The sequence below is a fragment of the Pseudomonas sp. GL-B-12 genome (assembly GCF_019955895.1).
Classification (GTDB): domain Bacteria; phylum Pseudomonadota; class Gammaproteobacteria; order Pseudomonadales; family Pseudomonadaceae; genus Aquipseudomonas.
Genome location: NZ_JAHBCX010000032.1, coordinates 1 through 56,888, shown reverse-complemented (window position 1 = coordinate 56,888; position 56,888 = coordinate 1). Strand labels below are relative to the sequence as shown.

The window sequence follows — 56,888 nt, the reverse complement described above, 5'->3', positions numbered from 1 at the left end:
CGCCTGCGAAAAAATCTGGCGAAAGGTTGTTCAAAAATCCACCAGTCCCGGTATGATCGCGCGCCCTGATGCACACGCTGGTAACAAACGATGATGAAGCCGAACCTGATCGCTGCCGCAGAGATCGACCGCCTCGATACCTGGGCCAAGTACTCTGCCCCGATGTGCGGCTCGTGCATGTCCAGCTGCTGCACCCTGCCCGTCGAGGTCAAGATCAAGGATCTGATCCGCATCGGCGTGGTCGATGAATTCGAGCTGGGTGATCCGCCGAAGAACATCGCCAAACGTCTGCAAAAGGAAGGCCTGGTCGAACGCTTCAACCAGAAGTCAGGAATCTTTACCCTCCAGCGCATGAGCAACAACGATTGCCTGTACCTGGATCGTAAGAGCCGTCTGTGCACTATTTATGAAAAGCGCCCGGATACCTGCCGCAACCACCCGAAAATCGGCCCGCGGCCGGGGTATTGCGCGTACAAGCCCAAGGAAGTGGAGCGCGAGCGTCATTCGCGGAGTATCGAGCGGTTCTGATATTTCCTGAAATTTGCAGCGGTTGATCGGCCGCCTTCGTCGGAACGCCGCCCGGAGCAAGCCCGCTCCCACAGGTATTTTTGGTGTTCACACAATGTGTGCCTCACCTTGAACCCTGTGGGAGCGGGCTTGCTCGCGAAGGGGCCAGCACAAACACCACATAAACCCCAGACAAACAAAAACGCCCCCGGCCTTGCGGTCGGGGGCGTTTTTTTGTCAGCTAACTAAATGACTTAGTTACCGGACTTCTTGGCAGCGCGGGTACGCTCGCTTTCGCCCAGGATCTTCTTGCGAAGACGGATGGACTTAGGCGTGACTTCACACAGCTCGTCTTCTTGTACGAATTCCAGAGCTTGCTCCAGAGTGAAGCGTACAGGCGGAACCAGAGCGATGGTTTCGTCTTTACCCGAAGCACGCATGTTGTCGAGCTTCTTGCCTTTGGTTGGGTTAACACCCAGGTCGTTGTCGCGGCTGTTCAGACCAACGATTTGACCTTCATAGATGTCCTGGCCGTGTTCGATGAACAGCTTGCCACGCGACTGCAGGGTTTCCAGCGAGTAGGTCAGTGCCTTACCGGTAGCAACCGATACCAGCACGCCGTTCTGACGGCCGGACATGTCACCGGACTTCATGGTGTCGTAACGGTCGAAGATCGAGGTCAGGATGCCTGCACCGGAGGTCAGGGTCAGGAACTCGTTACGGAAACCGATCAGACCACGGGCCGGGATGTTGTACTCAAGGCGCACACGGCCCTTGCCATCCGGAACCATGTTGGTCAGGTCGCCTTTACGGATACCGATCTGTTCCATGATCGCGCCCTGGGATTCTTCCGGCAGGTCGATAGTCACGTTTTCGTACGGTTCGTGCTTGACGCCATCAACCATACGGATAATCACTTCCGGACGACCAACACCCATTTCGAAGCCTTCGCGACGCATGGTTTCGATCAGTACCGAGAGGTGCAGCTCACCACGGCCGGAGACTTTGAACTTGTCGGCGGTGTCGCCTTCTTCAACGCGCAGAGCAACGTTGAACAGCAGTTCCTTGTCCAGACGTTCCTTGATGTTACGGCTGGTCACGAACTTGCCTTCTTTACCGCAGAAAGGCGAGTCGTTTACCTGGAAGGTCATGGAAACGGTTGGTTCGTCAACGGTCAGCGGCTTCATCGCTTCGACGTTCAGTGGGTCGCACAGGGTGTCGGAGATGAACAGCTGGTCGAAGCCACTGATGCAGACGATGTCGCCAGCCAAAGCTTCTTCAACGTCAATGCGGTGCAGGCCGTGGTGACCCATCAGCTTCAGGATACGACCGTTGCGCTTCTTGCCGTCAGCGTCGATAGCCACGACCGGAGTGTTCGGCTTGACGCGACCGCGAGCGATACGGCCAACGCCGATCACACCCAGGAAGCTGTTGTAGTCCAGTGCGGAGATCTGCATCTGGAACGGACCGTCACGGTCGACTTTCGGCGCTGGTACGTTGTCGACGATCGACTGGTACAGCGGGGTCATGTCTTCAGCCATTTCAGTGTGGTCCAGACCGGCAATACCGTTCAGGGCCGAGGCGTAGACGACTTTGAAGTCCAGCTGTTCTTCGGTGGCACCCAGGTTGTCGAACAGGTCGAAGATCTGGTCCAGAACCCAGTCCGGACGCGCGCCTGGACGGTCAACCTTGTTGATGACCACGATTGGACGCAGGCCGGCTTCGAAAGCCTTCTTGGTCACGAAACGGGTTTGCGGCATAGGGCCGTCTTGAGCGTCAACCAGCAGCAGAACGGAGTCGACCATCGACATTACACGTTCAACTTCGCCGCCGAAGTCGGCGTGGCCCGGGGTGTCCACGATGTTGATGTGGTAGCCGTTCCAGTTGATGGCGGTGTTTTTCGCCAGAATGGTAATACCGCGCTCTTTTTCCTGGTCGTTGGAGTCCATCACGCGCTCGTCGTTGAGCTCGTTGCGCTCCAGGGTGCCGGATTGACGCAGGAGTTTGTCTACCAGGGTGGTCTTACCATGGTCAACGTGGGCAATGATGGCGATGTTGCGTAGATTTTCGATCACTTGTGTATCTCGATCAGAGGATTCGGTGTGCTGACAAGTCTTGGCAGCGATTAACAGTAGCGTCCGTGAAAGCCGTTACAGCTTGACGGTGGCATCGGGGGGCCGGTGACGCAGGCCACAGGCAAACAGCCCCGGGCACTTAGCTCGGTCGATAAACGCGCACATTGGCATGCCCCTCACTGAGCAAATGGTGGGCATGCAGGCGACTCATCACGCCTTTGTCGCAATACAGCAGGTACTGGCGAGTAGGGTCCAGTTCCTTGAAACGAGCGTTCACTGCATAAAACGGCATCGTTTGTACCTCGATGCCAGCGAGGTCCAGCGGGTCGTCTTCAGCGGCATCCGGGTGACGGATGTCGATGACGATCTGACCGGCCAGCGCTTCGCTGACTTCTTCAATCTGCAAGTCCTGGCCCAGTTCATCGATCACGCGATCGATCGGCACCAGTTTGGCGTTTTCGAGCGCACGCTCGAGTACCGCCATATCGAATTCTTTCTCTTCATGCTCGACGCGATAGCGCTTGGCTGCTGTCTTCGGATTGACCGAGATGACGCCGCAGTACTCCGGCATGTGCCGGGCGAAATCGGCGGTGCCGATTTCGTTGGCCAGGTCGATGATGTCCTGCTTGTGGCTGGCGATCAGCGGACGCAACACCAGCTTGTCGGTCACGCAATCGATCACTGACAGGTTCGGCAACGTCTGGCTCGACACCTGGGAGATCGCCTCACCAGTGACCAGCGCCTCAATGTGCAGTCGATCGGCAATTTGGGAGGAAGCGCGCAACATCATACGCTTCAATACTACGCCCATATGACTGTTATCGACTTTGCCGAGAATTTCGCCCAACACTTCTTCAAACGGCACACTGACAAATAGCACGCGTTGGGAGCTGCCGTACTTCTTCCAGATGAAATGCGCGACTTCCATGACGCCCAGTTCGTGGGCACGTCCGCCCAGATTGAAGAAGCAGAAGTGCGCCATCAGGCCTCGGCGCATGATCTGGTAGGCCGCCACGGTGGAGTCGAAGCCACCGGACATCAGCACCAGGGTCTGTTCCAGTGCGCCCAACGGATATCCGCCGATGCCGTTGTGCTGGCTGTGGATCACGAACAACCGTTGGTCGCGAACTTCGATCCGGACTTCGATTTCCGGTTTTTTCAGGTCGATCCCGGCGGCACCGCACTGACGGCGCAACTGGCTGCCGACATATTTTTCAATATCTATCGAGCTAAATGGGTGCTTGCCGGCGCGCTTGCAACGCACCGAGAAGATCTTCCCGGCCAGTGCATCACCGTAGTGCTGCTTGCACTTTTCAACGATGTCGTCGAAATCGCCCAGCGGGTATTCATCAATCTGCAGGAAATGCGCGATGCCCGGCATGCAGCTCAGGCGCTCGCCCATCTCCTTCAAGGCCTTGGGGTCGCTGACGCGGGTTTCCAGCTCGAGGTTGTCCCACACGCCGTTCACCACCACGGCCGGGTCCAGATCGCGGAGCACGGCACGGATGTTCTTGGCCAATTGACGGATGAAACGCATCCGTACCGGGCGGCTCTTGATGGTGATCTCGGGGAAGACTTTTACGATTAATTTCATGGAAACAGCGCGCGCATGGCCTGCCGAAAAAGGGGGGCGCGGATTATAGCGGAAATTGCTCAAGGTTTAACCAGTTAATGTGCAGAAGGTTTTGCGCGCACCAAAACAGGTCATTTATTGAAATAAGCGCTACATTGTAGGGCGTGATTTTCCGCTTTAAGGTACTTTTCCGCCTGACAGGCGTGAAATTGGGGCAAAAAACCCATGGTGGGGCACTGGCATGCAATTTGCTCCCTTGTGAGGCAGGTTGCCTTGGCAGAGTATTCGCGCCGGCATCACCCACATTTAAGGGCATCCATTACTAGCCCGAAGCCACCCGGAGGACACTATGTCGAAGTCGGTTCAACTCATCAAAGATCATGACGTCAAGTGGATTGATCTGCGCTTCACGGACACCAAAGGCACTCAGCACCACGTGACCATGCCGGCTCGCGATGCGCTGGATGACGACTTCTTCGAAGTCGGCAAAATGTTCGACGGTTCCTCCATCGCTGGCTGGAAAGGCATCGAAGCCTCCGACATGATCCTGATGCCGGACGACTCCACCGCTGTCCTGGATCCGTTCACCGAAGAACCGACCCTGATCCTGGTCTGCGACATCATCGAGCCTTCGAGCATGCAAGGCTACGATCGCGACCCACGTGCGATCGCCAAGCGCGCCGAAGAGCACCTGAAAGCCACCGCTATCGGTGACACTGTGTACGCCGGTCCAGAGCCAGAGTTCTTCATCTTCGACCAGGTCAAGTTCAAGTCCGACATTTCCGGCTCCATGTTCAAGATCTACTCTGAACAAGGTTCGTGGATGTCCGACCAGGACATCGAAGGCGGCAACAAAGGCCACCGCCCAGGCGTCAAAGGCGGTTACTTCCCGGTTCCACCGTTCGACCACGACCACGAAATCCGTACCTCCATGTGCAACGCGCTGGAAGAAATGGGCCTGACCGTCGAAGTTCACCACCACGAAGTGGCGACTGCCGGCCAGAACGAAATCGGCGTCAAGTTCAACACCCTGGTGAAGAAAGCCGACGAAACCCAAACCCTGAAGTACGTCGTGCACAACGTTGCCGATGCCTACGGCCGCACCGCGACCTTCATGCCTAAGCCTCTGTACGGCGACAACGGCTCGGGTATGCACGTACACATGTCCATCTGGAAAGATGGCAAGAACACCTTCGCAGGCGAAGGCTATGCCGGTCTGTCCGATACCGCTCTGTACTTCATCGGCGGCATCATCAAGCACGGTAAGGCCCTGAACGGCTTCACCAACCCGGCCACCAACTCCTACAAGCGTCTGGTTCCAGGCTTCGAAGCTCCAGTGATGCTGGCCTACTCGGCTCGCAACCGCTCCGCTTCGATCCGTATTCCTTACGTGTCGAGCCCGAAAGCCCGCCGTATCGAAGCACGCTTCCCGGATCCGGCTGCCAACCCGTACCTGTGCTTCGCCGCACTGCTGATGGCTGGCCTGGACGGCATCCAGAACAAGATCCACCCTGGCGACGCAGCTGACAAAAACCTGTACGACCTGCCGCCTGAAGAGGCCAAAGAGATCCCACAAGTTTGCGGCAGCCTGAAAGAAGCCCTGGAAGAGCTGGACAAAGGTCGTGCGTTCCTGACCAAAGGCGGCGTTTTCAGCGACGACTTCATCGACGCTTACATCGCCCTGAAAAGCGAAGAAGAAATCAAGGTACGTACCTTCGTACACCCACTGGAATACGAGCTGTACTACAGCTGCTGATCCGGTAGCGCCGCAACACGCGGCGTGACAAAAAGAGGCCTCCTTCGGGAGGCCTTTTTTGTGGGCAACTTCCGACAATGAAACCCGACATCTCCTCGGGCACACACAGTATCGTCCGGCATCAACCAACTTGAATGACTCGTAGCCTGTTCACTACCTGCAATCAATGGATGGAATGATGAAAACTTTCCCACTCAAGACGCTACTGGCCGCTCTCACTGCCCTCGCCCTTCTAGGCTGCACCACAACCCCCCATCGGCAGAAATCAAACGGGAAATCCTGCTTCAAAGCAGCAAGTCGTGGGATAGCACACCTTACATTCGCTACCCGGATGCCGCGCCCGAACTGACAGTGCTCAAACTCACGATCCCTGCCAACAGCAAACTCCCCTGGCACACCCATCCGATTCCCAACGCGGCTTACATCCTCTCAGGCGAGCTAATAGTCGAAGACAGGAACAGCGGCCAGACCCGGCGCATCAAACAAGGCGAAGCGCTCGCCGAAATGGTCAATATCACTCATCGCGGCGTCACCGGCGATGAACCGGTAGAACTTGTTGTGTTCTATGCTGGGAGTGAGGGTATTCCATTGGCGGAGTAGTCTTTGCTTCACACAGGGAGTCCGAATGCGGCCACTGTTATTACTTCTACTGCTGTCCTTCAATTTTCCCGTGATGGCCCAAATCTACAGATACACCGATGCCGCCGGTAATACCGCCTACAGCAATCAACCGCCCGCTGGTGTTGAAGCCCGGGCGGTTGATTTGCCGCCGCTCAACAGCATCGAACGCCAACCGCCCAGCGCTCCTGCACCACCTCAGGCAAGCAATAACCCCGAGCCAATCCACGGTACCTACGAAAAACTGGAACTCATCGGCCTGCCCACCACAGAAGCGTTACGCGCCAACAATGGCACCTTCACGATAAACGTACTGATCAAGCCGCGCCTGCAAGGCCCCCACTTGCTGCGCCTGCTGCTGGACGGTCGGCCCTACGGCCAGCCAGGCAACGTGCCGACCCTGCAACTGGTGAACATCGATCGCGGCGAACACCGCCTCGCGGTGCAAGTGATCGATGGTGAAAACGTTGTGCAGCAGAGCCCTGCGGTGACACTCACCGTACAGCGAGTGCACAAGCCTTGAAGGCGTGGCTACTGATCACCTGCCTGATCGCCCTGCCCGCCTCGGCAGAGGTCTTCATGTATGTCGACGCTCAGGGCAATCGGGTTTTCACCGACCAGCCCAAATCCGGCAACGCCAAGCGTGTACCGCTGACAAAGAGCAATCGAATAGCGGCCAACCCCACCAGTGCAGCGCCGTTGCTTGCCCAGAGCAGTCCCGAAGTACAAGCGCTGTTCCACTATGAGGTGCTGCGCATCCTGATCCCGGAACCCGACGCAACCATCCGCAGCAATACCGGCGAAGTCATCGTCAGCGCCACCAACGAACCCGCCCTGCAACCCGGTCACCGCTACCGGTTGCTGCTCGACGGCCAGCCCACCGCTGAACCCGGCCTGAGCCCGGTGTTCCCGTTGAGCAACATTGATCGCGGCAGCCATACCCTTTCTGTGGAAATCCTCGACGAACAGGGGCGCATCGTCGAACGCACCGCCAACCAGCCCTTCCACATGCAGCGCACGTCTCTCGCCCAGAAGCGCAGGATCAAACCCTGCACTCTCGAAGACTACGGCCAGCGGCCGGAATGCCCGCTCAGCGACAAACCCGGCGAAGAAAAAAATCCTTTCCTGCGACTTTTCTAACCTCGTTCAGCTTTGCGCACTATATTGGTGCAATTGCTTGCACCGTACTCACATTCCAACCCATTTTGGTTCGAAAGTACCCGCAAAAGCTGGCAGAGCGCCACGCAAACGAGCGTCAAACGCCTGTTTCAGGCGCTGAACGCTTCTTTTCGGAGCCTTGGTTTGGTTTTTGCATTTTGCCCGTACCAGCGTTTTTTTTTGCGCATGCTCTGCCCTAAAAGAGGTCCCGATGACCATTAGCGACGCACTCCACCGTTTGCTACTCGATAACCTCACCACCGCCACCATCCTGCTCGACGCCGAACTGCGCCTCGAGTACATGAACCCGGCGGCGGAGATGCTGCTGGCCATCAGCGGCCAGCGCAGCCATGGGCAGTTCATCAGTGAGTTGTTCACCGAGTCGACCGAGGCACTGAACTCGTTGCGCCAGGCCGTCGAGCAAGCGCATCCGTTCACCAAGCGCGAAGCCATGCTCACCGCCCTCACCGGCCAGACCCTGACCGTCGACTACGCGGTAACGCCGATTCTGAGCAACGGCGACACGATGCTGCTGCTCGAAGTCCACCCTCGTGACCGCCTGCTGCGGATCACCAAAGAAGAAGCACAGCTGTCGAAACAGGAAACCAGCAAGATGCTGGTGCGCGGCCTTGCCCATGAAATCAAGAACCCCTTGGGCGGGATTCGCGGCGCGGCACAATTGCTCGCCCGGGAACTGCCGGAAGAAAGCCTGCGCGACTACACCAACGTCATCATCGAAGAAGCCGACCGCCTGCGTAACCTGGTCGATCGCATGCTCGGCTCCAACAAGCTGCCGTCGCTGGCCATGTGCAATGTCCATGAAGTGCTGGAGCGTGTCTGCCATCTGGTGGAGGCTGAAAGCCAGGGCTGCATCACCTTGGTGCGCGACTACGATCCAAGCATCCCCGACGTCCTGATCGATCGCGAACAAATGATTCAGGCAGTCCTGAACATCGTGCGCAACGCCATGCAGGCCATCAGCAGCCAGAACGAACTGCGCCTGGGCCGCATCAGCCTGCGCACCCGCGCCATGCGCCAGTTCACCATCGGCCACGTGCGCCATCGCCTGGTGACCAAGATCGAGATCATCGACAACGGTCCGGGCATCCCTGCTGAACTTCAGGAAACCATTTTCTTCCCCATGGTCAGCGGTCGTCCGGACGGTACCGGGCTGGGCCTGGCCATTACCCAGAACATCATCAGCCAGCACCAGGGCCTGATCGAATGTGACAGCCACCCCGGCCACACCACCTTCTCGATCTTTCTGCCACTGGAACAAGGAGCCACATCGACATGAGCCGTAGTGAAACCGTGTGGATCGTCGATGACGACCGTTCTATCCGTTGGGTCCTGGAAAAAGCCTTGCAACAGGAAGGCATGACCACGCAAAGCTTCGACAGCGCCGATGGCGTGATGAGCCGCCTGGCGCGCCAGCAGCCGGACGTGATCATCTCCGACATCCGCATGCCCGGCGCCAGCGGCCTGGAGCTTCTGGCGCGGATTCGCGAACAGCACCCACGGCTGCCAGTGATCATCATGACCGCGCACTCCGATCTGGACAGCGCTGTCGCGTCCTATCAGGGCGGCGCCTTCGAGTACCTGCCCAAACCGTTCGATGTCGACGAGGCGGTTTCCCTGGTCAAGCGCGCCAACCAGCACGCCCAGGAACAACAAGGCCTGGAAGTTGCCCCGACCCTGACCCGCACCCCGGAAATCATCGGCGAAGCGCCGGCGATGCAGGAAGTGTTTCGCGCCATCGGGCGCTTGAGCCACTCCAACATCACCGTGCTGATCAATGGTGAATCGGGTACCGGTAAAGAACTGGTGGCCCACGCGCTGCATCGCCACAGCCCGCGCGCCGCTTCGCCGTTCATTGCACTGAACATGGCGGCGATCCCCAAAGACCTGATGGAATCCGAACTGTTCGGCCACGAAAAAGGCGCGTTCACCGGCGCGGCCAACCTGCGACGCGGGCGCTTCGAACAGGCGGATGGCGGCACACTGTTCCTCGATGAAATCGGTGACATGCCAGCCGACACCCAAACCCGCTTGCTGCGGGTACTGGCCGATGGCGAGTTCTACCGAGTCGGCGGCCATGTGCCGGTGAAGGTCGATGTGCGCATCATCGCCGCGACTCACCAGAATCTGGAAACCCTGGTGCATGCCGGGAAATTCCGTGAGGACTTGTTCCATCGCCTCAACGTGATCCGCATCCATATCCCGCGCCTGTCGGATCGCCGCGAAGACATCCCGACCCTGGCCAAGCACTTCCTCGGCCGCGCCGCCCAGGAACTGGCAGTCGAGCCGAAGCTGCTGAAAAGCGAAACCGAGGAATACCTGAAGAACCTGCCGTGGCCGGGCAACGTGCGGCAGCTTGAGAACACCTGCCGCTGGATCACGGTGATGGCTTCGGGTCGCGAAGTGCACATCGGCGACCTGCCGCCGGAGCTGCTGAGCCTGCCTCAGGACTCGGCGCCCGTGACCAACTGGGAACAGGCCCTGCGCCAGTGGGCTGACCAGGCGCTGGCCCGTGGTCAGTCGAGCCTGCTCGACAGCGCCGTGCCGGCCTTCGAGCGGATCATGATCGAAACCGCCCTCAAGCACACCGCCGGTCGCCGCCGCGATGCCGCCGTCTTGCTGGGCTGGGGGCGCAACACCCTGACCCGCAAGATCAAGGAATTGGGGATGAAGGTTGATGGCGGGGATGATGATGAGGGGGATGAGGGCTAATCAGCCTTTAGTACTTCGCTGTCAGTTACATCCAATCGCGAGCAGGCTCGCTCCCACAGTGAATTTTCGGTGTTTTCACTATCGTGTAGACACCGTCGAACCCTGTGGGAGCGAGCCTGCTCGCGATGCTTTTTGGGTTATCAGTGCACCGCCGCAATGCACCGTGAACCGCAATCGCGCACAAAAACGGCTTCGAATCCCCGCCTGCTTTCGCAATCGAATCCCTTTCTAAAAAACACGAAAGCCCCGAATCTCGGGGCTTTCAGCGCATCAAAGAAATTTTTTGTTCCAAACTATTAAAACCTGGCACGCCCCCTGCAATAACCCTTTCAAGTGAATCAGTTCACCTACCCGGTTTCGGGGACCTTGGTACAGGCAGGCCGGGGATTCCCCTCTTTACATCGGGCTCACACCGCATCCGCGACGAGCCCAGCAGTTTTGGGGCCCTTGATACAGGCAGGTCAGGGGCTCCCTCTTTACACCGGGCTCACACCGCATTCGCGACGAGCCTCCCGTTTCGGGAACCTTGGTACAGGCAGGCCGGGGATTCCCTCTTTTATTGCTCCCGGAGATGGATCTCCAGCCGCCAGCGGTCATCGACCTCGCTACCGGCCCACTCGCCCTGCAGGGGCCGGGCCGCTACCAGTGTCAGCAACAACCCCCCATCACTCAAACGAACCCGCCAGTTCACGTCCTTGCCGCTGAGCTTGAGCTGACCTTTCTGCGCCTTGCCCTCGGCACCAAACAGCAGCGCGACACTGCCATCAACCATCTCTCCGTGGGTCTTGGGTTCGTTGTTGAACCACACCACCAGCCCGTCGCTCGTCACTTCAACCTGCTGCAGCTGACTGGGGTCTGGCGTGGTCAGGCGACCGATCATCATCCCGACCATCACCCCGACAATCGCCAGTGAGCCCATCACCCGCAGGAATAGTTTCGAACGCACGCCTTCTGGCGGCGTAGAATGCGCGTCATCTTTGCCTTCGGAGCCGTGCATGTTTCACGTCATCCTTTTCCAACCAGAAATTCCGCCGAATACCGGCAACGTTATCAGGCTGTGCGCCAACAGTGGCTGCCACCTGCATTTGATCGAGCCGCTGGGCTTTGAGATGGACGACAAGCGCCTGCGCCGGGCCGGCCTCGATTACCACGAGTATGCCACCCTGCAACGCCACGCGGACCTCGCCAGCTGCCTGGAGAGCCTCGGCCATCCACGGCTGTTCGCCTTCACCACCAAGGGCTCGCGGCCGTTCCACGATGCCAGCTTCGCCCCGGGCGACGCGTTCCTGTTCGGCCCGGAAAGCCGGGGCTTGCCCGCCGACGTACTGGACGCCCTGCCCGGCGAGCAACGCCTGCGCCTGCCGATGCGCGAGGGCTGCCGCAGCCTGAATCTGTCGAATACCGTGGCGGTCGCCGTGTACGAAGCCTGGCGTCAGAACGGCTTTAAGTAACACCGCATAAAAAATGTGGGAGCGGGCTTGCTCGCGAAGGGGTCATCAGCTTCAACATGAATGTTGACTGAAAAACCGCTTTCGCGAGCAAGCCCGCTCCCACATTGGACTTGCTTCGACGCTCAAAAATGCTTACTGAACGGTCGGAGTCTCGCCAGCAGCCTGCATGCGTTGCAGCTCTTGCGCGTACAGTGCATCGAAGTTCACCGGAGCCAGCATCAGTGCCGGGAACGAACCGCGGGTCACCAGGCTGTCCAGGGTTTCGCGAGCGTACGGGAACAGGATGTTCGGGCAGAACGCACCCAGGGTGTGGCTCATCGAAGCGTCATCCAGGTTCTTGATCAGGAAGATCCCGGCCTGTTGCACTTCAGCGATGAACGCCACTTCGTCAGCGTTTTTCACGGTAACCGAAAGGGTCAGCACGACTTCGTGGAAGTCAGCTTCCAGCGTCTTCTGACGGGTGTTCAGATCCAGAGCGACACTCGGCTCCCACTGCTGGCGGAAGATCGCCGGGCTTTTCGGAGCTTCGAAGGACAGGTCACGCACATAAATGCGCTGCAAGGAGAATTGCGGTGCAGTTTCTTCTTCGTTCGCAGCAGTGTTCTGTTGGTCAGTCATCGCAGATCCTTCTTGATCCAGTGTTCATTTAGGGTTGCTTGTTTGGGGTATTGCCGTCAGGCCCTGAGCAGCGCGTCGAGCTTGCCGGCGCGGTCCAGGGCGAACAAATCATCACAACCGCCCACGTGGGTGCTGCCGATCCAGATTTGCGGCACGGACGTACGCCCGGCTTTCTGGGCCATCGCAGCACGCACCTGCGGCTTGCCATCGACCTTGATCTCTTCGAAGGCCACGCCTTTGTTCTCGAGCAGGTATTTGGCTCGTGAGCAGTAAGGGCAGTAATCGCTGGAATAGACGACGACGCTACTCATATCACTTCACCAATGGCAGATTGTCGGCTTTCCAGCTGGAGATACCGCCGGACAGCTTGGCGGCGGTGAAGCCGGATTTCATCAATTCGCGGGCGTGGGTGCCGGCGGTCTGGCCCATGGCGTCGACCAGGATGATGGTCTTGGCCTTGTGTTTTTCCAGTTCGCCAACGCGGGTGGCCAGTTTGTCCTGGGGAATGTTCACCGCACCGACAATGTGACCGGCGGCGAAATCCTTGCTCGGACGAATATCAACCACGACGCCGGCGTCCTTGTTGACCAGGCCGGTCAGTTCGCCGGTGCTCAGGCTACGGCCGCCGCCCTGCATTTGATAGGCAATCAGCAACGCCAGCAGTACGACGAAGATACCGACGAGAATGTAGTGGTTAGTGGCGAATTCAATCAGGTGAGCAACCATCGAAGGAGGTTCCAGGGCGTTAAAATGTCGGCCAGTATACACAGCCACTATGGTGGGCCAAACCCCGTCCGGCGGTGACGCGGCCGGAACTTCGCTTTAAACTGCGACTCCCTTTTCCATTACCCCTATTACCTCAGCCACGAGTGGATTCCATGACTACCACGCCTAAACCTTTGGTCCTGATGATTCTCGACGGCTTCGGTCACAGTGACAGCCCCGAATCCAACGCCATCTATGCGGCCAAAAAGCCCGTACTCGACCGTTTGTGGGCCACCGTGCCGAACGGCCTGATCTCGGGCAGCGGCATGGACGTCGGCCTGCCGGATGGCCAGATGGGCAACTCCGAAGTCGGCCACATGAACCTGGGCGCCGGCCGCGTGGTGTATCAGGACTTCACGCGCGTCACCAAATCGATCCGTGACGGCGAGTTCTTCGAGAACCCGACCATCTGCGCTGCCGTGGACAAAGCCGTCGCCGCTGGCAAAGCCGTGCATTTCATGGGCCTGCTGTCCGATGGCGGCGTGCATAGCCACCAGGATCACCTGGTCGCCATGGCCGAACTGGCCTTCAAGCGCGGCGCCCAGAACATCTACCTGCACGCCTTCCTCGACGGCCGCGATACTCCGCCGAAAAGCGCGCAGTCATCGATCGAACTGCTCGACGCGACCTTCCAGGCCCTGGGCAAAGGCCGGATCGCCAGCATCATCGGTCGCTACTACGCCATGGACCGCGACAATCGTTGGGACCGCGTGTCCCAGGCCTACAACCTGATTGTCGATGGCCAGGGCGAATTCAACGCCGCCACCGCTCAGGAAGGCCTGCAAGCGGCCTACGAGCGCGGCGAGAGCGACGAATTCGTCAAAGCCACCTCCATTGGTGAGCCGGTAAAAGTCGAAGACGGCGACGCCGTGGTGTTCATGAACTTCCGCGCCGACCGCGCCCGCGAGCTGACCCGCGTGTTCGTCGAAGACAATTTCAGTGAGTTCGAGCGTGCCCGCCAGCCGAAACTGGCCGGTTTCGTCATGCTGACCCAATACGCCGCCAGCATCCCTGCGCCTTCGGCTTTCGCTGCCGGCAGCCTGGAAAACGTGCTGGGCGACTACCTGGCGAAAAACGGCAAGACCCAGCTGCGCATCGCTGAAACCGAAAAATATGCCCACGTGACCTTCTTCTTCTCCGGCGGCCGCGAAGAACCGTTCCCGGGCGAAGAACGCATCCTGATTCCGTCACCGAAAGTCGCCACCTATGACTTGCAACCGGAAATGAGTGCGCCGGAAGTCACCGACCGCATCGTCGATGCCATCGAAAACCAGCGTTACGACGTGATCGTGGTCAACTACGCCAACGGCGACATGGTTGGCCACAGCGGCGTGTTCGAAGCGGCGGTCAAGGCCGTTGAATGCCTGGACCTGTGCGTGGGTCGCATCGTCGATGCCCTGGAAAAAGTCGGCGGCGAAGCCTTGATCACCGCTGACCATGGCAATGTCGAGCAAATGTCCGATGAAACCACCGGCCAGGCGCACACCGCGCACACCACCGAGCCGGTACCGTTCATCTATGTCGGCAAGCGCGACCTGAAGGTCCGCGAAGGCGGCGTACTGGCGGACGTGGCGCCGACCATGCTGAAGCTGCTGGGCCTTGAACAACCGGCGGAAATGACCGGGACTTCGATTCTGGTGTAATCCGGCCGCTCAAGCCCCCCAATACCCTGTGGGAGCGAGCCTGCTCGCGATAGCAATCTGACAGCCAACTAACCCGTTGAATGTCAGGACGCCATCGCGAGCAGGCTCGCTCCCACAGTGGTTTTGGGGTGTTTTCAGGGGTAACTTCATTCCAGTCATCACACAGTCAGAAATGGGCATTTTTTTTGCCGCCCATGGCGGGCATACTAGGCCGTCCCTTTCCCTGGTGCCGCCCGCCCCTATGCTCCGCGTCCTGATAGCCCTAGCTCTGACTTGCCTGCTCCAACCGGCCTTTGCTGACGAGCGCGCAGATACCCAACAACAGTTGGACGCCACGCGTCAGGACATTGCCGAGCTGAAGAAGCTGCTGGGCAAGCTGCAGGAAGAAAAGTCCGGTGTGCAAAAAGAGCTCAAGGGCACCGAAACCGAAATGGGCAAGCTCGAGAAGCAGGTCGAAGCCCTGCAAAAAGAGCTGAAGAAAAGCGAAGCCGAGCTGCAGCGACTCGATGCAGAGAAAAAAAAACTCCAGAGCGCGCGCATTGAACAGCAACGACTGATCGCCATTCAGGCCCGGGCGGCCTACCAGAACGGTCGCCAGGAATACCTCAAGTTGCTGCTCAACCAGCAGAATCCGGAAAGATTCGCCCGTACCCTCACCTATTACGACTACCTGAGCCAGGCTCGCCTGGAGCAGCTGAAGAATTTCAACGAAACCCTGCGCCAACTGTCCAATGTCGAGAAAGACATCGCCATGCAGCAGGCGCAATTGCTGGTGCAGCAAAGCAGCCTCGACACCCAGCGTGACGAGCTCGAGAAAGTCCGCAAGGAGCGCCAGCAAGTCCTGGCCAAGCTCAATGACGACGTAAAGGCTCGCGATCAGAAACTGGCGGCGCGCGAGCAGGATCAGGCAGACCTGTCTAAAGTCCTTAAAACCATTGAAGAAACCCTGGCACGCCAGGCTCGTGAGGCAGAAGAAGCGCGGCAAAAAGCGCTGATCGCCCAGCAGGAAGCCGAAAAAAAGCGTTTACGTGAGGCCCAGGCGCAGGCAGATGCCAGCGACGACGCCCCACGCAAACCGGTCAGATCGACACCTGGCGCACTGGTTTCCAGTTCCGGCGAGACCTTTGGCGGCCCGTTTGCGTCAACCCGCGGCAAACTTCCCTGGCCTGTCGATGGTCGACTGCTGGCGCGCTACGGTGAAAGCCGTGGCGACGATGCCCGGACCAAGTGGGATGGCGTGATGATCGGCGCGTCTGCCGGCAGTGCGGTCCGTGCCGTACACGGTGGTCGCGTGGTGTTCGCCGACTGGTTGCGCGGCGCCGGGCTGCTGGTGATTCTCGACCACGGCAATGGTTATTTGAGTCTGTACGGTCACAACCAGACGCTGCTCAAGTCTGCCGGTGACGTTGTAAAAGCCGGTGAGCCTATTTCCACTGTCGGTAACAGTGGCGGGCAGGACACACCAGCGCTGTATTTCGCAATTCGTCAGCAGGGTCACCCGAGTGACCCTGCGCAATGGTGCCACGCGCAAGGATAGGCGTTGAGTCACCAACATTAGGAGTTCGTTCGACATGCTGCATTTGTCCCGCCTTACCTCGCTGGCCCTGACGATCGCCCTGGTGATCGGCGCGCCTCTGGCGTTTGCCGCTCAACCAGCCCCGGCGGTTGCGCCTGCAGGCACTGCTGCGACCTCCAAGGCGCCACTGCCGCTGGATGAGTTGCGCACCTTTGCCGAGGTGATGGACCGGATCAAGGCCGCTTATGTCGAACCGGTGGACGACAAGACCCTGTTGGAAAACGCCATCAAGGGCATGCTCAGCAACCTCGACCCGCATTCCGCCTACCTCGGTCCTGAAGATTTCGCCGAGTTGCAGGAAAGCACCAGCGGGGAATTCGGCGGCCTGGGCATCGAAGTCGGTGCCGAAGACGGCTTCATCAAGGTGGTGTCGCCCATTGACGACACTCCGGCCTCCAAGGCCGGTATTCAGGCCGGCGACTTCATCGTCAAGATCAACGGCCAGCCGACTCGCGGCCAGAGCATGACCGAAGCCGTCGACAAGATGCGCGGCAAGATCGGCCAGAAAATCACCCTGACCCTGGTACGCGACGGCGGCACGCCGTTCGACGTGACCCTGTCCCGCGCCGTCATCCAGGTGAAGAGCGTGAAGAGCCAGTTGCTGGAATCGGGCTACGGCTACATCCGTATCACCCAGTTCCAAGTCAAGACCGGCGAAGAAGTCTCCAAGGCCCTGGCCAAGCTGCGCAAGGACAACGGCAAGAAGCTCAAGGGCATCATTCTCGACCTGCGCAACAACCCGGGCGGCGTGCTGCAGGCAGCGGTGGAAGTGGTCGACCACTTCATCACCAAGGGCTTGATCGTTTACACCAAGGGCCGCATCGCCAACTCCGAGTTGCGCTTCTCTGCCACCGGCAAGGACGAAAGCGAAGCCGTGCCAATGGTCGTGCTGATCAACGGCGGCAGCGCCTCGGCTTCGGAAATTGTCGCCGGCGCCCTGCAGGACCAGAAACGCGCCGTGCTGATGGGCACCACCAGTTTCGGCAAGGGCTCGGTACAGACGGTTCTGCCGCTTAACAACGAGCGCGCATTGAAGATCACCACGGCGCTGTATTACACGCCGAACGGCCGTTCCATCCAGGCCCAGGGCATCGTGCCGGATATCGAAGTACGCAAGGCCAAGATCACCAGCGAACAGGACAGCGATTACTTCAAGGAAGCTGACTTGCAGGGTCACCTGGGCAACGGCAACGGCGGCGCCGACAAACCGACCGACTCCAGCGGCAAAGCCAAGCCGATGCCACAGGACGATGATTACCAACTGGCCCAGGCCCTGAGCCTGCTCAAAGGGCTGAGCATCACGTCCGGCCGTTGAGATGTTTCTGCGGTTGCTGATCGGTCTATTGTGTTGTCTGGCGGGTGTTGCTCACGCAGAACCCGCCGGATCGACGCCCCACAAAGCCTACCTGAGCCTGATCATCGATGACCTGGGGCAGAACCTGCCCCGGGATCGCCGCGTGCTCGCCCTGCCCGGCCCGGTGACCACGGCAATCATGCCCGACACGCCCCACGCCACCGAATTCGCCCGCGAAGCCCATCGCGCCGGCAAGATCGTCATCCTGCACATGCCCATGGATCCGGCCACCGGACCGTTCGCCTGGCATCCCGAGTTGCCCGTCGAGGAGCTGGAAAAACGCCTGAACGCCGCGTTCGAAATGGTCCCGTACACCAGTGGCATCAACAACCACATGGGCAGCCGCATGACCGCACAGCCAGCCGCCATGGCGTGGTTGATGGCGGATTTGCAGCGCCGGCATAAATTCTTCGTCGACAGCCGCACCAGCGCCCAGACCGTGGCCGCAGCCGAAGCGCAGAAGATCGGTTTGGCGAGCGTTTCGCGGGATGTGTTTCTCGACGATGAGCGTACTGAAGCGGCGATCCTGACCCAGTTGCAGACCGCGATCAGCCTCGCGCACAAGCAGGGTTCGGCGGTGATGATCGGGCATCCGTATCCGCAGACGCTGGCGGTATTGGAGCGCGAGCTGCCCAAGCTGAAAGCTCAGGGAATCGAGTGGATTGATATCCGGCAGATGATCAGTGTGCGTGGAAACCAAGCGACTGCGGCGCATGGGAAGGATGGGGTGTACCGCTAATCCGCGGGCGCCACCAAACAACTGTGGGAGCGAGCCTGCTCGCGATGGGGTCATGACAGTCACTGCAAATGTCGACTGTAAAACCGCTTTCGCAAGCAGGCTCGCTCCCACATTGATATGTGCAGGGTCCTACAGATACTGCGCCATGATCTCGTCCACCCGACCTTCCTTGCGCATCTGGTCCAGCGCCGCCTGGAGCTTGGCCACCGTCTCGTCCGGCACGTCCTTGTTCAGTGCCAGGTACAGTTCGGCACTGTTGAAACGCAGTACAGTTTTCAACCCGTTAACCCCCTCCTGGCGGGCCAGGTAACGGCCGGCAGGATCGCCAGTGGCCCACAGGTCGATCTGACCGTTGACCAGTTTCCTGGCGTTGTCCTGATCGCGCAGCACAACGATCGGGTTGAGGCCTTGCTTGGCCAGCGTCTCGGCAATGGCGTCGCCCTTGTAGGCGCCGATCTTGTATTTGCGCGCGTCATTCAAGGTTTCGAGGGTGATCTTGCTGTCAGCCTTGGCCAGCATGATCCAGTCGTCCGGGCCAATTGGGCCGACCCATTTGAACAGCTTCTCGCGGTCCGGCAACCGCGCCATGACGAATACGCCGTAACCGGGTTTTTCCAGGGTGAGTTTGTAGATTCGCTCCCAAGGGAAACGCAGCGTCAGACTGTAGGTAATGTCGGCGCGCTTGAACATCTCGCGGACGATATCGGTGGCGATGCCATTGATGTTCTCGTCCTGAGCGAAGTTCTTGCCGTTCTTCGCCATGTTGTATGGCGGGAAGTTCTCCGTCAGCAACACCAGGTCGGTATCGCGGCTGTCGGCAGCGTGCGCCCCGTTGATGAGCAACAGAGAAGCGCTGGCAAGGACGAGAAGAAAGCGTTTAAGCATGTCTGGCTACCGAAATCCATGGCGTACCCAAGAGTGCCTTGGGTACGCCATGGTGTCCACTGGCCTGTATCGGTTTGTTTAACGCATCACGATTCCGCGATGGGCCATATAGGCCTTGGCTTCCTGCACGGTGTATTCGCCGAAGTGGAAAATACTCGCCGCCAGTACCGCGCTGGCGTGGCCTTCGATAATGCCGTCGGCCAGGTGTTGCAGGTTGCCGACACCGCCGGAAGCAATCACCGGGATGCCCAGCGCATCGCTGATGGCGCGGGTGACGCCCAGATCGAAACCGTTTTTCATGCCGTCCTGATCCATGCTCGTCAGCAGGATTTCGCCGGCACCCAGGCCTTCCATTTTCTTCGCCCATTCAACGGCATCCAGGCCAGTCGGCTTGCGACCGCCATGAGTGAAGATTTCCCAGCGAGGGGTTTCGCCCGGTCCGGAAACCTTCTTCGCGTCGATGGCCACCACGATGCATTGCGAACCGAAATGCTGCGCGGCTTCGCCGACGAACTCCGGGTTGAACACTGCTGCAGTGTTGATCGAAACCTTGTCGGCACCGGCATTGAGCAGATTGCGGATGTCCTGCACGGTGCGCACGCCACCGCCCACGGTCAGCGGGATGAACACCTGGCTGGCCATGCGCTCGACGGTGTGCAGCGTGGTGTCGCGGCCATCGACGCTGGCGGTGATGTCGAGAAAGGTAATCTCGTCGGCACCCTGCTCGTCGTAACGACGGGCAATTTCCACCGGGTCACCGGCGTCGCGGATGTTTTCGAATTTCACACCCTTGACCACCCGGCCGTTGTCCACGTCCAGGCAAGGGATGATGCGTTTGGCCAGAGCCATACTTAATCTCCGATTAAGAGTTGCAAGCTTCAAGCTATAAGCTGCAAGTAAGAGCGGATCGCGATCGCGCTTTTAACTTGCAGCTCGCAGCTTACAGCTTGGAGCTGGCCGCGTAGCCATCACAAAAAGCTTGAGCCTCAGCAACATCCAGAGTGCCCTCATAAATCGCGCGGCCTGTGATCGCACCGATGATGCCTGGCGCCTTGGCGTCGAGCAGGGTCTTGATGTCACCCAGGTTGTGGATGCCGCCGGAAGCGATCACCGGGATCTTTGTTGCAGCAGCCAGTGCGGCGGTGAACGGTACGTTGCAGCCCTGCATCATGCCGTCTTTGGCGATGTCGGTATAAACGATCGCGGAAACGCCGTCGGCTTCGAACTGCTTGGCCAGGTCGATCACCTGGATGGTGCTGATTTCAGCCCAACCGTCGGTAGCGACGAAACCGTCCTTGGCGTCCAGGCCAACGATCACCTTGCCCGGGAACGCGCGGCAGGCTTCGGCGACGAAGGCAGGATCTTTTACGGCCTTGGTGCCGATGATCACATAGCTCACGCCCGCTTTCACGTAGTGCTCGATGGTTTCCAGGGAGCGGATACCGCCGCCGATCTGGATCGGCAGGTTCGGATAACGCTTGGCGATGGCGGTGACCACTTCACCGTTGACTGGCTGGCCTTCGAAGGCGCCGTTCAGGTCGACCAGATGCAGACGACGGCAACCGCCCTCCACCCACTTGGCAGCCATGCTCACCGGGTCATCGGAGAACACCGTGGAATCTTCCATGCGGCCCTGGCGCAGACGAACACAGGCACCGTCTTTAAGATCGATAGCGGGAATAATCAGCATCTGGCAAACCTTCAAATTTGAATGTTCAGCTTGGCTCGGAAATCAGTTTTTCTCGAGCGCCCACAGGTCGCTTTCGATGCTTTCGAACCTCTCTTTGAGGTGCGCCTGCACATCGAAAATCGCCCTGTTGTAATAGTGCGGAGCAATTTCACGGGTAAACAGCTCAAGAATCTCCGCTGCCTCGAACGAGCCGAGGTCGAGTTCGAAGCGGTCTTCCATGAAACGCTTGATCTTGCGATTGGCCTCGCTCTCCTGCTCGGGAGTGAGGGTCAGAATCGGCGGTTTCTTCTTGATTGCCATTTACCAGCGACCGTCCCACGCAGCGAAGTTCTGCAGCAACTGCAGGCCATGGGTATGGCTTTTCTCCGGGTGGAACTGCACGGCGAAACGCGAGCCTTCGGCCAGCGCGGCGGCGAAATCGACACCGTAGTGACCACCACCCACTACCTGCCGCGCGTTGGCGGCAGCGATGTAGTAGCTGTGCACGAAGTAGAACCGCGCCAGGTCCGGAATGTCGTGCCACAGCGGGTGACTCACCTTCTGCTTCACTTCGTTCCAGCCCATGTGCGGGACTTTCAGGTGTTCGCCGTCTTCATGTAGGTCTTTGCCGAAGAACTTCACTGCGCCCGGGAACAGGCCGATGCAGTCGACACCGTCATTCTCTTCGCTGGTGTCGAGCAAGGCTTGCATGCCCACGCAGATGCCAAGGAACGGACGATCCTGGCTGACTTCACGTACCAGCGAATCGAAGCCGAGGCGACGGATCTCCGCCATGCAATCGCGAATCGCGCCAACGCCAGGGAAAACCACCCGGTCGGCTTCGCGAATCACGTTGGCATCGCTGGTGATCAGCACCTTGCCGGCACCGACGTGCTCGAGGGCCTTGGCCACCGAGTGCAGGTTGCCCATGCCGTAATCGATAACCGCGACTGTCTGCATTACAGGACGCCCTTGGTCGATGGCATTTGCCCGGCCATGCGGTCATCGAGCTCGACGGCCATGCGCAGGGCGCGGCCGAAAGCCTTGAACACGGTTTCGATCTGGTGGTGGGTGTTGGTGCCACGCAGGTTGTCGATGTGCAGGCTGACCAGCGCATGGTTGACGAAGCCCTGGAAGAATTCCTGGAACAGGTCAACGTCGAAGCCGCCAACGGTGGCGCGGGTGTACGGCACGTGCATTTGCAGGCCTGGGCGACCGGAGAAGTCGATCACCACGCGCGACAGCGCTTCATCTAGCGGCACGTAGGCGTGGCCGTAGCGACGGATGCCTTTCTTGTCGCCGATGGCTTTGGCAAATGCCTGGCCGAGGGTGATACCGACGTCTTCCACAGTGTGGTGGTCATCGATATGCAGGTCGCCCTTGCTGACAATATCCAGGTCGATCAGCCCGTGACGGGCGATCTGGTCCAGCATGTGCTCAAGAAAAGGAACACCGATATCAAATCGGGCCTTTCCGGTGCCATCGAGGTTGATCGAGGCTTTGATCTGGGTTTCCAGAGTGTCGCGCTCGACAGACGCCTTACGTTCGGCCATCACCAGCTCCGCAAAATCATTGGGCGAAAAAGGCAGTCATTATAGGCGTGCGGGCGCCAAACAGAAACACGCGAGGTGATATCCCTGACGGAGTGAATTCGGGGGTTCCGGCGATAGACATGTCCATACAAGCTATTTGGCACACCACAAAACAAAATGTGGGAGCGGGCTTGCTCGCGAAAGCGGTGTTTCAGGCAACTTTAATGTTGACTGGCATTCCGCCTTCGCGAGCAAGCCCGCTCCCACAAGGGGTTATGCGTTTTACTTAGTGAAACAGCACCGCCGTCTTCTGCAGAGTCACCCAAACACCCCACGCCAGCGGAATGCCCACCACCAGCCACGCCGCAATCGCCAGCGGCTTGGTGCCCGGCGCAGCTTTCCACTCCAGCACGGTGCTGCTGTCAGCGCCTTTGTCATGGCCCAGCGCCTGTTCGGCGGCCAGTTCGGCGTCGGTCATGAAGTACTTGTCCGCCACCGGACGCACCAGCAGGTTGCACAGGAAACCCAGCACCAGCAGGCCGGCGAGGATGTAGAGGGTGATGTCGTAAGCCGCCGCACGCTCGACGCCGATGCTCAGCTGATATTCACGCAGGTAGTTCACCAGCACCGGACCGAGCACACCGGCAGCAGCCCACGCCGTCAGCAGACGACCGTGAATCGCACCGACCATTTGCGTACCGAACAGGTCCGCCAGATACGCCGGAACAGTCGCGAAACCGCCGCCATACATCGACAGAATGATGCAGAACGCCGCCACGAACAGCGCGATGCTACCCAGGTGACCCAGGTTCGGAATCAGTCCGTACAGGGCAAAGCCCAGGGCGAAGAACACGAAGTAAGTGTTTTTACGGCCCAGGTAATCTGAGAACGAAGCCCAGAAGAAACGTCCACCGATGTTGAACAGGCTCAGCAAACCGGTGAAACCGGCAGCGATGGCGGCGATTGAAGCCAGTTGCGAGGCGTCCAGCTGACCGAAGGTCAGGTCATTGCCCAGCAACTTGCCAGCGAACACTTCCTGCAACAGCGGCGACGCCATGCCGAGGATGCCGATACCGGCCGATACGTTCAGGCACAGCACCAGCCACACCAGACGGAACTGCGGCGTCTTCCAGGCCACATTCACGTGAACATGACGATGAGTGATCATCGCGTTCGAGGCTTTTTTCGCCGGGGCCGTCCAGCCTTCTGGCTTCCAGCCGGTTGGCGGAACGCGGTAGGACAGCGCGCCACCGATCATGAACACGAAGTAGATCGCGGCCATCACCAGAAAGCTCTGCCAGACGCCGACGCTGGTTGGCGAAGCGAAATGCCCCATCAGCGCCGCCGCCAGCGGAGCGCCGACCATTGCGCCGCCGCCGAAGCCCATGATCGCCATGCCGGTCGCCATGCCGCGCTTGTCCGGGAACCACTTGATCAGGGTCGACACCGGCGAAATGTAACCCAGGCCCAGGCCGATACCGCCAATGACCCCGGAGCCGATCCACATCAGCCAGATCTGGTGGGTATACACCCCCAGCGCCGAAATCAGCAGACCGCCACACCAGCACAGTGCCGATACGACACCGGCCTTGCGCGGTCCGGCATGTTCCAGCCAGCCACCCCAGATGGCGGCCGAGCAACCGAGGAAGATGAAGAATAGGGTGTAGATCCAGCCGAGCATCGAGATCGGCCAGTCACACTGGGACGAAAAGACTTGTGCGATAAAACTCATGTCGGGTGCGCAGGCCACCGGAGCGGTGATACCCAGCGCCTTGGACAGCGGCAACCAGAACACCGAAAAGCCGTAGGCCATGCCGATGCACAAGTGGATGGCCAGCGCGGCCGGTGGCACCAGCCAACGGTTGAAACCGGGCTTGGCGATGATCCGCTCCTTGGACAGGAACGCAGGCTGGTCGGCACTGAAGCCGTCCGCCGTGATGCTCGTGGTCATTGTGTATCCCCCAATTATCAGTATGGTTCGCCAGCCACAGTTCACTCCCGGCCTTTATGCACGCAGGCATGACCGTTTTTTCGGTCGAGCGCCTCGTTGTGCGACAACAGGTCGCAGAAGGACGGACGAACGGGCAAAGGTTACCATCTGCAAGTGGCAGAAAAACCAAACTGACATCACGTTTTGTACGTCATCTGATCTCCATCGCTTCATGACCTCACAGGAATCACCATGCCGATCATTGTCGAGCCGCTGAACCAAGCCACTGCCAAGGATCGGCAGGATCTGCAGAAGATCTACTGCGACGCCCCGGACTGGCTGTTCGCCCCTTTTTCAGGGGCCGCACAGTTGATCGAAGACTGTTTGCGCGACGGCACACTGATCGCCGGACGCTTCAATGATCGCCTGCTGGGCGCGGCCCGCTTGCAAAGGCACCAAGACGCCTGGCACTTGTCCCAAATATGTGTGCGAAAAATTACCCGTCGCCGTGGTGTTGCCGAGCGACTGGTTGCCGAAGCCCAGAAAATGGCCGCGCAATCGGGCATGCCCCTGCGCCTGCTGGCGCCTGCCGGGCATCTGGAGGCTCAGGCGCTGGCCGCCAAGCTGAAACTGCCGCTGGATGTATTGCCGGCGTGATCACTGACCGGTCGTCTGTTCGGGGGCGCTATACTCCTCGGCTAAATTTTGAATTCGACTAATTACAAGGACTCGCCCATGAAAGCGTTCGGCAAAATCCTGGGTCTGGTACTTCTCGGGCTGTTGCTGATCATTGTGGCGCTGGGCTTTGCCCTGACCCACCTCTTCGATCCCAACGACTACAAAGACGAGATTCGCCAGATTGCCCGCGACAAGGCTCACATCGAGCTGACGCTCAATGGCGATATCGGCTGGAGCCTGTTCCCGTGGCTGGGCCTGGAGCTGCACGACGCCAGTGTGGCGACCCTGATCAAGCCGACCGAGCCGTTTGCCGATTTGCAGATGCTCGGCCTGTCGGTGCGCGTACTGCCGCTGCTGCGCCGTGAAGTGCAGATGAGCGACGTGCGCGTCGAGGGCCTGAACCTGCGCCTGAATCGTGACAAGGACGGCCACGGCAATTGGCAAGACGTCGGCAAGCTGCCGGCAGTGGCCAACACCGACGCGACCAGCACCCCGCCGGCCGCTGGCGAACCTGCGCCCGAAGCGAGCGTCGCGGCGGAAAAGCCGCCGCAGCCGATTCGCCTGGACATCGACAGCCTGACCGTGAACAACGCACGGGTTGAATACACCGACGAACGAACCGGCAAGAGCTTCAGCGCCGAAAGCATTCAGTTGAGCACCGGTGCGGTTCACGACTCCGTCAACATTCCCCTCAAGCTCACGGCTTTCCTGTCAGCCAACCAGCCGGCATTGCGAGTGCGTACCGAGCTCAACGGTGAGGTGCGGATCGCACGTGCACTGCAGCGCTATCAGCTCGAAGACATGAGGTTGTCCGGCGAAGTGACCGGCGACCCATTACAAGGCAAGACCATGACCTTCTCCGCCCAGGGCCAGCTGGTGCTGGACAAGGCCGCCAATGTCGCCGAGTGGACCGGCATCAAAATCTCCGCCAACCAACTGCGGGCACTGGGTGAACTGAAGGTCAACGACCTCGACAAGACCCCACAAGTCAGCGGCGGCATCTCGATTGCCCAGTTCGACCTGGCGAAATTCGTCGATAGCATCGGCCAGAAACTCCCGGCCATGGCCGAAGGCAGCCTGAGCAAGGTCGAACTGGTCAGCCGTCTGGCAGCAACACCCACCAGCCTGGCGTTCGACAACGTCAACCTGAAAGTCGACGACAGCACCTTCAGCGGCCGCATTGCCGTCGAAGACTTCTCCAAGCAGTCGCTGCGCGCCGTGCTCAAGGCCGACACCTTCAACGTCGACCGTTACCTGCCGCCGAAGTCCGCCGAGGCCAATAGCGCGACACAAGTGCGTCAGGCCGAAGTCGCCAGCACCGAAGCCGATGCCATGGCCGGCGCCGGCAGTACTCCGTTGCCACCCGCGCCGACCAAGGACGCCTGGAGCAGCGAGCGCCTGTTGCCCGTGGAACGCTTGAGCAAGCTCGATGTGGACGCCGACCTGACCTTCGGCCAGTTGACCCTGCAAAAATTGCCGATCCATAACGCCGCGCTCAAGGCCACCGGCCAGGGCGGCCTGCTGACGCTGGGCAACCTGCGCGGCGACCTGTACGAGGGCAACTTCGAAACCACCGGCACGCTCGATGTACGCCAGCCAGTGCCGGCGTTGAACCTGCAGACGAAGATCAGCCGGGTACCGGCAGAAAAAATCCTCGAAAGCCAGGGCAAGAACCCGCCAGTCAAAGGCCTGGTCACGCTCAACAGCAGCCTGACCGGCAGCGGCAACAGCCAGAAAGCGTTGATCGAAACCCTCAACGGCAACGCCAGTTTCGTCATCAACAATGGCGTGCTGCTCAACGCCAACCTCGAGCAACAGCTGTGCAAAGGCATCGCCACGCTCAACCGCAAAACCCTCAACGGCGAACCCCGGGGCAAGGACACACCCTTCCAGGAGCTCAAGGGCAACCTGACCTTGCGTAACGGCGTGGCCAGCAACCCCGACCTGAAAGTGCGCATCCCGGGCATGACCGTCAACGGTGACGGTGACATCGATCTGCGAGTACTGGGCATGGACTACCGCGTCGGCATCATCGTCGAAGGCGATACCAGCGCCATGCCGGACCCGGCCTGTCAGGTCGGCGACAAGTTTGTCGGTGTCGAGTGGCCACTGCGCTGCCGCGGCCCGCTGGAGCTGGGCGCCAAGGCTTGCCGTTTGGATAACGACCGCATGAGCCAGGTCGCGGCCAAACTGGCTGGCGACAGGATCAGCGAAAAAATCGACGAGAAATGGGGCGACAAGGTCAACCCGAAACTCAAAGACGCGCTCAAGGAGCTGTTCAAGCGATGAGAGCCGAGCAGTTTTCAACGGCGGTGCTGGACTGGTTCGACCGCCACGGCCGGCACGATTTGCCCTGGCAGCAGGACATCAACCCGTATCGGGTATGGGTCTCGGAAATCATGTTGCAGCAGACCCAGGTCAGCACCGTGCTGAACTACTTCGACCGCTTCATGGCCTCGTTGCCAACGGTCGAAGCCCTGGCGGCGGCACCGGAAGACGAAGTGCTGCACCTGTGGACGGGCCTGGGTTACTACACCCGCGCGCGCAATTTGCAGAAGACCGCGAAGATCGTCGTCGAGCAGTACGGCGGCGAGTTTCCCCGGGATGTTGAAAAACTTACTGACTTGCCGGGGATCGGCCTGTCCACCGCTGGCGCCATTGCCAGCATCAGCATGGGCCTGCGCGCGCCGATCCTCGACGGCAACGTCAAACGGGTGCTGGCGCGATTTACCGCACAAGAGGGCTACCCCGGCGAGCCGAAGGTCGCCAAACAGCTCTGGGCCAACGCTGAGCGCTTTACGCCGCAGACCCGAGTCAACGCCTACACCCAGGCGATGATGGACCTGGGCGCCACACTCTGTACCCGCAGCAAACCGAGCTGCCTGCTGTGCCCGCTGGAAAAGGGCTGTGAGGCGCACATGCTCGGCCTGGAAACCCGCTACCCGATCCCCAAGCCGCGCAAAGCCATCCCGCAGAAACGCACATTGATGCCGATGCTCGCCAACAACGACGGCGCGATCCTGCTTTACCGTCGCCCGTCCACGGGCCTGTGGGGCGGTTTGTGGAGCCTGCCGGAACTCGACGACCTCGACGACCTGCCGCATCTGGCATCGCAGCACTCGCTGGAGCTGGGCACTCAAAAGGCATTGCCGAGCCTGGTGCACACCTTCAGCCATTTTCAGTTATCCATCGAACCCTGGCTGGTTCTGGTCCAGGAGTCCGGCCATCACGTGGCCGAGGCTGACTGGCTCTGGTATAACCTCGCCACCCCGCCGCGCCTGGGCCTTGCCGCCCCGGTCAAAACCTTGCTCGAACGCGCGGCCGCCGTATTGAACGCAGGAGAGTCGTCATGACCCGCACCATCATGTGCCGCAAGTACAAAGAAGAATTGCCAGGCCTGGAACGTGCTCCGTTCCCGGGCGCCAAAGGCCAGGACATTTTTGACCACGTCTCGCAAAAGGCCTGGGCCGACTGGCAGAAGCACCAGACCCTGCTGATCAACGAAAAACGCCTGAACATGATGAACGCCGAAGATCGCAAATATCTTCAGGGCGAGATGGACAAGTACTTCTCCGGCGAGGATTACGCCAAGGCCGAAGGCTACGTGCCGCCGTCGGAATAACCCCGATTTATCGGGGGTCGGAACGTAAGCGACGGTAATAATTAAAATTTTTTTGAAAACTTGCTTGACGACCCCCTGAAAAACCCGTTTAATGCGCCCCGTTGCCCAGATAGCTCAGTCGGTAGAGCAGGGGATTGAAAATCCCCGTGTCGGCGGTTCGATTCCGTCTCTGGGCACCAAATACCGAAACCCTGAATCGCAAGATTCAGGGTTTTTTTATGCCTGCGATTTGATGAGGCACCGGTCCAGTCACCATCGAAGCAACAATTCCCACCTCCTCTCGCCACGCCAGCAAGTACCCGTGATGGTTGCCGAGGCTGAGTCCCCAAAAGCTTCAGACATTGGAAATCGGCCCTTCCTGGCAGTCGCTTGGTTTGTCGGAACGCTCCGTATGCTTTAACGGAATTGGATGACATACGCTGATCATCGGCTTGTGCAGAATCGGAGGATAAGCTGCCGTACAGGTGGGAGCAGAGACACAACAGGGAAGACAATGACTGAGGCCATTCAACGAGATGTCGAAACCGCTGAGTTTTTTACTGAACAAGAAATCAGAACATTCCGCTTTGATATTCAGCAGGCAACATTGCTTAACAAGTTCGCCGAAGAACTGGCCGCCATCGGCGGGCCACAGGTAAGGGGAGCCAAGTCCAAAGCCTCTCTGGCAGCCACCGAATTAAAGTTCTCGTTTTCGAATGACCAATGCGAATTGCTGGGTGCCTACTCTGATGGCCTTGTTTGCGTGCTGATCTTTGAAGGGCTGCAAAAAATCACCGATGTCAGCCCTCCAAGTGAATTGCCAGACCTGAAATTCCTGGAAAATCGTCACGACGTCCTTTGCTTGGCCGCCCGTAATCAGATCTTGTTGAAACTGGTGGGTAACAGTGCCTTTGCCTATGACATGGACAATGAAGGAAAACTGGTTCGACTGGTGGCCAACTTCAAGGGCGGCGGATTGACCAGAATCCCTGCCGAGCCGGACATAAAAGAACTGAGTTCCCATTCCGGCCTCGCACTTGGCCCGCATACAGAGGCGCCTTACTGGTGCGCTGTGAACGCGAAAGACGGGCATTCGCCCTCTCCATCGTCGCTCATACTTTCCGCCTTGTGGAACCCGAGCCTGGAGCCTACGCGAGTCATTCCACTACCTCCCATACTCGAAAAAATTGGCGTCACCAACTGCCTCGCGCTGACCACGGGTAACTTCCAGTTCACTCGTAGTGACTCCTTTGTCAGCGGCAAAGGGGAAGATGGCCGCAACGTTTCGATTCTGGAGTTCGACGACAAGGCAGGGTTCACAGCCCGCTTTAACTCGTATCGTTTTTCGGTCAATGACAACGCCTCGACCTTTGTGAAAACGGCTTACACCGCCCTTTGCCAGGGTGTGGGTGAAGCAACACCGGTCGAATACACGCTGACCCAGGAATCGGCCATAGTCATCAATAACATCAGGGCTCTGCACTGTCGCGATGTCATCAAAGACAACAGACGGGTCTTGGTTCGTATTTTCGGACTTTCAAAATTTTCTTCCCCCATCGTTGTTTCCGAGGACCCGCTAGTGCTTCAGGGCTGATTTTTTATGTGATCAGGCTGTTGAACGACCAGTCATGTGATTACTGGCCAATAACCATAAAGAGAGAATGCAATGTCTTGGGATGTAATTGGCATGTTGGCGCTCGTCGCTTTTTGCGCCGGTTTTTTTGATGCGATTGCCGGTGGTGGCGGTTTGATCACCTTGCCTGCATTGTTCCTGGCAGGTGTAGATCCCATCAGTGCGATTGCCACGAACAAGTTCCAGGCCGCTTCGGCAACTGTTTCGGCAACTGTAACCTTTGCTCGCAAAGGAATGATCGAGTGGCGCGAAGGCCGTTTCCTGGTTATCTGCGGATTTATTGGCGGCGCCAGTGGTGCCTTGTTGGTCAGCTCTATTGATAAGCGCTATCTGGAAGTTTGCGTACCTATCATGCTGATCCTGGTAGCCATCTATTTTGCGCTCTCTCCAAAGCTGGCCAATGAAGATCGACGCAAGAGAATCGGCATTCTGCTTTTTTCGTTTAGCGTTGCGCCGATTCTTGGCTTCTACGACGGTATATTTGGCCCCGGTGTGGGCTCTTTCTTTATCGTCGGATTCGTACTGCTCTGCGGCTTGGGCATGATGCGGGCCATGAGCTTTACCAAACTTGCCAACGCCTCATGCAATCTCGGTTCTCTGTCGGTCTTTATCACCAAAGGTGTGATTATCTGGCCGGTAGCCATTGCCATGGCTTTGGCAGCCTTCGTCGGCGCTCAATTGGGTGCACGGGCCGCTGTTCGGGTCGGACCACGGTTGATCAAACCTATGTTGATCGTGGTCTGCTGCGCCTTGGCCATCAAGCTGCTGAGCGTAGAAACCAACCCTTTACGCGTTGCACTCATCCAAACATTGGCGTCGTTATGATCGTCACGTCGGTGATGACCAGCGCGTCCTAATGCTTGGGATCTGACGATACCCCCACTTCGCCGCTTCGCCAGACCCTCAATCTTCATTTGAAAAAACCCGCGTATCCATCACCGGGATCGCGGGTTTTGTCGTTTCTGGCCTTGAGCCTTGAGCACCAATGGTTCAGAGCCTCTCGTTAACTCGCATCATTCCAGTGGAAAACCAGGTTACGGGCTGCACCACTGCCAACATCGGCAACGTCCTTCCGTGTTTCTCCGTGATGCGTCGCAATGACGGTGTATTTACCGGCAGGCAGTTTCACGTAAACCAGCGGACCGGCGTCATTGAGCGTCAGCACGGTCTGCCCCGGGGCTTTCTGAATAACTACATTCACGTCAGGAGAGTATTCATTTCCCGTCCCGACAGAGAACGTCATGTGCAGGTTATAGCCGGTGGTCTGCTGGATGGCCTTGGACTCATCCTCGCCGATACCGCCGGACAGGTAGGTGATGCCGTTTTGCTCCTGGCTTTGCACCTGCACCCCCGAGCTGTCGATTGGCTCAAGGCTGGCGGCAGGTGACATCGCTGGAAACATCAGCACGCCTACAGCAGTGAGGGGCAACAGGAGTGAATGGAAGTATTTCATGATGACGACTCCCGGGTTCTGCAGAACCCAATCGTTACACTCTTTGGATTTCCAGTCGGAGGGATGGGTTTAGATTGATTTGGCTTGAGTACGAAACGTACTACGCCATTTGTTCCTCAGCCCTCGCCCGGATTCAGACCTGTCCTGCCTGAGAACCCGGTATTTCCTGCCTGTTTCTCAGTAACACCCGGCATCTTCGAAGGGTGCTCACTTGTCATTCTCTTTCGCTGTTCAACTTGCTGCGGAAGACCTCATGACGACCCTCACACCCAACGACACTCACGATCCACATCTGGCATCACTGCTTGGCAACCTTGGAAAATTGATCCATCAGGCACGTCAGAAGGTGCTTCGGGCGGTCGATACTGTTCAAGTGCAAACCTGTTGGCAGATCGGGCGACATATTGTCGAGTTCGAGCAGCAGGGGGCTCGGCGGGCGAGATATGGCAAACGCTTACTGGCCACTTTGGCAAAAGTACTCAGTGCCGACTTCGGCAAAGGCTTTGACGAACGCAATCTGCGTTACATGCGAGATTTTTATCAAACTTTTCCAATTTGGAACGCAGTGCGTTCCGAATTGAGCTGGACCCACTACCGCCGCTTGCTTCGGGTCGACAACGACAGCGCTCGTCTCTGGTACATGAACGAAGCAGTTACCCAAAACTGGTCAAGCCGAGCGCTGGAGCGCCAGATCAATACGTTGTACTACGAACATCTGCTGGCGAGCCGCGATCGCGGCAGCGTCAAGCAGGAGGCCGCCACCCACATTCAAAACATGAAGGCCAGCCCTCGGGATTTCATCCGTGATCCGGTGGTACTGGAGTTTCTTGGTTTACCCACTGCCGGCAAGCTTCAGGAAAGCGAGATCGAACAAGCGCTGATCGAACAACTGCAGGGCTTCTTGCTTCAGCCGGGAAAGGGCTTCGCTTTCATTGCCCGTCAGCAACGCATCAGTATCGGCAGCAAAGACTTCTGCATCGATCTGGTGTTCTACAACTACTTGCTCAAGTGCTTCGTCATCGTCGATATCAAGCGCGGTGAACTGACCCATCAGGATCTGGGGCAGATGGACATGTACTTGAGCATGTACGACAACCTCAAACGTGGCGCGCAAGACAGTCCCACGGTCGGCATCATTCTCTGCGCGCAAAAGGATGAATCCGTGGTGCGTTACTCAGTGCTGGAAGGCAACGAGCAACTGCTCGCCAGCAAGTACAAGCTTGTCCTGCCGAGTGAAGAGCAACTTCGTAACGAACTGGACAGGCAATGGGCGGCACTTGAAGAACGACTGCCCGATCAACAACCGCGTTGAGACGAACGGATTGTTCATCAACGGCATCAAGACTATCGTTGGCAGCTACCCGCAAAGGACTGACGCCGATGAATTTGCAGGACACGCCTCCACTGGCCCCCATTCAAATCGAGTTGCCGCTGCCGGATACCACCCCCGGCAAACCGTTCAAGGAAACCGCCGCGGACGGTTTCATCCTCGGTGGCTTCACCTGGCGACACGCCTCTCAGGACGCCGCTCGTCCGGTGGTGATCATCAATGCCGCCACGTCGGTCCGTTGCCGGCATTACTCACGTTTTGCCGACTACCTGTTCGACCACGGCTTCGATGTCATCACCTATGACTACCGCGGCATCGGCGAGTCGCGGCCGGCATCGCTCAAGGGGCTTCAAGCCTCGTGGAGCGATTGGGGTGCGCTGGATTTCGAGGCGATGCTCAAGCGCGCACAGCGTGAGTTCCCAAGGCAGCCTATCGATGTGGTCGGCCACAGCTTTGGCGGCTGTGCAGCGGGCCTGGGGGCGTCCGGGCACCTGATCCGGCGTCTGGTGACGGTCGGTGCACAATTCGCCTACTGGCGCGACTATGCGCCGGCCCATCGCTGGCGCATGTTCGCCAAGTGGCATGTGCTGATGCCGCTGGTGACGATGATCTACGGCTACTTTCCGGGCAAACGCCTTGGCTGGCTGGAAGACACACCCGCCGGCGTGGTCCGAGACTGGAGCCTTTCCACTGCCCGCTACGAGAATCGCTCCAGCGGCCGCACAATCAGCAAAACCGCCGGGCAGCTGCCCTTTGCCGGTGTCACCGCGCAAACCCTGGCCATCAGCATTAGCGACGATCCCTACGGCACGGTCCCGGCCATCGAGCGCCTGCTCGGCTACTTCACCGGCAGCACAAACTCTCACCTGCGCATCCACCCCGAAGACATCGGCGAAGAAGAAGTCGGACATTTCGCCTTTTTTCGCAGCGCATACCAAGCCACACTATGGCCCATTGCATTGGCCTGGCTGCAAAACGGCGAGCTGGCCCCCGATACCCCCGGGCGGCGAGTGCCACGCAGCTAGGCCTTTTGCCCTTTCAACGAATACGGAACGACGCCCATGGCCTCCGCCAACAAGCAGCAAAAACGCGCCTCCCGCGCCAAGGCCAAGGCCAAGCAGAACCGCACCCAGCGGGCTGCCGCGCCGGTGGAACTGGACCCGAACGACGATCGCATCGACTTCGAGTCGGTGGACCTGACCGAACTGTTCAAGAAAATGATCGACGCCGAAAAAATCAGCCAGCAAGCCCTGTGCACGGCCTTCCTCGAAGACCCGCTGCTGGAACTGGTGTACGAGCAGGAAGGCGAAGAAGGCGCGATGGACTTCATCCTTGCCGCGTTGATCGAGTATCGCCAATGGGCGACCGAAACCGACGAAGCCGGCGCCCTGGCGTGGATCGAATCACCGGCCTTCCAGGCCGACTACGTGGCGGCGTCCGACGCCATTGCCGCGCAAACCCAACAGAAACCGAACTGAGTTCCCATGGCCTCCCTGAACAAGCAACAGAAACGCGCCAAACGCGCAAAAGCCAAAGCCAAGCAGATCAATATCCACGGCCGCAAACCCGCCGCGCTGGACGATGACCTTGGCCACCTTGCCGAGCCGATCCCGGAATACACCCTGGCAATGTTCAGCAAAATGCGCGACGCGGAAGCCGTCAGCCGCAGCGAAATGCTCTCGGTGTTGCTGAGGAACCTCGCCTTTATCATCATCGACCATCCAGAACTGCTGGACATGGAAAACGCCGACGACGAAGGCATGGCCGCCACCCACCTGGCCGCCGACATGCTGATCGACTACCGCATGTGGGCCGACGGCATGGATCGCGAGACCGCCCAGGTCTGGCTGAGCGAGCCGCAGTTCATCGCCGATTTCGGCGCTGCACTGGATGTCTACCGCGAGTCGCTGGAAGTACCGGAAGAAAAAGCCGAGTAAGGGTTACGCCCAAACAAAAACGGCCGCTTGTCATCTCTGACAGCGGCCGTTTTGCGTTACGCGGTATGGATCAGTTCAGCACCACCGCGCCGCGTTTTTCCAGGTTGCGGCGGCGAGCCACCAGCAAACCAGCCGCTACCACCAGAGCACTGAGCAAGCCGGTCGCGAGGATTTCCACGCGATGGGCTTCCTGGAACAGCATGATGGTCAGGGCCGCGACGATGAACACGATCACCGCGTAGGTCAGGCCCGGGAACAGCCACATGCTGAAGGCGATTTTCTCGCCGCGCGCTATACGCTGCTTACGCATGCGCAGTTGCGAAATCGCAATTACCAGGTACACCAGCAATGCGATGGCGCCGGAGCTGGCCAGCAGGAATTCGAACACGGCAGCCGGAGCCACGTAGTTGGCGAAGGTCGCCAGGAACGCTGCGCCAGTGGACAACATCACTGCCCAGTAAGGCGTGCCACTTTTGTTGGTGCGCGTGGACATCGCCGGCGCATCGCCGCGTTTGCCCAGGGAAAACATCATGCGCGACGACGTGTAGAGCGCCGAGTTCAGGCAGCTGGTCACAGCAACCAGTACCACAATGTCGACGATCATCTTGGCGTTCGGGATGCCCATGCGTTCAAGCACAGTCTGGTAGGAACCAAGGCTGGCCAGGATCGGGTCGTTCCATGGCACCAGGGCCACAACGATGAAGATCGACACGAGGTAGAACAAGCCGATCCGCCAGATCACCGAGTTGGTGGCCTTGGAGATTTGCTTGCCCGGATCTTTCGATTCCGCGGCCGCGATGGTCACGATTTCGGTGCCCATGAAGGAGAACATGGTGGTCAGGATCGCACCCAGCACCGCGCCCATGCCGTTTGGCAGGAAGCCTTGGGTGTCGAACAGGTGCGAAACACCGCTGACCTGGCTGTTCGGCAGGAAGCCGAAGATCGCCAGGACGCCGAGCACAATGAAACCAATGATTGCCACAACCTTGATCAGGGCGAACCAGAACTCGAACTCACCGTAGTTCTTTACGCTGAAGAGGTTGGTCACGGTCAGCAGCATCGTGATGACCAGAGCGAAGGCCCAGATGTCCACGCCTGGGAACCAGGCATGCAGGATGGTCGCGGCGGCGTTGGCTTCCAGTGGAATCACCAGCACCCAGAACCACCAGTACAACCAGCCGATGGTGAAACCGGCCCAGTGACCGATCGCGCGGTCGGCGTAAGTCGAAAACGAACCGGTGTCCGGCGAGGCAACGGCCATTTCGCCGAGCATGCGCATCACCAGCACCACCAACATGCCGGCGGCGGCGTAAGCCAACAGAACAGCCGGACCTGCAGCGGCGATGGCGTGACCCGAGCCAACGAACAAGCCGGCGCCGATAACCCCGGCAATCGACAGCATGGTCACGTGGCGCGGTTTGAGCCCCTGTTCGAGGCCATTAGAGCTTTGGGTACTGCTCATTAAAACTACCTTTGTAAGGAGAAGCGAATGCGTGCATCCCGTTCGGCGAACCTTCTCGTAAAAAGAAGCCAACGGGGCGTTCTGGATTCTGCACGCAATAATTGCGCCAAAATATTTCAAAACCCTCTAACCCGGCGATCTCGCCTTGACCGGACAGTCATCGCAACCCATTGAATTCACTGGCACTTTGCCAGAACGTTACCCTGCGACCCACTTTGTGTGGTGAATCAATGCACCGGAAACACACCTGAAAATGGCTCTGCGCACATTAAAAGTGCACTAGCGGTGCATTTGGCCGGATAGCGCTTCCAACACCCTGTCAAAGCTGGCAACATCGCGCCTTTTTTTGCGGCAGCCACCGCGCTTTTTATCGACAGGCAAGGTTCAAACAGCTGTTCGGTTGTTGATGGGGCGACAGTCTGCTGCGCCGATGCGACAACCTGCCACGCACCAGCCGTTTACCGTCCGTAGCGCTGTTGGCTGCCATTGAAACGCTATGCTAGGTTGGCCGCCTCGCCAGGAAGGCCGCCAACAGCAGGAGCGCAACATATATGAGGAACGCACATGGCTGAGGCCACGCCCGCGCTTGAAATCCGCAACTTGCACAAACGCTACGGTTCGCTGGAGGTGCTCAAAGGCATCTCGCTGACCGCCCGCGACGGCGATGTGATCTCGATCCTGGGTTCCTCCGGCTCCGGCAAGTCCACGTTCCTGCGGTGCATCAACCTGCTGGAAAACCCGCACCAGGGCCAGATCCTGGTCGCTGGCGAAGAACTCAAGCTCAAGGCCGCGAAGAACGGTGAACTGGTGGCCGCCGACGGCAAGCAGATCAATCGCCTGCGCAGCGAAATCGGTTTTGTGTTTCAAAACTTTAATCTGTGGCCGCACATGAGCGTGCTCGACAACATCATCGAAGCCCCGCGCCGTGTGCTCGGCCAGAGCAAGGCCGAAGCCATCGAAGTGGCCGAAGCCCTGCTGGCCAAGGTCGGTATCGCCGACAAGCGCCATGCCTACCCGGCGCAGTTGTCCGGCGGCCAGCAACAACGCGCGGCCATCGCCCGCACCCTGGCCATGCAGCCCAAGGTCATCCTGTTCGACGAGCCCACCTCGGCGCTTGACCCGGAAATGGTCCAGGAAGTACTTAATGTCATCCGCGCGCTGGCCGAAGAAGGCCGCACCATGCTGCTCGTGACACACGAAATGGGCTTCGCCCGTCAGGTCTCCAGCGAAGTGGTGTTCCTCCACCAGGGCCTGGTAGAAGAGCAAGGATCGCCACAGCAGGTGTTTGAAAACCCGCTCTCGGCGCGCTGCAAACAATTCATGTCCAGCAACCGCTAACGGAGCTACCCACATGCAGAACTACAAAAAGGTCTTCCTGGCTGCCGCCGTCACCCTGGCGTTCAGCGCCGGTGCCATGGCCGAAACCCTGAAGATGGGCATCGAAGCGGCTTACCCGCCGTTCAACAATAAAGATGCCAGTGGCAATGTCGTCGGCTTCGACAAAGAGATCGGCGACGCCCTGTGCGCCAAGATGAAAGTCGAGTGCACCGTCGTGACCTCCGACTGGGACGGCATCATCCCGGCCCTGAACGCCAAGAAGTTCGACTTCCTGATCTCCTCGATGTCGATCACCGACGAGCGTAAGCAAGCGGTGGACTTCACCGACCCGTACTACTCCAACAAGCTGCAGTTCATCGCCAAGAAAGACATCGACTTCAAAACCGACAAGGTGGCGCTCAAAGGCAAGATCATCGGCGCCCAGCGCGCGACCCTGGCCGGCACCTTCCTGGAAGACCACTATGGTGACGACATCACCATCAAGCTCTACGACACCCAGGAAAACGCCTACCTCGACCTGACTTCCGGTCGTCTGGACGGCATCCTGGCCGACAAGTACGTCAACTACGAATGGCTGAAAAGCGACGCCGGCCGTAGCTACGAGTTCAAGGGCGACCCAGTGGAAGAAAGCGACAAGATCGGTATTGCCGTGCGCAAGAAGGACCCGATCCGCGAGAAGCTGAACTCCGCGCTGAAAGAAATCGTCGCTGACGGCACCTACAAGAAGATCAACGACAAGTACTTCCCGTTCAGCATCTATTGATACTGACCTGCCTGACCGGCGCCTGATGGCGCCGGTTCTCGGCCTTGCCTGCCGCGATTTGAAAAGAAATCCATGATTATCGACCTCTACGGATTCGGCCCGGCGCTCGCCGCTGGCGCGCTGATGACTGTGAAACTGGCACTCTCGGCCCTGTGCCTGGGGCTGGTACTCGGTCTGCTCGGCGCCTTGGCCAAGACTTCCCCGTACAAGCCGCTGCAATGGCTTGGCGGTACTTATTCGACCCTGGTTCGCGGCATCCCGGAATTGCTCTGGGTGCTGTTGATCTACTTCGGCACGGTCAACCTGATGCGTGCCCTGGGCGAGTTCTTCGGCAACCCCGACCTTGAACTCAATGCCTTCGCCGCCGGTGTAATCGCGCTGGGCCTGTGCTTCGGCGCCTACGCCACGGAAGTGTTTCGCGGTGCGATCCTTGCCATTCCCAAAGGCCATCGCGAAGCCGGTGTGGCCCTGGGCCTGTCGAAATGGCGCATCTTCACCAAGTTGATCATGCCGCAGATGTGGCGCATCGCCCTGCCCGGCCTGGGCAACCTGTTCATGATCCTGATGAAAGACACCGCGCTGGTGTCGGTGATCGGCCTGGAAGAAATCATGCGTCATGCGCAAATCGGCGTGACCGTCTCCAAACAGCCGTTCACCTTCTATATGGTGGCCGCGTTCATGTACCTGAGCCTGACGGTTCTGGCGATGACCGGCATGCACTTCCTGGAAAAACGTGCCGCTCGCGGCTTCGCGAGGAGCACCCAATGAACTGGGAAGTCATCATCAAATGGCTGCCGAAACTGGCCCAGGGCGCAACCCTGACCCTGGAACTGGTGGCCATCGCTGTGATCGCCGGTTTGCTGCTGGCCATTCCACTGGGCATCGCCCGCTCGTCGCGCCTGTGGTGGGTACGGGCATTTCCCTACGGCTACATCTTCTTTTTCCGTGGTACGCCGTTGCTGGTTCAGCTGTTCCTGGTCTACTACGGCCTGGCGCAGTTCGACGCGATCCGTAACAGTTCGATGTGGCCGTACCTGCGCGATCCCTTCTGGTGCGCCACGGCGACCATGACCTTGCACACTGCGGCCTACATTGCGGAAATCCTGCGGGGCGCCATTCAGGCGATACCACCGGGCGAGATCGAGGCGGCGCGGGCGCTGGGCATGTCCAGACCCAAAGCGCTGTTCTACATCATCCTGCCGCGCGCCGCGCGCATCGGCCTGCCGGCCTACAGCAACGAAGTGATCCTGATGCTCAAGGCCAGCGCCCTGGCCAGCACCGTGACCCTGCTGGAACTGACCGGCATGGCCCGCACCATCATTGCCCGGACCTACCTGCCGGTGGAGATCTTCTTCGCCGCGGGCATGTTCTACCTGGTGATGGCCTATGTGCTGGTGCGCGGTTTCAAGCTGCTGGAGCGCTGGTTGCGCGTCGATGCCTGCCAAGGGCGTTGATGCCGGCGTGTTGACGGGCGAGGCCTTGCTCGCCCGCTTCACCGCGCTGGATGCTTTTCTGACAGAGCATCAGGCACTGTGGAAACCCCGGCCGTTCACTCATCTACAGCTACCCTGGGAAGCGTCCTACCCGGAGTTAGCCGCATGGCTACGCGAGCGAACGCTGGAAGACGCGGAAAACGCTCACAACCAACCAGCCCTCCTGAATGCACCGGAACCCTTTGCTTCCTTGGCAAGGATGTCCGTTGCCTTGAGTGCCGAGGATGAATTGCCCGCACGCGCACTCGAAGCGGCGGGCCATCGATTGAACGTCGATGTACCGGGGCGCAAATGGCAGCAGATCGAAGCCTTTGCCAGTCGATTGCAGTTTTCCGAAGCACCGAAGCATTGGCTGGACTGGTGCTCGGGCAAGGGACATCTGGGGCGCCGCCTGTTGCAACCGGGGCAACAACTGACGTGCCTGGAATACGACCCGGCACTGGTAACCAGCGGCCAGGCACTCAGCCAACGCCATCACCTGCATGCGCTGCATATCGAACAGGATGTGCTCGCGGCAGACGCTGCTTCTTTATTGAGTGCGAATCACACGCCTGTCGCGCTTCACGCCTGCGGTGATTTGCATGTGCGGCTGATTCAACTCGCCAGTGCCACAGGCTGCAAACAACTCGCCATTGCACCGTGCTGCTACAACCGGATCAGTCTTGCCCAATACTCGCCGATTTCCTCGGCCGCCAAAGACTCTGGTTTAAAGCTTTCCCTCGACGACCTCGCGCTGCCCATGAGTGAAACCGTTACCGCCGGCGCCCGCGTGCGACGTCAACGCGACACCTCCATGGCCCGACGCCTGGGCTTCGACTTGCTGCAACGACAACTGCGGGGCATGGACGAGTACCTGCCAACCCCTTCCCTGCCAAGCGCATGGCTGGACAAACCCTTCGCCGATTACTGCCATCACCTGGCCGCACTCAAAGAGTTATCCACAATCGGCCCGCAAAATTGGCCAGCCCTCGAAGCCGCCGGTTGGCAGCGACTGGCCGAAGTGCGCAACCTTGAACTACTACGCGGACTTTTCCGACGCCCACTGGAGCTTTGGCTGGTCCTTGACCGGGCACTTTTCCTCGCCGAGCAGGGCTACAGCGTCCGCGTCGGCACCTTCTGCAAAACCCCGCTCACGCCGCGTAATTTTCTGCTCCTGGCCGAACGCGCTTAAATACATCCGGACTGTGGATAACTCTGTTGATGGAATTATCGTGGATCCAATATCCACGCCGGTTTCATGGTCAAATCCATACTGTTCATTTTTTGTACACACACATAAAAAATCGAAAAAACAGGTATTTGCGGACAAACGAGAACGGATCCACAAATTCGGCCTAAACCCAGTGCGCTACCAATGACATTGTGCATAAACATTTAATGAAAACGACATAAATGCCTAATCCCGGACCGCAGACAGGGGAAATTGCACCCTTTCATTACTCTTGATATACACACACGCAAGGGCGCCGGCAGCGCGGCCACGAACAAGAACATTCCTCACACAGGATGCGCCAGTGACGTTCATTTCCTACGCACAGAATTTCGAAGACATACGCCTGTGGCGCGCCCTCAAAACCGTCGAGAACGGCTTCTACATCGACGTCGGGGCAAACGATCCCACCCATGACTCAGTCACCAGGGCGTTCTACGACAACGGCTGGACCGGCATCAACGTCGAACCGATGCCCAACTACTACGAAGCCCTGTGCCAGCAACGCCCCAAAGACACCAACCTGCAATGCGCGGCCGGGGAAAGCGCTGACGACCTGACCTTCTACGGCATCGCCGGCACCGGCCTCTCGACCCTCGAGCCGGCCATGGCCAAACTGCACAAAGACGCCGGCATGGACGTGCGCAGCCAAACGATCAAGTCCCGCACCCTGACCTCCATCTGCGAAGAACACGCCCAAGGCCGCGCCATTCACTTCCTGAAAATAGATGTCGAAGGCCACGAAGAAACCGTCCTGCGCGGCATGGACTTCAGCCAATGGCGGCCATGGGTGATACTCATCGAAACCCCCTGGGCCCGCGACCAGACCTGGGAAACCCTCGTCACCGACGCCGGCTACCACTCCATCCTGTTCGACGGCATCAACACCTACTACCTCGCCGAAGAACACCTGAACCTCAAACCCGCCTTCGACATCCCGCCGTGCAACCTGGACGAGTTCCAGTTCTGCAAAGGCCACAACTTCAGCCACCCCGTCAGCGACGCCGAACACCAACTCGCCGCCGCCCTGCAACGCGCCGAACAGGCCGAAGCACAGCTGCGCGCGATGCAAAACAGTCGAACCTGGCAAGCCATTCAGAAACTCAAGAAAACCCTGCTGCGCACCTGACCTGAAGCCCGAACAAAAATAGTCAAAATTCAGGGGTTTACAGAAGCCAACCAATCGCTATAATCGTCGCCCTGACACGCCGGTATAGCTCAGATGGTAGAGCAACTGACTTGTAATCAGTAGGTCCCGGGTTCGATTCCTGGTGCCGGCACCATACAAGGTTCCAGAGAAGGCTTTCAAAATCTCTGGAACCCCCGAAAAACCCGCCTTCTGGCGGGTTTTTTCGTTTTTGCGTTCCATCGGTTTCCGTCAGAAACTGGTGGATTCCAACCGTTTTAGGGGTAATGTTAGGGGTAAGGTAATTCGATAAAGGGGGAGTACCCTTATGTCGCGCACCACTGCTCCACTCTCCGATTCGGCTTGCCGCTCAGCCAAGCCCACCGACCGCGCCTACAAGCTTTTCGACGGCGACGGCCTCTACCTTCTAGTCCAACCCAATGGCCGTAAAGGCTGGCGTCTCAGGTATGTCAAACCTGATGGACGCGAAGGACTGACCTCGTTCGGCAGCTATCCCGTGGTCGGCCTCGCCGATGCGCGCAACAAGCGTCTGGCGGTCAAGCGGATGTTGGCGGAAGGCATCGACCCCATAGAGAACAAACACCAAACCAAGACGCAGGCCGCAATCAAAGGCCGAACCTTTGAAAGCGCTGCACTGGAATGGCACAAAGCGATGTCTGCCAAATGGGCACCGGGCCACACCAAGACGGTTCTGAGCCGCCTCAAAACCCATGTCTTCCCGCTGATCGGTGCTCGCTCCATTGTCGATCTGGACACCCATGACCTGATGCAACCTCTGGAAGCGATCCAGAAACGCGGCACGATTGACGTCGCTTTAAGGGTACAAAACTACCTGCAAAGCATCATGCGCGAGGCGAAACGTGCTCGACAGATCGCGGCAAACCCTGCCTCCGACCTTGAAGGTTTGATCAAAGCTCCGAGGGTGATTCACCGCCCTGCTTTACCCTTATCGCGTCTGCCTGAATTGCAGGAGCGTATCGACACCTACAGAGGCCGCGCACTTACCCGGCTGACGGTCATGCTCTCGCTGCATGTGTTCGTCCGCTCCAGCGAACTGCGCTTCGCCCGCTGGAGCGAGTTCGACCTCAAGCGCGGCACCTGGGAGATACCGGACACTCGACCCGCGTTGGACGGAGTACCCTTTTCAACAAGGGGTACGAAGATGGCCGGGGACATCCACCTTGTACCCTTATCGCCGCAAGCCGTGACCCTGCTTGAACAGATCCACGTCCTCACCGGCAAATTCGACTTGGTGTTTGCAGGCGATGCCAAGCCCTGGAAGCCCATGTCTGAAAACACGGTGAACAGCGCACTCAGAAAGATGGGCTACGACACCAAAACTGAAATCTGCGGCCATGGCTTTCGCTCAATGGCCTGTAGTGCGCTGATTGAATCAGGACTGTGGTCCGAGACCGCGATTGAAAGGCAGATGAGCCACAAAGAGCGGAACAACGTCCGCGCCGCTTACATCCACAAGGCAGAGTTCATCGAGGAGCGCAGGCTGATCATGAACTGGTGGAGCCGGTACCTGGAGGCCAACCGGCAGGAGCATGTCACTCCACACGAATTCGCGAACCAGACCGGAGCGAACGTCACTCGCCTAAAAGCAAAACGTGGCGCAACTGAGTAAGCGCTCGGTCTTCATATCTCAGTGATCCGCTTGTCCACGCGGGTCCATCCAAACAGGGCTGCAAAGCCGCCCTGTTTGGATGGACCTCACTTAAAAAATCTAAAGCCCACCCAACGGTCTGTGGAAAACCACTGATTTCCACAGGTGGATAATTTAACCCACAGCTTCAGACGCGCCGGAATCAAGGGGGTTACACATTGTCCCCAACTCTAGGCGAAAACGAACAATCACTTACGCTGAAGGCTCAGTTCGACTGATGCACTAGGAACCACAAACCGAAAAGCCCAAATTGTGGACTGAAACAGTCGAACCGCAACAACCCGGTTGAAAGAGGTGTTTGCGTTGCGGCCCATAGACGCTCCTGTAAAGCCGATGGCAAAATTGTGGCACACTGCGTTGAGAGGGCGAACCTCGCCCATGGCAAGCAGCAATCTCGACCAAAATGCACATTTTGGTGGGCATCCATCGAAGAAAGGACTGGCAAGGCCCAGACCTTTAATGGAAAGCCGTCAAAGGAGCAGTAAACTTCAATCGTCAGCGAAGTTGAGAAGGAGTTCAATGAAAATCCGCGCAACGAGTCTAGCTGGCCCTCTCAACGCCAATCCCCATTGCTGTTGCCTTCGATTAGAGCTGAAAAATCGCGTAGCCTCCAAAAAACTCATTAGGCTTAACCTATACACACATGTCCGCTCTCTGGCTAATACCTGGGCCAAGCGTAAAGCCGTTATACCTATAAATATTTATCACAAAACCGTCCAAATCTTTAAGTGGCCACCTCTACAAAATCTAAAGATGCTTACAGTTGTAAGTTCTAACCAAAGCCGATATCAAAATAAAACAAATTCCAAAAAAAATATTGATTCATATCTGGGAACGTTGAAATGAGCGGCTTTATTGAAAATCTCTCGCCAAAGGAATGGGAAAGTTTTTGCGAAGTAATGCTTAGACAGCATTTCGGTGCAAAAAATTTCTACACTGTCCCCGATCAAGATGGCGGAGATTTAGGCTTAGAGTTTTACACGATTGATGGGACAATATTTCAGTGCTACTACCCAGACAGCGGCATTGAAATGGGAATATATAAAAAAAGAATACAAAAGAAAATAAACGACGATCTTAAAAAACTAAAAGAAAACGAAAAAGAAATACTAAAACTAATTGACGACATCAAAATAAATCAATGGGTACTACTAACCCCTGAATTCAAGTCTAAAGACTTAATTTCATACTGTAACAAAAAGAAAAAAGAAGTAATACTTGAAGACATTTCCTATATAGAAAACTCCACATTCAAAGTAAAAATAGAGACAGCAGAGAGCTATCCCGATGGTAAGCTTTATGCTCAAGGCGTTTACAATGCAGCAATCAACATTCCATTATTAACTGTTGATGAAAGCTTACGAAATACTTGGATATCAAGTAATGCGCAGTTCTCTTCAAATATCGCAAGAAAATCCACCAAATTAATGGGTGAACGGAGTGAAGATTTCCAAAACATTGTCGTTTCAAAATATATTCAGATTGATAAATTTCTTGAACAGCTTCGTGATGATCACCCGAACCTTCATGCGACAATCGAAGATAGTGCAAGAGCGCAGTTAGAAAGCATAAAAGAGAATTCCATATTCCTATCGAAGTTAGATTCTGACTTTGTAAAAAGTATTGTTGAAAATAATAAAGAAGCCTTTTCAAAGCACTCGAAATTCATGTCCGACACTAACGTTCAATCATTAACCTTTGGCTATCTTTCCAAATGGATTGCAGAGTGCTACATGGACTTTAAATAATGAAAAATGAACGCCAGATAACTCCGATAATAAGTGATAAGCCATACCCTATACCTATAGAGATGCGGCCACTCTGGAGGATCTCGCTGATTATTATCAGTATTGAGCGGGTATCCAACGAAAAAAAATACTTAGATTCCAAAAAGCTGAACATATTGATCTGGATGCTTATTAGAAAAAATAGATGGCCAGAATATGAAGACTATTTAAAAGATCGAACCCTTGATATACCCCTAATATCAGTGGATACAGCGACATACAAAGCAATCGAGATTTGTGTGGCAAAAGCATTGGTTACATTATCCGATGGTAGAGTCCACATTACAGATGCTGGTCAAGATATCTATAGAACCATTCTTGAAAGCGCAGTGATGCAAGAAGAAATAGATTTTTTAGATAACTTTGGAAAAAAACTCACTGACGCTAAAGTTAAAAGCCTCACAGGGGGACTAATATAATGCTTGGTCTAAAAATCAAAGAACTAGAAATCTCCGTCAATACTTCAAGCGGCCCTTTCTCTGCAAAGCTATTTTTTAATGATGGCTTGAATATAATACGTGCAAATAACTCCTCCGGCAAATCAACCTGTATTAACGCCATTGCATTTGGACTCGGGCTTGAGGCAATTCTCGGCCCAAGTCGTAAAAGACCGTTCCCCAAGTCCCTCTATGAAGTCATTTACAAAAGCAAAACCGACGAGACACCATATTTAGTAAAAAGCTCCAATGTGCAATTAAAGATAGTCAATAGTCGCGGAGATGAGGCAACCCTACTAAGAGAAATCGAAGGAAACAGCCAAAAAATCACGGTTAGCTCATTGATATCAACGCAAGATTATTTTCTAGGTTCGGCTGGAGAAGTTGGCTCTGCAAAAAGCGAACTAGGTTTTCATCACTGGCTTGCAAAATTCATTGGTTGGACGCTCCCGGAGGTAGTTACTTTCGATGGCAAAGAAACAAAACTATATCTAGAATGTATATTCCCTCTATTTTTCATCGAACAAAAACGCGGATGGTCAGAAATACAAGCAAACATACCTACCCATTACAACATCAGAAATGTTAAGAAAAACGCAGCCGAATTCTGCCTAGGATTCAACAGTTTTGAGCAAGAGAAAAAGATCTTCATGCTCAAAGCCAAAGTAGATTCCGCGGAAAAAGAGTGGGAAAAAATAAGATCTACCGCCGAAAGTATCGCCGACTTCAACAGTGTCAGAATCAATATAATCCCCGACATAGAAAAAACAAAGGAAAAGGCGTACGTGAACTTCTCCTACTTAGAGAATGACATATACATAAGCCTCAACAACCAGCGATCTTCGCTCAAAAAACTAATCGAAAAACTGAGCAACGGCATTTCTGAAAACCAACCAAGTAATGAGAAGATTGAATCGCAAGCGAGTATAATCCGCACCCTTCAAAGAGAGTCGGAAAATACAGCAAGAAAAATAGAGAATTCACTACTATCTCTATCGGAGACGGATAAAAAAACGTCAACTTTGAAACATGATTTAAACCAATACCAACAGTTGCGGCGACTTAAATCTGTGGGAAGTGTCATCAATGATGAGCTAGACATTTCCAAATGTCCAATTTGTGACAGCAACATGTACGACACCTTAGGGTCTAACTCAACCCAAAGAGCGCCTATGACGCTCGAGGAAAATATTGAATTCCTCAAAAATCAAATAGACTTCTTCAGTTCTATCAAATTAAAGACCGCCGGAGAAATCCAACACTTCCAAGCTAGCTCTAAGCTAATCCAAGCACGACTAGGCGTCGAGCAAGATAAGCTAAATAATTTAAGAGCCGACTTTGAGGATATAAATGCCGCAACAAAAGCAATCCTAAGAGAAAAAATACAAGCAGAAATACAACTTAAGGAAGTGGAAAAGCTCCAAGATTCAGAAAAAAATCTTAATGAGCAAATTGAACGAATTCAATCCGCGTGGCGCACGGCTTCTGACTCATTGAGGCTGGCAAGAAAAAACAGCTCTGAAACTAATAAGTACGCGACCATAACAAAATTAGAACAGATAATACGACGCAACCTTGAGTCATTCCAATTCGATCACGCGGCAATAAATTCCATATCTGTGTCGGATCAAACTTTGCGACCAGAGCAAGAGGGATATGATATTGTAGCAGAAACTTCTGCGAGTGATTATATCCGTGTTATTTGGGCTTACACTCTCGGACTTTTAGAACTCGCAGGAACGGAGAAAGAGATAAACCATGGTGGTTTTGTGGTATTTGACGAACCGCGACAGCACGAAGCAAGTAAAAATAGCTTTATTTCATTGATCGATACAGCGTTAAAAAGCAAGTCTTATGGTGGCCAGGTTATTTTCGCCACGAGCATGGAAAAAAGCGAACTGGAAAATGCATGCAAAGGCAAGGATCTGAATATATACTTTTTTGACGACTACATACTTAAACCATCAGTTCAAAAAACAGCCCCCTCTGAAAGCAGTCCCCTTATATAACAAAGTGCAGATTAAAGTATGTTCTCTTGTAGCAGGGTCGACTAGCATGTGTAGACCCTGCTCATTAAAAACACCTAAATTGAGCTAGACCAAATCTCGCCCCCCCCTAACGCACATCATTTAAAAGCAATATATGACGCATATCGAACAGGGCTATGCTCGCATATTGCGGTGATTCTATTGTCGGACCACAGAGCCTCCCTGCTTGCATGAAGCTCACTTAAAAAATCTAAAGCCCACGCAACTGTCTGTGGAAAACCACAGATTTCCACCGGTGGATAATTTCATCCACAGCCGCAGAACTCCCGAAAACTCGAGCCTTGACCCGAATTATCCACAGGCGTAGAAAAGATCGGGCAAAGCGCTGTCGTTGACAGCAACCAGGTAGCTAGAACCTTTAAGGCTACGCCACACCGTGGTGGTTCTCCCAAAGTGCGATTAGCGTCCGGCGGCTCGCACGGTCACAGCGATGTGATGGATGCCTACTTTTACCAGTTTGCCCACTGCGGCAACTCATCCCCTTTCATAGCTGCCCTGCAGCAACCTATCCGCTTGGCCATTTCATTGCGCCAACCTGCGCCCGTCTCTTTCTCCCGGAAAGAGACGGGCGCTCCTACCACTGCTGCAGCTCACCTCGTACAAGGCATTGCGGCATTTCCCCTCGTGACAATCGGCGTGACAAACACCGAAGTCACCAGCAACAGCGATGCAGATGATGGTGCCGCAGCCTATGGAATGGACTGCACCTGACTGACAGTCAGGCATACCCCGGTCATCGCATTACTGCCTTCACCCGGCTCAGGATCTCGCGGCGTTGGTCTCGTCAGCCAGCGCAGCCTCCACCCGCCCACTTCCTCGGAAGTGCTCAGGAGGCCAGATCATGAGAGGCCCAAGCTCCCGGTCGAAAAGAGCCGCCAGTCCCGCGTTAGTGGACAACCCTCACAGGTCGCAGGGGCCTTGATCCCTGATAACACTCAACATTCGTGGCGGGATGACGTGGGGAAGGTTTTAACGGTTTGGCTTCGAGAGGAGTTCGGTCATGGCATTGGTCGGTAGGCGAGATGGGCGCAATTTCGGCTATGGCCGGCAATTGAGTTATGCCGGGCCACAGGCGTTGCGCGATCTATTTGGCGGCGGACATTACGGGACGGTCAAGGCGCACAGTGATCGTTGGCAGGCGTTTGTACGCTGGTGCCGGTCGGAGGATGGGCCAGGGTTTAACGATGCGCGGCAGATTGATCGGCAGACCTTGCTGGACTACGCCGGACATCTGCGCCAGCAAGTTGAAGATGGTGAGTTGGCCATCGCGACCGCGCAAAACCGATTATCCAGTGTGAACCGGACCATGGCCGCGCTGCGCGGTGATCAATATGTGAAAGTGCCAAGTCCAAGCAAAGCATTGGGAATGCAACGCTCCCACACTCGCACAGCAGTTTCCCAAGGTCAGGATCGCGAGCAAATAAAGCGAATCGTCGATGCGCTTTGCGAACACCAACTCGCGCGCGCGGCGGCCATTGCACTGTTGGCACGCGCCACTGGGATGCGCTTGCGCGAGGCCATTTTGGCCGACATTCCACGCCTGAAGCGTGAGGCCGAACACTACGGCAAGATCAACATCCAGAATGGGACCAAAGGTGGCCGTTCGGGTGCGTCAGCTCCTCGTTGGATCAAGGTGGATGAGAATATCCATGAAGCTCTCAGGCATGCCGAAAAGGTCTCACCCGATGGCAGCCGAAACCTGCTTGCGCCGAACGAAAGCTATATGGATTTCCAGCGAGGTGCCGTACGCCCAGCACGAGATGTTCTTCACACCCAGAACCTAAAAGGCTTCCACGAACTGCGCGCAGCCTATGCATGCGAACGCTACGAGCAGATTACCAATCATTTAGCGCCCATCAACGACAGCAGGTGCAGCCAACTTGATCCAGGGCTTGATCGAGAGGCACGCTCACAAATCAGCTATGAATTGGGGCACGGTCGTATCGGCGTAGTATCGGCGTACATCGGTGGTCAAGGATGAATAAGCCATTCAACATGGAGCTTTTTCTCCTAGGGGTTCTGACCGGTTCTTACGCCACACGCAATCGTCACCTACGCCAATCAAAGGCCATCCAAGTAGCGATTTCTAAACGCTGGCACCGAGATAACCCATGGACCTGGCAGCAAAAGCATCTCGACTGGTTTTTAAATCACCATATGAATCATCGCTCCAAGTCAACGCGCTATTACTATCTGCTGACAGTGAATCTTCTCATTCGTCGCTTAGGAAAATCCTGGAAATTCAAAGTACTAGGTGAAAATTCGTATCCATCGCGAACCTCAGGTGAGGTGCACTTGACCACCACAGATCGATTTAGATTGACCTGATTGAGGTCATTGGGCCAGCATTGACATAGGGTAAAAAACACTTAATGGAGATGTAGCTTTGTCAATTTTCGATAGCGTAATCCAAGAGCACGATAAGAAAAAAGCAGAGATGGAAGCGCGCATTGCAGATGCGCAGGCGCTCAAGCAAGCAGCACAAAATGATTTCGTAGAAAAGTTCAACGCAACGGTATCGAGTGTTGTAGAACCGATCTTCGCGGAGTTTGTCGCAGATGCAAAAAAATATGGCTTCCCGGCTGAGGTAGAGGAAATTCGCAGTAGAGAGGAAACTATTTATGTTTCCTTACGTTTGATCCCAGAGAAAGGGGCGGTTTTTGGAACAAATAGAAGTGCCCAGGTAGTGTTCTCAATCAACGGAATGATCACCTCTCAGAAAGTAGAATATGTAAGCTATTACGATCAGCGTCCCGGGAAACACGGGACCGACCGTACTGATTTTGGACTACCCTCCCTAAATAAGGACGTTATCGAGCGTGAACTTGCCAAATTTTTGAAGATGGCAATACACGCGAGAAGCGTACCAGAGCAGTACTGACACCACTCGGCACCGCAATCACCGATACACGGAATGTCCTTGCAGAACACGTGTTGCGTTATTTTGACTACCTTCTTTAGCTTTATCGGCCCACGATTGCAGCAAAAAAGTGATGGGCGTTAGCGTTGACTTGTCAACGCTAACATTCGAACCCCGCGGGGGCCAACGGCCAGGCCATAGCTAACTCCACGGATCATTCAGCCGGCACACTTTCCGCGCCAGAAACGACTCGTAATTCGAGGACAGACCACGATTCCTAGCTTAAATGAATATGCAGACGCCAAATTAATCGTGGTCTGTCCCCGTTTTTTTTCTCCGATCTCTGGATGTTTTTTCGGACGACAGAAATCAAGCTGATTTACTTATTCCCAAGATGCCCTGAGGAATAAATAAATCCAACGTTCAATAAGGGCAGACAAAATTAGTACACATTAACCCTAGGCGCTATTTTTATTCTATTTAAAATATCAATATCTTCTTCATACTCCTGCTGAGTCAGCAGCAATACTGAGAGTTTAATACCAAACAACGACTCAAACTTCTCTTTATTTATATCATTGCAGCCCCTCAAGCTAGTCCACGCACGGGTACCGGGGCCTTCATAACTGCAGATCATTAAATCACAGTCGCCATAAACTCCGTCGTGTCGAGCAACACTACCAAAGATAAAGGCCAACTTAATGGCCTTCACGTCTGACTGATATTTGTCTCGCAACCAAAGCCTATACACATCACTACGTTTAATAGGAGTCTCCGGCGTGTAGAATTGCAAAAAACTGCTTCATATTATCTAAAACTCTAATATTCCTCGTTCGACCGTACATTTTAGCCGCACCAGTAACCTTGCTGAAATGTGAAGGCACGATTAATGTAACCCCGAGGCCGGCAACTCGGTCAATGACATCATCCCCGATCAAATACTCTTGCCCGTCGGGAATATAAACAATCTCCTCGGCCGAACCACCACTTTCCAACCTATATTCGATTTTTAGACACCTTCCTCCCGGAAACGAGGTTGATATAATCCTATCGTGATTCTCAATCTGTGCCTTCAACCATTGAACACCCATTATGCACTGAGCTCCTTTTCCTTGTTCTTAAGTTTACTTATTACCAAACTGCGCACTTTAACTATGTTACCAAGTAATTCCTTCGGGTAGGGAAACTTTCCATGCAGGCTGTTGGCCTGTTTTCTAAAAAGCATATAAGACTGAGCATGCTTTACATAATAAAAATAGTTATCAAGATCATCCGATGGATCAATTAGATAAGATTTTGTTTTTATAATTTCTACTATCGATTCATTATTAGGCAAAATGACTTCATTGACTATATCATCCCAAAGCTCAGCAGCCTCTCCCCCTTTATAAAAATCTTCGGGAAATGTTTTAGGCCCTAGCGACTGAAACATATCATAATTAGTACTAACCAACGCATTTAGCGGGTCATAGAATTCGGATAGCTGATTTTTAATATGTTTATACGAATCAACTGCAAGTTCTTTCTTTATGGCTGCCTTGGATGCTTCTCTGAGGTTATAAATTGACACGAAGTTAGTAACAATTAAGGCAATCAGAGGCACCCATATCAAAAAATCTACTGGACTCAAACTAGACCACCAAGAATCCGAATGGATATCCGTCTCCTTTTGATCAATATACCCCGTAGGATTTGGCCGTAGGATTGGGGTGATTTCTTCCAATCCATACGTAAAATCATCGTCCACAACCGTAGAACTAGGATCATGATAGCCGATGATTGCTCGATCAAACTTCAGCGCAGGTTGTTGCAAACTTAAAACCTGCATATCACATGCTGCAGCACTGAAATTTAAAAGAAGTAGCCATCCCAGCCAAATAAAACTAGAGATAATTCTCAGACGACCGAGAAAACACACAACTGTTTTCAACATCCTTTTAATCCATTAAAAATAAAGTATCAACTGATCACCAAAATCAATTTCTGCCATCAATCGTAAACTATAATCATATAAGCCTGCAACACTTGCTAGACACAGTCAATTATCAACCCGAGAGTTTTAGACTTACAGTCTGACATGCCCAAATATCCAAAATAACTTTACTATTTCCCTACGTACCTGCATCGGCATTTTGCATCACAAGGGTATCAGTAGAGATAGAAATCACATTACAGAAAAAATAATCCCTATAAATCAATAGATTAATATCCAATTCGACTCCTGGTGCCGCACCATACAAAACAAAGCCCTCGTAGCAATACGAGGGCTTTGTTGTTTCCGGGGTTTGGAAACTCCCCTAGAAGCTGCCACATTGCTGCGATAAGACCAACAAAGCCTTATCTTCATCGACAGACCAAACATTGCCCGCGCGCCTACCCGTTACAATTTCACGTCAGCGCGACGTTGACGGGCTCTTACACCTACCTATAATGCACCCCAACACACCCGCCAAGCCTAGGTTGACCCAGTCAGCAAGCTCAAATCGTGCGGGTTTTTTTTGCTTGGAGAAAGCTACATGAGGCCCTTCGACAAACCGGCCCTCAGCGTAGAACAGCAATTGGAACTGCTAAAGCAACGAGGCCTGCAAGTCGTCAACGACGACCGCGCCATGCGTTTCCTCGAAGTGGTCACGCTGTTTCGCCTGAGCCCCTACATGCGCCCGTTCCAGGAGCAAGGGCCAGAACATACCTTCAAGCCCGGTAGTACACTGAAGGCCGTCGTCGACATCTACCGCTTCGATGGTTCGTTGCGACGCATTACCATGGATGCCATCGAACGTGTCGAAGTCGCCATGCGAGCGGCGATCAGCAACCACATGTGCCCCCAATATGGGCCTGACTGGATAGCTGACGCATCTCTCTTCTCCTCGTCATACCCGCATGACAATCTACTGCGCCCCCTGCGAGATCAACTGAACAAGGAGCGGAATAAACTTGGACGTGAGATTGATCGCATCAAAAAAAGCACTCAGGGTGATGGAGTCCAGCAACAACGGATTGAAAATCGCATGCGCGATAACTATTTCCGATTCTATGGGTCGACTTATGCCCATCCTGAGTTACCGCCCGCCTGGGCTGTTCTGGAAGAGCTCAGCCTTGGAACCGTATCCACCCTCTTCAATGCCATAGGCAAAAGCGTCGACAAAAAAGCGATCGCTAGCAGATTCAATCTGCCCTTCGAAGTATTGGCCTCCTGGCTCCACACCCTGACCTTCATCCGAAACTGCTGCGCCCACCACTCACGGTTATGGAACCGAGAGCTCTCAATTCGACCATCTTTACCAAAAGAATGGGTCATTCCGAATGCACCTGGCGACCGGCCTCAGCCAAAGCAGCGTCTGTACATCGTATTGACGATGCTGGCCTATCTAACCGACCTGATCAGTCCAGACAGCCAATGGAAGCTTCGCCTGGCCGAAATCATGGATCAGCAGGAACTGGGCTATTTGAGACTCATGGGATTTCCAGATCATTGGAAACGTCAGCTGCAATGGTGTTTGGAGTAAGTAAGCCAGAAATCGTGGTTTGTCCCCCCGAAGAAGCACAGACCTCGTCCTGATTGAACTTGTCGTGTGGCTCCTCCAGAGGTCTTGATAGTCGAATCGACTGCGATGATCGTCCTCACGTGTGAGACCCTGAGGAAACCTAACCTTCCCGAAACATACCGTTCGTCTGGCGGCACCATACAAAACAAAGCCCCTGCAGAAATGCAGGGGCTTTGTTGTTTCCGGGCTTTGAAAAATCGCTTTCAGTGTCCCGCGCTCTGACCACCGTCTACATGCAGGATTTCGCCGGTTACGAACTTGGCGCCGTCCAGATACACGACCGCCTGCGCAATATCATCGATCTCGCCCATGTGCCCGACCGGGTGCAGATTGCCCAGTGCGGCGTGGGTTTCTTCGCCGTGCATCGGGGTCTTGATGATGCCCGGGCTGACCGCGTTCACCCGGATCCCGCGCTTGGCGTATTCGATGGCCAGGGATTTGGTTGCCGCGTTGAGGCCGCCCTTGGTCAGCGAAGCCAACACCGATGGCACGCCGTCGATGGCGTGGTCCACCAGGCTGGTGGTGATGTTGACGACGTGGCCGCTGCCCTGTTTTTCCATCTCGGCGATGGCGAGTTGGGTGATGTAGAAGAAGCCATTGACGTTCACCGACAGCACATTGGCGTAGTCTTCTGCGGTGTACGCGGTGAACGGCTTGGCGATGAAGATCCCGGCATTGTTGACCAGGGTGTCGATGCGACCGAAACGGGACATCGCTTCACGGATGACGCGCTGGGCGGTTTCCGGCTCGCCGATGTCACCGGCCACGGTGAGAATGTCCGGATCGGTGGACGGCTTGATCGAGCGCGAAGTGGCGACGATCCGGTAACCGAGCTCACGAAAGGCTTTGACCATACCGTCGCCGAGACCTTGGGATGCGCCGGTGATTACGATGACTTTTTTCGAAATGCTCATGATGAAGACCTCTGACAATAAAAATTGGGGTAGAAAATCGGTAATCAGACTTCGGCCGGGGCGTTCGCCATTTGTCGCAACATTTGTTCGTAGTACTCGACCGATTGCGAACCGGACACCAGGTGGCGACCGTTCAGCACCATGGCCGGGACCGAATTGATGCCGTGTTGGCGGTAATACATTTCAAGCTCACGCACCTCGTTGGCGAAGGCGTCGGACGCCAGCACCTCTCTCGCACCTGCCGCATCCAGCCCCGCTTCAGTCGCCAGACGCACCAGCGTCGAGTGGTCACTCGGGTTCTGGCCTTCGCTGAAGTAGGCCTGTAGCAGCACCTTCTTCAGCTCGACCTGCCGGCCTTCTTGCAACGCCCACAGCAACAAACGGTGCGCATCGAAGGTGTTGTAGAAGTGCGTGCGCTTCTCCAGATCGAACTTGAAGCCGATGGCCTCGCCGCGAGCGATCTGCATGGCCTTGCCGGCGGCGACGTCGTCGGCCGTTCTCCCGTACTTGCGCATCAAGTGCTCGACCGCTTGCTCACCTTCGGCCGGCATGTCCGGGTTCAACTCGAACGGCTTGTAGGTCAGCTCGACCGAGACTTCCCCGGCCACGTTTTCGATCGCCTGCTCCAGCGCCGTCGCCCCCAGCGCGCACCAGGGGCACACCACATCGGAGATGAAATCGATGGTGACGGAGGACGTCATGACTGCCCCTCCGCCTCGGCCAGCTGCTTGCGGTACTGGGTGGTGGTGATGCCGGCGTAACCCCAGTTATCGGTGTCGACTTCCTCGATCACGATGTGGGTCAGGTCAGGGCGTTTATTGAGGACGCGCTCCAGTGTTTCAGTGATCTCGGCAATCACCTGAGCTTTCTGCTCAGTGGTAACGCCATCGCGGGTGATGCGTACGGTTACGAAAGGCATGAGGGAAACTCCAGTGACCTTCCCGTCGGGATGAAGGGAGAGGCGTTGGAGATGAATGTATGGGGTTGGCGGGAGGGGATAAAGG

The 56,888-nt window shown here is 56.4% G+C and carries 55 protein-coding genes, 2 tRNA genes and 1 pseudogene; 38 read left to right on the top strand and 20 right to left on the bottom strand.

The features are described from left to right. The first annotated feature begins 90 nt into the window (after positions 1-90). Positions 91-528, top strand: a complete 438-nt coding sequence (locus KGA85_RS17850; protein WP_046041314.1) for a YkgJ family cysteine cluster protein — start codon at positions 91-93, stop codon at positions 526-528. Positions 529-761: 233 nt separating this feature from the next. On the opposite strand, the gene typA is transcribed toward KGA85_RS17850, so the two are convergent. Together typA and thiI are read right to left on the bottom strand one after the other, a co-directional pair. Next, a complete protein-coding gene (typA, locus tag KGA85_RS17845; RefSeq protein WP_046041316.1) occupies positions 762-2,582 on the bottom strand; it encodes a translational GTPase TypA in 1,821 nt (606 codons plus the stop codon). Positions 2,583-2,721: 139 nt separating this feature from the next. Beyond that, positions 2,722-4,176, bottom strand: coding sequence for a tRNA uracil 4-sulfurtransferase ThiI (gene thiI / locus KGA85_RS17840; protein ID WP_046041318.1), 1,455 nt, complete (start codon positions 4,174-4,176; stop codon positions 2,722-2,724). 328 nt (positions 4,177-4,504) lie between these two features. Between thiI and glnA the strand changes: the two genes are divergently transcribed. The 6 genes and pseudogenes from glnA to ntrC all read left to right on the top strand — a co-directional run bounded on the left by glnA (position 4,505) and on the right by ntrC (position 10,417). Then, positions 4,505-5,911, top strand: coding sequence for a type I glutamate--ammonia ligase (gene glnA / locus KGA85_RS17835; RefSeq protein ID WP_008002929.1), 1,407 nt, complete (start codon positions 4,505-4,507; stop codon positions 5,909-5,911). Positions 5,912-6,089: 178 nt separating this feature from the next. Beyond that, positions 6,090-6,511: pseudogene (locus KGA85_RS31445) on the top strand (cupin domain-containing protein). A gap of 25 nt (positions 6,512-6,536) precedes the next feature. Then, positions 6,537-7,052, top strand: coding sequence for a DUF4124 domain-containing protein (locus KGA85_RS17825; RefSeq protein ID WP_223457506.1), 516 nt, complete (start codon positions 6,537-6,539; stop codon positions 7,050-7,052). Next, on the top strand, positions 7,049-7,669 hold the full coding sequence (locus tag KGA85_RS17820) for a DUF4124 domain-containing protein (RefSeq protein WP_223457504.1): 621 nt from the start codon (positions 7,049-7,051) through the stop codon (positions 7,667-7,669). The genes KGA85_RS17825 and KGA85_RS17820 overlap by 4 nt, the downstream gene beginning before the upstream one ends. Before the next feature lie 229 nt (positions 7,670-7,898). Next, positions 7,899-8,984: a nitrogen regulation protein NR(II) gene (glnL, locus tag KGA85_RS17815; RefSeq protein WP_057712404.1), complete on the top strand. Its 1,086-nt coding sequence runs from the start codon at positions 7,899-7,901 to the stop codon at positions 8,982-8,984. Further along, positions 8,981-10,417, top strand: coding sequence for a nitrogen regulation protein NR(I) (ntrC, locus tag KGA85_RS17810; RefSeq protein ID WP_046040882.1), 1,437 nt, complete (start codon positions 8,981-8,983; stop codon positions 10,415-10,417). The genes glnL and ntrC overlap by 4 nt, the downstream gene beginning before the upstream one ends. Before the next feature lie 556 nt (positions 10,418-10,973). On the opposite strand, the gene KGA85_RS17805 is transcribed toward ntrC, so the two are convergent. After that, positions 10,974-11,414, bottom strand: a complete 441-nt coding sequence (locus KGA85_RS17805; protein WP_223532753.1) for a hypothetical protein — start codon at positions 11,412-11,414, stop codon at positions 10,974-10,976. Here KGA85_RS17805 and trmL point away from each other — a divergent pair. Then, a complete protein-coding gene (gene trmL, locus KGA85_RS17800; protein WP_223457500.1) occupies positions 11,413-11,868 on the top strand; it encodes a tRNA (uridine(34)/cytosine(34)/5-carboxymethylaminomethyluridine(34)-2'-O)-methyltransferase TrmL in 456 nt (151 codons plus the stop codon). The genes KGA85_RS17805 and trmL overlap by 2 nt on opposite strands. 132 nt (positions 11,869-12,000) lie before the next feature. Here the strand turns inward: trmL and secB are convergent, their stop codons facing one another. From secB to KGA85_RS17785, 3 genes are read right to left on the bottom strand one after another with little or no spacing between them, the layout of a single operon-like run. After that, entirely contained in the window at positions 12,001-12,486 is a 486-nt protein-coding gene (gene secB / locus KGA85_RS17795; protein WP_223457492.1) for a protein-export chaperone SecB, read from the bottom strand. A 56-nt stretch (positions 12,487-12,542) separates the two neighbouring features. Then, positions 12,543-12,797: a glutaredoxin 3 gene (gene grxC, locus KGA85_RS17790; protein WP_150726523.1), complete on the bottom strand. Its 255-nt coding sequence runs from the start codon at positions 12,795-12,797 to the stop codon at positions 12,543-12,545. 1 nt (position 12,798) lies between these two features. Further along, a complete protein-coding gene (locus KGA85_RS17785) occupies positions 12,799-13,212 on the bottom strand; it encodes a rhodanese-like domain-containing protein (RefSeq protein ID WP_223457488.1) in 414 nt (137 codons plus the stop codon). Positions 13,213-13,364: 152 nt separating this feature from the next. Here KGA85_RS17785 and gpmI point away from each other — a divergent pair, with 152 nt between their 5' ends. From gpmI to KGA85_RS17765, 4 genes are all read left to right on the top strand, one after another. Continuing rightward, on the top strand, positions 13,365-14,894 hold the full coding sequence (gpmI, locus tag KGA85_RS17780) for a 2,3-bisphosphoglycerate-independent phosphoglycerate mutase (RefSeq protein ID WP_218429645.1): 1,530 nt from the start codon (positions 13,365-13,367) through the stop codon (positions 14,892-14,894). Positions 14,895-15,135: 241 nt separating this feature from the next. Further along, entirely contained in the window at positions 15,136-16,431 is a 1,296-nt protein-coding gene (locus KGA85_RS17775; protein WP_154861217.1) for a murein hydrolase activator EnvC family protein, read from the top strand. 34 nt (positions 16,432-16,465) lie between these two features. Then, a complete protein-coding gene (locus KGA85_RS17770) occupies positions 16,466-17,785 on the top strand; it encodes a S41 family peptidase (protein WP_223457486.1) in 1,320 nt (439 codons plus the stop codon). Between the two features lies 1 nt (position 17,786). Next, positions 17,787-18,563, top strand: a complete 777-nt coding sequence (locus KGA85_RS17765) for a divergent polysaccharide deacetylase family protein (RefSeq protein WP_223457484.1) — start codon at positions 17,787-17,789, stop codon at positions 18,561-18,563. Between the two features lie 129 nt (positions 18,564-18,692). Here the strand turns inward: KGA85_RS17765 and KGA85_RS17760 are convergent, their stop codons facing one another. The 7 genes from KGA85_RS17760 to KGA85_RS17730 all read right to left on the bottom strand — a co-directional run bounded on the left by KGA85_RS17760 (position 18,693) and on the right by KGA85_RS17730 (position 24,600). Next, a complete protein-coding gene (locus tag KGA85_RS17760; protein WP_223457482.1) occupies positions 18,693-19,448 on the bottom strand; it encodes a substrate-binding periplasmic protein in 756 nt (251 codons plus the stop codon). 78 nt (positions 19,449-19,526) lie between these two features. After that, on the bottom strand, positions 19,527-20,297 hold the full coding sequence (gene hisF, locus KGA85_RS17755; RefSeq protein ID WP_007972752.1) for an imidazole glycerol phosphate synthase subunit HisF: 771 nt from the start codon (positions 20,295-20,297) through the stop codon (positions 19,527-19,529). Between the two features lie 91 nt (positions 20,298-20,388). Continuing rightward, on the bottom strand, positions 20,389-21,138 hold the full coding sequence (gene hisA, locus KGA85_RS17750; RefSeq protein ID WP_046040868.1) for a 1-(5-phosphoribosyl)-5-[(5-phosphoribosylamino)methylideneamino]imidazole-4-carboxamide isomerase: 750 nt from the start codon (positions 21,136-21,138) through the stop codon (positions 20,389-20,391). 42 nt (positions 21,139-21,180) lie between these two features. Beyond that, positions 21,181-21,438: a DUF2164 domain-containing protein gene (locus KGA85_RS17745; protein WP_093227621.1), complete on the bottom strand. Its 258-nt coding sequence runs from the start codon at positions 21,436-21,438 to the stop codon at positions 21,181-21,183. Continuing rightward, positions 21,439-22,077 (bottom strand): imidazole glycerol phosphate synthase subunit HisH, encoded by a 639-nt coding sequence (hisH, locus tag KGA85_RS17740; protein ID WP_057712412.1) that lies wholly within the window; start codon positions 22,075-22,077, stop codon positions 21,439-21,441. Continuing rightward, positions 22,077-22,670 (bottom strand): imidazoleglycerol-phosphate dehydratase HisB, encoded by a 594-nt coding sequence (gene hisB / locus KGA85_RS17735; RefSeq protein ID WP_003218037.1) that lies wholly within the window; start codon positions 22,668-22,670, stop codon positions 22,077-22,079. The genes hisH and hisB overlap by 1 nt, the downstream gene beginning before the upstream one ends. A gap of 265 nt (positions 22,671-22,935) precedes the next feature. Continuing rightward, positions 22,936-24,600: an OFA family MFS transporter gene (locus KGA85_RS17730; protein ID WP_223457481.1), complete on the bottom strand. Its 1,665-nt coding sequence runs from the start codon at positions 24,598-24,600 to the stop codon at positions 22,936-22,938. 231 nt (positions 24,601-24,831) lie between these two features. Between KGA85_RS17730 and KGA85_RS17725 the strand changes: the two genes are divergently transcribed. The 7 genes from KGA85_RS17725 to KGA85_RS17695 all read left to right on the top strand — a co-directional run bounded on the left by KGA85_RS17725 (position 24,832) and on the right by KGA85_RS17695 (position 31,316). After that, positions 24,832-25,236, top strand: coding sequence for an acetyl-CoA sensor PanZ family protein (locus KGA85_RS17725; protein ID WP_223532772.1), 405 nt, complete (start codon positions 24,832-24,834; stop codon positions 25,234-25,236). Between the two features lie 78 nt (positions 25,237-25,314). Continuing rightward, a complete protein-coding gene (locus KGA85_RS17720; protein ID WP_223532774.1) occupies positions 25,315-27,546 on the top strand; it encodes an AsmA family protein in 2,232 nt (743 codons plus the stop codon). Then, positions 27,543-28,610 (top strand): A/G-specific adenine glycosylase, encoded by a 1,068-nt coding sequence (mutY, locus tag KGA85_RS17715; RefSeq protein WP_223457476.1) that lies wholly within the window; start codon positions 27,543-27,545, stop codon positions 28,608-28,610. Before KGA85_RS17720 ends, mutY begins: the two co-directional genes overlap by 4 nt. Then, positions 28,607-28,879 carry an oxidative damage protection protein gene (locus KGA85_RS17710; protein ID WP_007989188.1) on the top strand — a complete coding sequence of 91 codons (273 nt, stop codon included), beginning with the start codon at positions 28,607-28,609 and terminating at the stop codon, positions 28,877-28,879. Before mutY ends, KGA85_RS17710 begins: the two co-directional genes overlap by 4 nt. 103 nt (positions 28,880-28,982) lie before the next feature. After that, positions 28,983-29,058 (top strand) — tRNA-Phe (locus tag KGA85_RS17705). Between the two features lie 314 nt (positions 29,059-29,372). Further along, positions 29,373-30,452, top strand: a complete 1,080-nt coding sequence (locus KGA85_RS17700) for a hypothetical protein (RefSeq protein ID WP_223457474.1) — start codon at positions 29,373-29,375, stop codon at positions 30,450-30,452. Positions 30,453-30,524: 72 nt separating this feature from the next. Further along, on the top strand, positions 30,525-31,316 hold the full coding sequence (locus KGA85_RS17695; protein WP_223457473.1) for a TSUP family transporter: 792 nt from the start codon (positions 30,525-30,527) through the stop codon (positions 31,314-31,316). Positions 31,317-31,494: 178 nt separating this feature from the next. Here the strand turns inward: KGA85_RS17695 and KGA85_RS17690 are convergent, their stop codons facing one another. Beyond that, a complete protein-coding gene (locus KGA85_RS17690; protein ID WP_223457471.1) occupies positions 31,495-31,944 on the bottom strand; it encodes a carboxypeptidase regulatory-like domain-containing protein in 450 nt (149 codons plus the stop codon). Between the two features lie 253 nt (positions 31,945-32,197). Between KGA85_RS17690 and KGA85_RS17685 the strand changes: the two genes are divergently transcribed. The 4 genes from KGA85_RS17685 (at position 32,198) to KGA85_RS17670 (ending at position 35,211) form a co-directional block, all read left to right on the top strand. Beyond that, positions 32,198-33,256 (top strand): YhcG family protein, encoded by a 1,059-nt coding sequence (locus KGA85_RS17685; protein ID WP_223457469.1) that lies wholly within the window; start codon positions 32,198-32,200, stop codon positions 33,254-33,256. A gap of 68 nt (positions 33,257-33,324) precedes the next feature. Continuing rightward, complete coding sequence (locus KGA85_RS17680) at positions 33,325-34,299, top strand: alpha/beta fold hydrolase (RefSeq protein WP_223457467.1); 975 nt, start codon at positions 33,325-33,327, stop codon at positions 34,297-34,299. A gap of 36 nt (positions 34,300-34,335) precedes the next feature. Next, entirely contained in the window at positions 34,336-34,752 is a 417-nt protein-coding gene (locus KGA85_RS17675) for a hypothetical protein (RefSeq protein WP_110660947.1), read from the top strand. Positions 34,753-34,758: 6 nt separating this feature from the next. Further along, positions 34,759-35,211, top strand: a complete 453-nt coding sequence (locus KGA85_RS17670) for a hypothetical protein (RefSeq protein WP_223457465.1) — start codon at positions 34,759-34,761, stop codon at positions 35,209-35,211. A gap of 70 nt (positions 35,212-35,281) precedes the next feature. On the opposite strand, the gene gabP is transcribed toward KGA85_RS17670, so the two are convergent. Next, a complete protein-coding gene (gabP, locus tag KGA85_RS17665) occupies positions 35,282-36,673 on the bottom strand; it encodes a GABA permease (RefSeq protein WP_223457463.1) in 1,392 nt (463 codons plus the stop codon). Positions 36,674-37,237: 564 nt separating this feature from the next. On the opposite strand from gabP, the gene KGA85_RS17660 reads away from it, so the two are divergent. The 14 genes from KGA85_RS17660 (at position 37,238) to KGA85_RS17595 (ending at position 51,446) form a co-directional block, all read left to right on the top strand. After that, positions 37,238-38,011: an ABC transporter ATP-binding protein gene (locus tag KGA85_RS17660; RefSeq protein WP_007972784.1), complete on the top strand. Its 774-nt coding sequence runs from the start codon at positions 37,238-37,240 to the stop codon at positions 38,009-38,011. A 13-nt stretch (positions 38,012-38,024) separates the two neighbouring features. After that, a complete protein-coding gene (locus KGA85_RS17655; protein ID WP_223457461.1) occupies positions 38,025-38,774 on the top strand; it encodes an ABC transporter substrate-binding protein in 750 nt (249 codons plus the stop codon). 72 nt (positions 38,775-38,846) lie between these two features. After that, positions 38,847-39,542: an ABC transporter permease gene (locus KGA85_RS17650; protein ID WP_057712425.1), complete on the top strand. Its 696-nt coding sequence runs from the start codon at positions 38,847-38,849 to the stop codon at positions 39,540-39,542. After that, the gene (locus KGA85_RS17645) at positions 39,539-40,228 is read left to right on the top strand and encodes an ABC transporter permease (RefSeq protein WP_008046525.1); all 690 of its coding nucleotides are present in this window, start codon (positions 39,539-39,541) and stop codon (positions 40,226-40,228) included. Before KGA85_RS17650 ends, KGA85_RS17645 begins: the two co-directional genes overlap by 4 nt. Beyond that, positions 40,209-41,438 carry a methyltransferase gene (locus KGA85_RS17640; RefSeq protein ID WP_223532787.1) on the top strand — a complete coding sequence of 410 codons (1,230 nt, stop codon included), beginning with the start codon at positions 40,209-40,211 and terminating at the stop codon, positions 41,436-41,438. The genes KGA85_RS17645 and KGA85_RS17640 overlap by 20 nt, the downstream gene beginning before the upstream one ends. Before the next feature lie 343 nt (positions 41,439-41,781). Next, positions 41,782-42,606 (top strand): FkbM family methyltransferase, encoded by an 825-nt coding sequence (locus tag KGA85_RS17635; RefSeq protein ID WP_223534675.1) that lies wholly within the window; start codon positions 41,782-41,784, stop codon positions 42,604-42,606. Positions 42,607-42,684: 78 nt separating this feature from the next. Next, positions 42,685-42,760: transfer RNA gene (locus KGA85_RS17630), tRNA-Thr, on the top strand. Positions 42,761-42,931: 171 nt separating this feature from the next. Then, positions 42,932-44,254 (top strand): tyrosine-type recombinase/integrase, encoded by a 1,323-nt coding sequence (locus KGA85_RS17625; protein WP_223543281.1) that lies wholly within the window; start codon positions 42,932-42,934, stop codon positions 44,252-44,254. A gap of 881 nt (positions 44,255-45,135) precedes the next feature. Beyond that, on the top strand, positions 45,136-46,041 hold the full coding sequence (locus KGA85_RS17620; protein ID WP_223543280.1) for a hypothetical protein: 906 nt from the start codon (positions 45,136-45,138) through the stop codon (positions 46,039-46,041). After that, positions 46,041-46,499: a hypothetical protein gene (locus tag KGA85_RS17615; RefSeq protein WP_223543279.1), complete on the top strand. Its 459-nt coding sequence runs from the start codon at positions 46,041-46,043 to the stop codon at positions 46,497-46,499. Before KGA85_RS17620 ends, KGA85_RS17615 begins: the two co-directional genes overlap by 1 nt. Beyond that, positions 46,499-48,526, top strand: a complete 2,028-nt coding sequence (locus KGA85_RS17610) for a hypothetical protein (RefSeq protein ID WP_223543278.1) — start codon at positions 46,499-46,501, stop codon at positions 48,524-48,526. The genes KGA85_RS17615 and KGA85_RS17610 overlap by 1 nt, the downstream gene beginning before the upstream one ends. 1,039 nt (positions 48,527-49,565) lie before the next feature. Continuing rightward, a complete protein-coding gene (locus KGA85_RS17605) occupies positions 49,566-50,546 on the top strand; it encodes an integrase domain-containing protein (RefSeq protein ID WP_223543277.1) in 981 nt (326 codons plus the stop codon). Next, positions 50,543-50,893: a hypothetical protein gene (locus KGA85_RS17600; protein WP_223543276.1), complete on the top strand. Its 351-nt coding sequence runs from the start codon at positions 50,543-50,545 to the stop codon at positions 50,891-50,893. Before KGA85_RS17605 ends, KGA85_RS17600 begins: the two co-directional genes overlap by 4 nt. A 58-nt stretch (positions 50,894-50,951) precedes the next feature. Next, positions 50,952-51,446, top strand: coding sequence for a hypothetical protein (locus KGA85_RS17595; protein WP_024778028.1), 495 nt, complete (start codon positions 50,952-50,954; stop codon positions 51,444-51,446). A gap of 740 nt (positions 51,447-52,186) precedes the next feature. On the opposite strand, the gene KGA85_RS17590 is transcribed toward KGA85_RS17595, so the two are convergent. Both KGA85_RS17590 and KGA85_RS17585 read right to left on the bottom strand, forming a co-directional pair. After that, positions 52,187-52,516 carry a hypothetical protein gene (locus KGA85_RS17590; protein WP_024778026.1) on the bottom strand — a complete coding sequence of 110 codons (330 nt, stop codon included), beginning with the start codon at positions 52,514-52,516 and terminating at the stop codon, positions 52,187-52,189. Then, on the bottom strand, positions 52,516-53,358 hold the full coding sequence (locus tag KGA85_RS17585) for a hypothetical protein (RefSeq protein ID WP_223543275.1): 843 nt from the start codon (positions 53,356-53,358) through the stop codon (positions 52,516-52,518). Before KGA85_RS17585 ends, KGA85_RS17590 begins: the two co-directional genes overlap by 1 nt. 583 nt (positions 53,359-53,941) lie before the next feature. On the opposite strand from KGA85_RS17585, the gene KGA85_RS17580 reads away from it, so the two are divergent. Further along, positions 53,942-54,931 carry an Abi family protein gene (locus KGA85_RS17580; RefSeq protein WP_223457446.1) on the top strand — a complete coding sequence of 330 codons (990 nt, stop codon included), beginning with the start codon at positions 53,942-53,944 and terminating at the stop codon, positions 54,929-54,931. A gap of 242 nt (positions 54,932-55,173) precedes the next feature. On the opposite strand, the gene KGA85_RS17575 is transcribed toward KGA85_RS17580, so the two are convergent. From KGA85_RS17575 to KGA85_RS17565, 3 genes are read right to left on the bottom strand one after another with little or no spacing between them, the layout of a single operon-like run. Next, the gene (locus tag KGA85_RS17575; RefSeq protein ID WP_150726491.1) at positions 55,174-55,884 is read right to left on the bottom strand and encodes an SDR family NAD(P)-dependent oxidoreductase; all 711 of its coding nucleotides are present in this window, start codon (positions 55,882-55,884) and stop codon (positions 55,174-55,176) included. Positions 55,885-55,928: 44 nt separating this feature from the next. Continuing rightward, the gene (locus KGA85_RS17570) at positions 55,929-56,585 is read right to left on the bottom strand and encodes a DsbA family oxidoreductase (RefSeq protein WP_223543274.1); all 657 of its coding nucleotides are present in this window, start codon (positions 56,583-56,585) and stop codon (positions 55,929-55,931) included. Next, entirely contained in the window at positions 56,582-56,803 is a 222-nt protein-coding gene (locus KGA85_RS17565) for a tautomerase family protein (RefSeq protein ID WP_008046542.1), read from the bottom strand. Before KGA85_RS17565 ends, KGA85_RS17570 begins: the two co-directional genes overlap by 4 nt. Positions 56,804-56,888 lie beyond the last annotated feature (85 nt).

Excerpts from the sequence above, each read along its gene's own strand:
- KGA85_RS17850 (WP_046041314.1), top strand. The coding sequence starts at position 91 with ATGATGAAGCCGAACCTGATCGCTGCCGCAGAGATCGACCGCCTCGAT.
- thiI (WP_046041318.1), bottom strand. The coding sequence starts at position 4,176 with ATGAAATTAATCGTAAAAGTCTTCCCCGAGATCACCATCAAGAGCCGC.
- glnA (WP_008002929.1), top strand. The coding sequence starts at position 4,505 with ATGTCGAAGTCGGTTCAACTCATCAAAGATCATGACGTCAAGTGGATT.
- KGA85_RS17825 (WP_223457506.1), top strand. The coding sequence starts at position 6,537 with ATGCGGCCACTGTTATTACTTCTACTGCTGTCCTTCAATTTTCCCGTG.
- glnL (WP_057712404.1), top strand. The coding sequence starts at position 7,899 with ATGACCATTAGCGACGCACTCCACCGTTTGCTACTCGATAACCTCACC.
- ntrC (WP_046040882.1), top strand. The coding sequence starts at position 8,981 with ATGAGCCGTAGTGAAACCGTGTGGATCGTCGATGACGACCGTTCTATC.
- trmL (WP_223457500.1), top strand. The coding sequence starts at position 11,413 with ATGTTTCACGTCATCCTTTTCCAACCAGAAATTCCGCCGAATACCGGC.
- KGA85_RS17805 (WP_223532753.1), bottom strand. The coding sequence starts at position 11,414 with ATGCACGGCTCCGAAGGCAAAGATGACGCGCATTCTACGCCGCCAGAA.
- secB (WP_223457492.1), bottom strand. The coding sequence starts at position 12,486 with ATGACTGACCAACAGAACACTGCTGCGAACGAAGAAGAAACTGCACCG.
- grxC (WP_150726523.1), bottom strand. The coding sequence starts at position 12,797 with ATGAGTAGCGTCGTCGTCTATTCCAGCGATTACTGCCCTTACTGCTCA.
- KGA85_RS17785 (WP_223457488.1), bottom strand. The coding sequence starts at position 13,212 with ATGGTTGCTCACCTGATTGAATTCGCCACTAACCACTACATTCTCGTC.
- gpmI (WP_218429645.1), top strand. The coding sequence starts at position 13,365 with ATGACTACCACGCCTAAACCTTTGGTCCTGATGATTCTCGACGGCTTC.
- KGA85_RS17775 (WP_154861217.1), top strand. The coding sequence starts at position 15,136 with ATGCTCCGCGTCCTGATAGCCCTAGCTCTGACTTGCCTGCTCCAACCG.
- KGA85_RS17770 (WP_223457486.1), top strand. The coding sequence starts at position 16,466 with ATGCTGCATTTGTCCCGCCTTACCTCGCTGGCCCTGACGATCGCCCTG.
- KGA85_RS17765 (WP_223457484.1), top strand. The coding sequence starts at position 17,787 with ATGTTTCTGCGGTTGCTGATCGGTCTATTGTGTTGTCTGGCGGGTGTT.
- KGA85_RS17760 (WP_223457482.1), bottom strand. The coding sequence starts at position 19,448 with ATGCTTAAACGCTTTCTTCTCGTCCTTGCCAGCGCTTCTCTGTTGCTC.
- hisF (WP_007972752.1), bottom strand. The coding sequence starts at position 20,297 with ATGGCTCTGGCCAAACGCATCATCCCTTGCCTGGACGTGGACAACGGC.
- hisA (WP_046040868.1), bottom strand. The coding sequence starts at position 21,138 with ATGCTGATTATTCCCGCTATCGATCTTAAAGACGGTGCCTGTGTTCGT.
- KGA85_RS17745 (WP_093227621.1), bottom strand. The coding sequence starts at position 21,438 with ATGGCAATCAAGAAGAAACCGCCGATTCTGACCCTCACTCCCGAGCAG.
- hisH (WP_057712412.1), bottom strand. The coding sequence starts at position 22,077 with ATGCAGACAGTCGCGGTTATCGATTACGGCATGGGCAACCTGCACTCG.
- hisB (WP_003218037.1), bottom strand. The coding sequence starts at position 22,670 with ATGGCCGAACGTAAGGCGTCTGTCGAGCGCGACACTCTGGAAACCCAG.
- KGA85_RS17730 (WP_223457481.1), bottom strand. The coding sequence starts at position 24,600 with ATGACCACGAGCATCACGGCGGACGGCTTCAGTGCCGACCAGCCTGCG.
- KGA85_RS17725 (WP_223532772.1), top strand. The coding sequence starts at position 24,832 with ATGCCGATCATTGTCGAGCCGCTGAACCAAGCCACTGCCAAGGATCGG.
- KGA85_RS17720 (WP_223532774.1), top strand. The coding sequence starts at position 25,315 with ATGAAAGCGTTCGGCAAAATCCTGGGTCTGGTACTTCTCGGGCTGTTG.
- mutY (WP_223457476.1), top strand. The coding sequence starts at position 27,543 with ATGAGAGCCGAGCAGTTTTCAACGGCGGTGCTGGACTGGTTCGACCGC.
- KGA85_RS17710 (WP_007989188.1), top strand. The coding sequence starts at position 28,607 with ATGACCCGCACCATCATGTGCCGCAAGTACAAAGAAGAATTGCCAGGC.
- KGA85_RS17700 (WP_223457474.1), top strand. The coding sequence starts at position 29,373 with ATGACTGAGGCCATTCAACGAGATGTCGAAACCGCTGAGTTTTTTACT.
- KGA85_RS17695 (WP_223457473.1), top strand. The coding sequence starts at position 30,525 with ATGTCTTGGGATGTAATTGGCATGTTGGCGCTCGTCGCTTTTTGCGCC.
- KGA85_RS17690 (WP_223457471.1), bottom strand. The coding sequence starts at position 31,944 with ATGAAATACTTCCATTCACTCCTGTTGCCCCTCACTGCTGTAGGCGTG.
- KGA85_RS17685 (WP_223457469.1), top strand. The coding sequence starts at position 32,198 with ATGACGACCCTCACACCCAACGACACTCACGATCCACATCTGGCATCA.
- KGA85_RS17680 (WP_223457467.1), top strand. The coding sequence starts at position 33,325 with ATGAATTTGCAGGACACGCCTCCACTGGCCCCCATTCAAATCGAGTTG.
- KGA85_RS17675 (WP_110660947.1), top strand. The coding sequence starts at position 34,336 with ATGGCCTCCGCCAACAAGCAGCAAAAACGCGCCTCCCGCGCCAAGGCC.
- KGA85_RS17670 (WP_223457465.1), top strand. The coding sequence starts at position 34,759 with ATGGCCTCCCTGAACAAGCAACAGAAACGCGCCAAACGCGCAAAAGCC.
- gabP (WP_223457463.1), bottom strand. The coding sequence starts at position 36,673 with ATGAGCAGTACCCAAAGCTCTAATGGCCTCGAACAGGGGCTCAAACCG.
- KGA85_RS17660 (WP_007972784.1), top strand. The coding sequence starts at position 37,238 with ATGGCTGAGGCCACGCCCGCGCTTGAAATCCGCAACTTGCACAAACGC.
- KGA85_RS17655 (WP_223457461.1), top strand. The coding sequence starts at position 38,025 with ATGCAGAACTACAAAAAGGTCTTCCTGGCTGCCGCCGTCACCCTGGCG.
- KGA85_RS17650 (WP_057712425.1), top strand. The coding sequence starts at position 38,847 with ATGATTATCGACCTCTACGGATTCGGCCCGGCGCTCGCCGCTGGCGCG.
- KGA85_RS17645 (WP_008046525.1), top strand. The coding sequence starts at position 39,539 with ATGAACTGGGAAGTCATCATCAAATGGCTGCCGAAACTGGCCCAGGGC.
- KGA85_RS17640 (WP_223532787.1), top strand. The coding sequence starts at position 40,209 with ATGCCTGCCAAGGGCGTTGATGCCGGCGTGTTGACGGGCGAGGCCTTG.
- KGA85_RS17625 (WP_223543281.1), top strand. The coding sequence starts at position 42,932 with ATGTCGCGCACCACTGCTCCACTCTCCGATTCGGCTTGCCGCTCAGCC.
- KGA85_RS17620 (WP_223543280.1), top strand. The coding sequence starts at position 45,136 with ATGAGCGGCTTTATTGAAAATCTCTCGCCAAAGGAATGGGAAAGTTTT.
- KGA85_RS17615 (WP_223543279.1), top strand. The coding sequence starts at position 46,041 with ATGAAAAATGAACGCCAGATAACTCCGATAATAAGTGATAAGCCATAC.
- KGA85_RS17610 (WP_223543278.1), top strand. The coding sequence starts at position 46,499 with ATGCTTGGTCTAAAAATCAAAGAACTAGAAATCTCCGTCAATACTTCA.
- KGA85_RS17605 (WP_223543277.1), top strand. The coding sequence starts at position 49,566 with ATGGCATTGGTCGGTAGGCGAGATGGGCGCAATTTCGGCTATGGCCGG.
- KGA85_RS17600 (WP_223543276.1), top strand. The coding sequence starts at position 50,543 with ATGAATAAGCCATTCAACATGGAGCTTTTTCTCCTAGGGGTTCTGACC.
- KGA85_RS17590 (WP_024778026.1), bottom strand. The coding sequence starts at position 52,516 with ATGGGTGTTCAATGGTTGAAGGCACAGATTGAGAATCACGATAGGATT.
- KGA85_RS17585 (WP_223543275.1), bottom strand. The coding sequence starts at position 53,358 with ATGTTGAAAACAGTTGTGTGTTTTCTCGGTCGTCTGAGAATTATCTCT.
- KGA85_RS17580 (WP_223457446.1), top strand. The coding sequence starts at position 53,942 with ATGAGGCCCTTCGACAAACCGGCCCTCAGCGTAGAACAGCAATTGGAA.
- KGA85_RS17575 (WP_150726491.1), bottom strand. The coding sequence starts at position 55,884 with ATGAGCATTTCGAAAAAAGTCATCGTAATCACCGGCGCATCCCAAGGT.
- KGA85_RS17570 (WP_223543274.1), bottom strand. The coding sequence starts at position 56,585 with ATGACGTCCTCCGTCACCATCGATTTCATCTCCGATGTGGTGTGCCCC.
- KGA85_RS17565 (WP_008046542.1), bottom strand. The coding sequence starts at position 56,803 with ATGCCTTTCGTAACCGTACGCATCACCCGCGATGGCGTTACCACTGAG.